The 57671-nt window shown below is 49.0% G+C and carries 51 protein-coding genes, 1 rRNA gene and 1 riboswitch (1 of these 53 running past the window's edge); of the genes, 39 read left to right on the forward strand and 13 right to left on the reverse strand.

Annotated features, from left to right (window positions below; all coding sequences use genetic code 11):
• Window positions 1–103: ribosomal RNA gene (gene rrf, locus AAIH57_RS08805) — 5S ribosomal RNA — on the forward strand; the annotation flags it as partial.
• 121 nt (window positions 104–224) lie between these two features.
• Here rrf and AAIH57_RS08810 read toward each other — a convergent pair.
• A complete protein-coding gene (locus tag AAIH57_RS08810; RefSeq protein WP_430021358.1) occupies window positions 225–779 on the reverse strand; it encodes an NADPH-dependent FMN reductase in 555 nt (184 codons plus the stop codon).
• Window positions 780–1084: 305 nt separating this feature from the next.
• On the opposite strand from AAIH57_RS08810, the gene AAIH57_RS08815 reads away from it, so the two are divergent.
• Window positions 1085–2089 carry a ketoacyl-ACP synthase III gene (locus AAIH57_RS08815; protein WP_430021359.1) on the forward strand — a complete coding sequence of 335 codons (1005 nt, stop codon included), beginning with the start codon at window positions 1085–1087 and terminating at the stop codon, window positions 2087–2089.
• 130 nt (window positions 2090–2219) lie between these two features.
• Here the strand turns inward: AAIH57_RS08815 and AAIH57_RS08820 are convergent, their stop codons facing one another.
• Complete coding sequence (locus tag AAIH57_RS08820; protein ID WP_430021360.1) at window positions 2220–4154, reverse strand: amidase family protein; 1935 nt, start codon at window positions 4152–4154, stop codon at window positions 2220–2222.
• A 352-nt stretch (window positions 4155–4506) separates the two neighbouring features.
• Here AAIH57_RS08820 and AAIH57_RS08825 point away from each other — a divergent pair, with 352 nt between their 5' ends.
• The 25 genes from AAIH57_RS08825 (at window position 4507) to AAIH57_RS08945 (ending at window position 34356) form a co-directional block, all read left to right on the forward strand.
• Complete coding sequence (locus tag AAIH57_RS08825) at window positions 4507–6636, forward strand: DNA topoisomerase III (protein ID WP_430021361.1); 2130 nt, start codon at window positions 4507–4509, stop codon at window positions 6634–6636.
• Between the two features lie 169 nt (window positions 6637–6805).
• A complete protein-coding gene (locus AAIH57_RS08830) occupies window positions 6806–6943 on the forward strand; it encodes a hypothetical protein (protein WP_167301682.1) in 138 nt (45 codons plus the stop codon).
• Between the two features lie 129 nt (window positions 6944–7072).
• A complete protein-coding gene (locus AAIH57_RS08835) occupies window positions 7073–7336 on the forward strand; it encodes a DUF1294 domain-containing protein (protein ID WP_175394036.1) in 264 nt (87 codons plus the stop codon).
• 152 nt (window positions 7337–7488) lie between these two features.
• Window positions 7489–7923 (forward strand): universal stress protein, encoded by a 435-nt coding sequence (locus AAIH57_RS08840; protein ID WP_175394037.1) that lies wholly within the window; start codon window positions 7489–7491, stop codon window positions 7921–7923.
• A 272-nt stretch (window positions 7924–8195) separates the two neighbouring features.
• A riboswitch (purine riboswitch) is annotated at window positions 8196–8297 on the forward strand.
• A 193-nt stretch (window positions 8298–8490) separates the two neighbouring features.
• The gene (gene purE / locus AAIH57_RS08845; protein ID WP_430021362.1) at window positions 8491–8976 is read left to right on the forward strand and encodes a 5-(carboxyamino)imidazole ribonucleotide mutase; all 486 of its coding nucleotides are present in this window, start codon (window positions 8491–8493) and stop codon (window positions 8974–8976) included.
• Window positions 8973–10169: a 5-(carboxyamino)imidazole ribonucleotide synthase gene (gene purK / locus AAIH57_RS08850; RefSeq protein WP_430021363.1), complete on the forward strand. Its 1197-nt coding sequence runs from the start codon at window positions 8973–8975 to the stop codon at window positions 10167–10169. Before purE ends, purK begins: the two co-directional genes overlap by 4 nt.
• Window positions 10166–11464, forward strand: coding sequence for an adenylosuccinate lyase (gene purB / locus AAIH57_RS08855; RefSeq protein ID WP_430021364.1), 1299 nt, complete (start codon window positions 10166–10168; stop codon window positions 11462–11464). The genes purK and purB overlap by 4 nt, the downstream gene beginning before the upstream one ends.
• A 231-nt stretch (window positions 11465–11695) precedes the next feature.
• Window positions 11696–12568, forward strand: a complete 873-nt coding sequence (locus AAIH57_RS08860) for a phosphoribosylaminoimidazolesuccinocarboxamide synthase (protein WP_430021365.1) — start codon at window positions 11696–11698, stop codon at window positions 12566–12568.
• Window positions 12569–13091: 523 nt separating this feature from the next.
• A complete protein-coding gene (gene purS, locus AAIH57_RS08865; protein ID WP_175394040.1) occupies window positions 13092–13337 on the forward strand; it encodes a phosphoribosylformylglycinamidine synthase subunit PurS in 246 nt (81 codons plus the stop codon).
• Between the two features lie 4 nt (window positions 13338–13341).
• Complete coding sequence (purQ, locus tag AAIH57_RS08870) at window positions 13342–14031, forward strand: phosphoribosylformylglycinamidine synthase subunit PurQ (protein ID WP_095288457.1); 690 nt, start codon at window positions 13342–13344, stop codon at window positions 14029–14031.
• Window positions 14009–16252, forward strand: a complete 2244-nt coding sequence (gene purL / locus AAIH57_RS08875; protein ID WP_175394041.1) for a phosphoribosylformylglycinamidine synthase subunit PurL — start codon at window positions 14009–14011, stop codon at window positions 16250–16252. The genes purQ and purL overlap by 23 nt, the downstream gene beginning before the upstream one ends.
• Window positions 16237–17715 carry an amidophosphoribosyltransferase gene (gene purF / locus AAIH57_RS08880; protein ID WP_175394042.1) on the forward strand — a complete coding sequence of 493 codons (1479 nt, stop codon included), beginning with the start codon at window positions 16237–16239 and terminating at the stop codon, window positions 17713–17715. Before purL ends, purF begins: the two co-directional genes overlap by 16 nt.
• 278 nt (window positions 17716–17993) lie before the next feature.
• Complete coding sequence (locus AAIH57_RS08885; protein WP_430021366.1) at window positions 17994–18506, forward strand: hypothetical protein; 513 nt, start codon at window positions 17994–17996, stop codon at window positions 18504–18506.
• A 190-nt stretch (window positions 18507–18696) separates the two neighbouring features.
• Window positions 18697–19737, forward strand: coding sequence for a phosphoribosylformylglycinamidine cyclo-ligase (purM, locus tag AAIH57_RS08890; protein WP_430021367.1), 1041 nt, complete (start codon window positions 18697–18699; stop codon window positions 19735–19737).
• A complete protein-coding gene (gene purN / locus AAIH57_RS08895; RefSeq protein ID WP_430021368.1) occupies window positions 19737–20354 on the forward strand; it encodes a phosphoribosylglycinamide formyltransferase in 618 nt (205 codons plus the stop codon). Before purM ends, purN begins: the two co-directional genes overlap by 1 nt.
• 348 nt (window positions 20355–20702) lie before the next feature.
• Window positions 20703–22250: a bifunctional phosphoribosylaminoimidazolecarboxamide formyltransferase/IMP cyclohydrolase gene (purH, locus tag AAIH57_RS08900; RefSeq protein ID WP_430021369.1), complete on the forward strand. Its 1548-nt coding sequence runs from the start codon at window positions 20703–20705 to the stop codon at window positions 22248–22250.
• 121 nt (window positions 22251–22371) lie between these two features.
• Complete coding sequence (gene purD, locus AAIH57_RS08905; protein ID WP_430021370.1) at window positions 22372–23637, forward strand: phosphoribosylamine--glycine ligase; 1266 nt, start codon at window positions 22372–22374, stop codon at window positions 23635–23637.
• A gap of 702 nt (window positions 23638–24339) precedes the next feature.
• Entirely contained in the window at window positions 24340–25680 is a 1341-nt protein-coding gene (locus AAIH57_RS08910; RefSeq protein ID WP_430021371.1) for a hemolysin family protein, read from the forward strand.
• A 177-nt stretch (window positions 25681–25857) separates the two neighbouring features.
• The gene (locus AAIH57_RS08915; protein WP_175394049.1) at window positions 25858–26940 is read left to right on the forward strand and encodes a hemolysin family protein; all 1083 of its coding nucleotides are present in this window, start codon (window positions 25858–25860) and stop codon (window positions 26938–26940) included.
• Window positions 26941–27196: 256 nt separating this feature from the next.
• Window positions 27197–28147, forward strand: coding sequence for a ring-cleaving dioxygenase (locus AAIH57_RS08920; protein ID WP_430021372.1), 951 nt, complete (start codon window positions 27197–27199; stop codon window positions 28145–28147).
• 14 nt (window positions 28148–28161) lie between these two features.
• A complete protein-coding gene (locus AAIH57_RS08925; protein WP_175394077.1) occupies window positions 28162–28767 on the forward strand; it encodes an alpha/beta hydrolase in 606 nt (201 codons plus the stop codon).
• 234 nt (window positions 28768–29001) lie between these two features.
• Entirely contained in the window at window positions 29002–31293 is a 2292-nt protein-coding gene (locus tag AAIH57_RS08930; RefSeq protein WP_430021373.1) for a beta-glucosidase, read from the forward strand.
• A 215-nt stretch (window positions 31294–31508) separates the two neighbouring features.
• Window positions 31509–32399 (forward strand): alpha/beta fold hydrolase, encoded by an 891-nt coding sequence (locus AAIH57_RS08935; protein ID WP_430021374.1) that lies wholly within the window; start codon window positions 31509–31511, stop codon window positions 32397–32399.
• A 62-nt stretch (window positions 32400–32461) separates the two neighbouring features.
• Window positions 32462–33754, forward strand: coding sequence for a threonine ammonia-lyase IlvA (gene ilvA, locus AAIH57_RS08940; RefSeq protein WP_175394052.1), 1293 nt, complete (start codon window positions 32462–32464; stop codon window positions 33752–33754).
• 11 nt (window positions 33755–33765) lie between these two features.
• Window positions 33766–34356 carry a GNAT family N-acetyltransferase gene (locus tag AAIH57_RS08945; protein WP_430021375.1) on the forward strand — a complete coding sequence of 197 codons (591 nt, stop codon included), beginning with the start codon at window positions 33766–33768 and terminating at the stop codon, window positions 34354–34356.
• A gap of 89 nt (window positions 34357–34445) precedes the next feature.
• On the opposite strand, the gene AAIH57_RS08950 is transcribed toward AAIH57_RS08945, so the two are convergent.
• A complete protein-coding gene (locus AAIH57_RS08950) occupies window positions 34446–35414 on the reverse strand; it encodes a hypothetical protein (RefSeq protein ID WP_430021376.1) in 969 nt (322 codons plus the stop codon).
• A 285-nt stretch (window positions 35415–35699) separates the two neighbouring features.
• On the opposite strand from AAIH57_RS08950, the gene AAIH57_RS08955 reads away from it, so the two are divergent.
• Complete coding sequence (locus tag AAIH57_RS08955; RefSeq protein WP_430021377.1) at window positions 35700–38909, forward strand: stalk domain-containing protein; 3210 nt, start codon at window positions 35700–35702, stop codon at window positions 38907–38909.
• Between the two features lie 154 nt (window positions 38910–39063).
• Entirely contained in the window at window positions 39064–39990 is a 927-nt protein-coding gene (locus tag AAIH57_RS08960) for a helix-turn-helix domain-containing protein (RefSeq protein WP_430021378.1), read from the forward strand.
• Window positions 39991–40134: 144 nt separating this feature from the next.
• Here the strand turns inward: AAIH57_RS08960 and AAIH57_RS08965 are convergent, their stop codons facing one another.
• Complete coding sequence (locus tag AAIH57_RS08965; protein ID WP_430021379.1) at window positions 40135–40941, reverse strand: hypothetical protein; 807 nt, start codon at window positions 40939–40941, stop codon at window positions 40135–40137.
• Window positions 40942–41352: 411 nt separating this feature from the next.
• On the opposite strand from AAIH57_RS08965, the gene AAIH57_RS08970 reads away from it, so the two are divergent.
• Window positions 41353–41601, forward strand: a complete 249-nt coding sequence (locus tag AAIH57_RS08970; RefSeq protein WP_430021380.1) for a hypothetical protein — start codon at window positions 41353–41355, stop codon at window positions 41599–41601.
• Here AAIH57_RS08970 and AAIH57_RS08975 read toward each other — a convergent pair.
• Window positions 41592–43079 carry a HAMP domain-containing sensor histidine kinase gene (locus AAIH57_RS08975; protein WP_430021381.1) on the reverse strand — a complete coding sequence of 496 codons (1488 nt, stop codon included), beginning with the start codon at window positions 43077–43079 and terminating at the stop codon, window positions 41592–41594. The two genes, AAIH57_RS08970 and AAIH57_RS08975, sit on opposite strands and share 10 nt — an antisense overlap.
• Window positions 43076–43774 carry a response regulator transcription factor gene (locus tag AAIH57_RS08980; RefSeq protein ID WP_430021382.1) on the reverse strand — a complete coding sequence of 233 codons (699 nt, stop codon included), beginning with the start codon at window positions 43772–43774 and terminating at the stop codon, window positions 43076–43078. Before AAIH57_RS08980 ends, AAIH57_RS08975 begins: the two co-directional genes overlap by 4 nt.
• Window positions 43775–44159: 385 nt before the next feature.
• Between AAIH57_RS08980 and AAIH57_RS08985 the strand changes: the two genes are divergently transcribed.
• Both AAIH57_RS08985 and AAIH57_RS08990 read left to right on the forward strand, forming a co-directional pair.
• On the forward strand, window positions 44160–44990 hold the full coding sequence (locus AAIH57_RS08985; RefSeq protein ID WP_175394060.1) for an alpha/beta hydrolase: 831 nt from the start codon (window positions 44160–44162) through the stop codon (window positions 44988–44990).
• A gap of 168 nt (window positions 44991–45158) precedes the next feature.
• Complete coding sequence (locus tag AAIH57_RS08990) at window positions 45159–45944, forward strand: DODA-type extradiol aromatic ring-opening family dioxygenase (RefSeq protein ID WP_430021383.1); 786 nt, start codon at window positions 45159–45161, stop codon at window positions 45942–45944.
• A gap of 152 nt (window positions 45945–46096) precedes the next feature.
• On the opposite strand, the gene AAIH57_RS08995 is transcribed toward AAIH57_RS08990, so the two are convergent.
• Together AAIH57_RS08995 and AAIH57_RS09000 are read right to left on the reverse strand one after the other, a co-directional pair.
• Window positions 46097–46309 (reverse strand): hypothetical protein, encoded by a 213-nt coding sequence (locus AAIH57_RS08995; RefSeq protein WP_175394062.1) that lies wholly within the window; start codon window positions 46307–46309, stop codon window positions 46097–46099.
• Between the two features lie 128 nt (window positions 46310–46437).
• Window positions 46438–46977 carry a DoxX family protein gene (locus AAIH57_RS09000; RefSeq protein WP_175394063.1) on the reverse strand — a complete coding sequence of 180 codons (540 nt, stop codon included), beginning with the start codon at window positions 46975–46977 and terminating at the stop codon, window positions 46438–46440.
• A 339-nt stretch (window positions 46978–47316) separates the two neighbouring features.
• Between AAIH57_RS09000 and AAIH57_RS09005 the strand changes: the two genes are divergently transcribed.
• The 4 genes from AAIH57_RS09005 to corA all read left to right on the forward strand — a co-directional run bounded on the left by AAIH57_RS09005 (window position 47317) and on the right by corA (window position 51597).
• The gene (locus AAIH57_RS09005) at window positions 47317–48387 is read left to right on the forward strand and encodes a DUF3048 domain-containing protein (protein WP_430021384.1); all 1071 of its coding nucleotides are present in this window, start codon (window positions 47317–47319) and stop codon (window positions 48385–48387) included.
• Window positions 48388–48658: 271 nt separating this feature from the next.
• On the forward strand, window positions 48659–49273 hold the full coding sequence (locus AAIH57_RS09010) for a DUF47 domain-containing protein (protein WP_095360942.1): 615 nt from the start codon (window positions 48659–48661) through the stop codon (window positions 49271–49273).
• 14 nt (window positions 49274–49287) lie between these two features.
• Window positions 49288–50277: an inorganic phosphate transporter gene (locus tag AAIH57_RS09015; RefSeq protein WP_175394065.1), complete on the forward strand. Its 990-nt coding sequence runs from the start codon at window positions 49288–49290 to the stop codon at window positions 50275–50277.
• A gap of 360 nt (window positions 50278–50637) precedes the next feature.
• Window positions 50638–51597 carry a magnesium/cobalt transporter CorA gene (corA, locus tag AAIH57_RS09020; RefSeq protein ID WP_175394066.1) on the forward strand — a complete coding sequence of 320 codons (960 nt, stop codon included), beginning with the start codon at window positions 50638–50640 and terminating at the stop codon, window positions 51595–51597.
• A gap of 132 nt (window positions 51598–51729) precedes the next feature.
• Here corA and AAIH57_RS09025 read toward each other — a convergent pair whose 3' ends face one another.
• The 4 genes from AAIH57_RS09025 to AAIH57_RS09040 form a co-directional block, all read right to left on the reverse strand.
• Complete coding sequence (locus tag AAIH57_RS09025; protein WP_430021385.1) at window positions 51730–52212, reverse strand: MerR family transcriptional regulator; 483 nt, start codon at window positions 52210–52212, stop codon at window positions 51730–51732.
• On the reverse strand, window positions 52184–52912 hold the full coding sequence (locus tag AAIH57_RS09030; protein WP_175394067.1) for an SDR family oxidoreductase: 729 nt from the start codon (window positions 52910–52912) through the stop codon (window positions 52184–52186). The genes AAIH57_RS09025 and AAIH57_RS09030 overlap by 29 nt, the downstream gene beginning before the upstream one ends.
• Window positions 52913–53163: 251 nt before the next feature.
• Entirely contained in the window at window positions 53164–54252 is a 1089-nt protein-coding gene (locus AAIH57_RS09035) for a DNA alkylation repair protein (protein ID WP_430021386.1), read from the reverse strand.
• 184 nt (window positions 54253–54436) lie between these two features.
• Window positions 54437–55075 (reverse strand): tyrosine protein kinase, encoded by a 639-nt coding sequence (locus tag AAIH57_RS09040; protein ID WP_246310728.1) that lies wholly within the window; start codon window positions 55073–55075, stop codon window positions 54437–54439.
• Between the two features lie 456 nt (window positions 55076–55531).
• Here AAIH57_RS09040 and AAIH57_RS09045 point away from each other — a divergent pair, with 456 nt between their 5' ends.
• Both AAIH57_RS09045 and AAIH57_RS09050 read left to right on the forward strand, forming a co-directional pair.
• Window positions 55532–55822, forward strand: coding sequence for a YerC/YecD family TrpR-related protein (locus AAIH57_RS09045; RefSeq protein ID WP_017690665.1), 291 nt, complete (start codon window positions 55532–55534; stop codon window positions 55820–55822).
• Window position 55823: 1 nt separating this feature from the next.
• Window positions 55824–56609 carry a sirohydrochlorin chelatase gene (locus AAIH57_RS09050; protein ID WP_430021387.1) on the forward strand — a complete coding sequence of 262 codons (786 nt, stop codon included), beginning with the start codon at window positions 55824–55826 and terminating at the stop codon, window positions 56607–56609.
• A 91-nt stretch (window positions 56610–56700) separates the two neighbouring features.
• On the opposite strand, the gene AAIH57_RS09055 is transcribed toward AAIH57_RS09050, so the two are convergent.
• Window positions 56701–57270 carry a TetR/AcrR family transcriptional regulator gene (locus AAIH57_RS09055; protein WP_430021388.1) on the reverse strand — a complete coding sequence of 190 codons (570 nt, stop codon included), beginning with the start codon at window positions 57268–57270 and terminating at the stop codon, window positions 56701–56703.
• Window positions 57271–57489: 219 nt separating this feature from the next.
• On the opposite strand from AAIH57_RS09055, the gene AAIH57_RS09060 reads away from it, so the two are divergent.
• Window positions 57490–57671 carry the beginning of a ketopantoate reductase family protein gene (locus tag AAIH57_RS09060; RefSeq protein WP_430021389.1) on the forward strand. The gene runs 742 nt beyond the window's last position, so 182 of the gene's 924 nt are visible here — the first part of the coding sequence; its start codon is at window positions 57490–57492; its stop codon lies off the right edge, out of view.

Below are 57671 nucleotides of genomic sequence, written 5' to 3' on the forward strand. Positions count from 1 at the left end.
CGGAGGGGTTCCACACGTACCCATCCCGAACACGACCGTTAAGCCCTCTAGCGCCGATGGTACTTGGACCGAAGGGTCCTGGGAGAGTAGGACGTTGCCAAGCAAAGAACCACTGCCGATGATATTCGGTGGTGGTTTTTATTTTACTATGAGTGAGTACTGATTATAATTTTTTAACAGCCCGATAGAACATTTCGGGCTGCTTTTTTAATGAAACATGTATATTACTTCTTCTCGGTAGTAAGCACTTCAGTTAAGCGTAAAAGTGAATTTTGTAATGCCTTTTTGGTATCGGGGTCGATGACTTTACCTTGTTGGTTCATTTTCATTGTAATGTGAGGAATTGTAAATGAGGCGTCATATAGAATATGAGCATTAATCATGTTTAAAGTTAGCAGTATGGAAGCATGGGCTTTATCACCGCCCAATGGGCTGGGAGAAGCTGCAACGACCACTGTAGGTTTATTCATCCATTCTCCGGAAGATACAATCCAGTCTAATGCATTTTTTAAAACGCCCGGGATACCGTTCCCGTACTCGGGTGTACAGACGAGGACACCGTCTGCTTGTTTCAATTGGGATCTTAAATGTTGGACAGCAACTGGACCGTCATCTACATCCAGATCCGGGTTGAAGTGTGCGAGGTCATTCAACTGGTTATATACTTGGAAGTTTAAAACAGAGGGAGCAAGTTCTATCATAGCCTGCATGAGTAGGGTGTTCGTGGATTGTTTTCGCAGGCTTCCGGAAATCGCAAGGATGTTAATGTCTCTTTCCATATGGTTAAATCCTCATCTCTATCTATCAGTAATGTTAAACGATTTGTTTATTGTCCACCTTAACGAATGAAGTGTCTATAGGTCATGGCTTTATTTAAGGCATTCTTCATATTAAACAGAAAAGGGGTTATCCTTCTTCATACGATCTACATGCCAAATGTAAGGTAATGAAGATTAGAAGGGCAGCAATGATTCACATTTATCCACGGAATAATCAACGATAAATCAATTTTCATCAAATTTTAGTACCAAGTACTAATACTTAGTGCTATAATAGTAAAAAAACTAACGAGGTGATCACCGGTATGATTCAATCGAAAGCAACGATTACGGCCATGGGCACTTATGTACCGGATCGTATATTAAGTAATGCTGATTTGGAAAAAATGGTGGATACCAATGATGAATGGATTGTGCAGCGCACTGGAATGAGAGAACGGCGTATTGCAGCTGAGGATCAGTATGTATCCGATCTGGCAGTCAAAGCTGTGGAAGACATGATTCGTCGATACGGTGTTAGCGTTCGTGATGTTGATATGATTCTGGTGGCGACAAGTACACCGGAGTATGCTTTTCCGAGCACGGCATCCAGAGTACAAGCACAACTGAACATTCCTCAGACAGGGGCACTTGATTTGAGCGCAGCCTGCGCAGGATTTGTTTATGGACTGCAGTTGGCCGATAGCATGATTACCAGCGGTATGTATCGCAAAGTGCTGGTGATTGGCGCAGAGACATTATCGAAAATTACTGATTACACCGATCGTACGACATGCATTTTGTTTGGCGATGGAGCAGGGGCGTTTTTGTTGGAGCGAACAGAAGGACAGGGGAATACTCTCGCAGCGGTTTCCGGAACCCAGGGTGAGGGCGGCTTACATGTCTATAGCAGTGGGCTTTCCTCCGAAATGAATGGCGTATCCCTTCAGGGGAACGGACGCCTTGTGCAAAACGGCCGAGAAGTATACAAATGGGCTGTCCGGCTGATTCCCGAGCAGCTGCCAAAACTCATTGCCAAAGCCGGACTGCAGGTTGAGCAGATTGACTGGTTCGTGCCGCATAGCGCCAACATGAGAATGATTGAGGCTGTGTGCGAGCGTGGTCCCGTCCCGCTGGAGCGTACACTGACCAGCATGGAGTATCGCGGTAATACTTCAGCCGCATCCATACCTCTAGCGATTCAGTTGGCCGTGGATGAAGGAAAAGTGAAGCAAGGGCAGCGTCTCGCCTTGTTCGGATTCGGAGGCGGTCTAACCTATGCTGGACTTGTGATGGAATGGAGAGTTCCTGATTCGGATCTAACGAAGTAACATAGATGTCAGAGCAGTGGATTGGAAAACACAGATTGTTTTAACTGGTAATACAAAAAGTACACTCACCTCTCATGTTGAGGTAAGTGTACTTTTTTGTGTATTTATGCATTTTTTTCAACGTGAAGAGTTATGGTGTAAGTTTAGGAGCTTGGCGGTGATGTGTGCCTTGCTCGTAGCTATAGGCCAGTTTGATCAATGTACCTTCATCAAAGGCACGGCCCAGGAATTCGATGCCTACAGGCAAACCGTCTGTAGTAAATCCAGCAGGTACGGTGATCGCCGGGAAACCGGAGAAAGGACTTAACCGGTTATTTCCACCCGAGTTCTGGCCTTCACCGATTACACCAGCAGCCTGTGTGGAAGTAGGATAGACGATGGCATCCAGGTTATTGTCTGCCATCACTTTGAGCAGTGATTCACGCGTAATCTGAGTACGCTTCAATACGATGTCTTTGTACTCGGTTGTCTCCAATGTTTCCCGTGCATCACGAGCCTTCATGGATTGCTCTTGAGTTTTGTCAAACTCTCCTGAAGCGATAATCTCCGACAGGCTGTGATATGGTGCTTCATTACCCAGTGACTCCAGATAGTCGTTGAGTTGGAACTTGAATTCATATCCGCTCAAGCTCGGATACTTATTGATTTCTTCCAGGTTCGGAATGCTGATTGGTACAGCGGTTGCACCGAGGGACTTCAGTTCTTCCACTGCATTGTTAATAACATCAGCAACTGCTTTCTCTTCCGCTTTGGTGCTTGGGATGAGCTCTGCGGCCACACCGATACGTGCACCTTTCAAGCCGTTCACATCCAGGAAATCGGTATAGCTGGACGGGATTTTGCCTACGGCGTAGGCTGTAGCAACATCATCTTTGTCATAACCCGCCGTAGCGTCCAGCATGATTGCTGCGTCACTAACCGTACGAGCCATAGGGCCACCCACATCCTGAGTCAGTGCCAGCGGGATGATCCCTTCACGGCTGGACAACCCGATTGTTGGACGGATACCAACAAGGCTGTTGAAGCTGGATGGAATACGGATCGATCCACCTGTGTCTGTACCCATGCCGGCTGCGGCAAAGTTGGAGGCAATGGCTGCCCCTGTTCCACCGCTGGAGCCACCAGGATAGTGATCCAGTGCGTAAGGGTTCAGAGTTTGTCCACCCAATGAACTGGATGTAGTAATGCCGAACGCAAATTCATGCAGGTTTGTTTTGCCCAGGATGATGGCACCGGCTTCCTTGAGCTTCTTCACCTGTTCCGCATCCTGGGAAGGTACGGAATCTTTCAGACAGATACAACCGGCAGTGGTAGGCATGTCATTTGTATCAAAGTTGTCTTTTACAAGTACCGGAATACCATGCAGAGGACCACGTGATCCTTGGGCTGCACGTTCTTCGTCCAAAGTCTCAGCTATTTGGAGTGCATCCGGATTCAAGGTCAATACTGCATTAATGCTAACACCCTGGTCATCGAATTTTTCAATCCGATCCAAATACATTTGAACCAGTTCCTTGGATGTAAGCTTTCCTTGCGTCATTGCAGCCTGAAGTTCCGTAATGGTCGCTTCCTCCAGAACAATTGGCTTGATGTAGTTATAAATGCGGTCTTTCAATATGGAGACATCATTTTCTGTTAGAACAGCGTTAGGCAGGAAGAGGGAATCCGTATATCCTTTCATTAATCCGGCGGCATTCAAGGCACCGATGGCACCTGCATAACTGGACTGGTCTGGTACATCCTTGAACGACTCTGTGGTGGACTCCAGCTTCAGCCAGGTTTGGAGGGCTAGAGCTGCATCCTTACGCTGTATGGTTTTGCCCGAGAGCTTGTCCATTGAAAAAGGCACACCTGCAAGTGTAGCGGCTTCTTCCATGGCTTCTGTAAACGCGGCGGCAGTGACAGGAGCCTTGCCAGCAGAAACTGCTGCGACCGTGGTTTTACTTGATGGCGCTGCCGTTGCGGCTGAGGCCAATGGTACGGCTCCTCCCCAAGTTGTAACGACGACTGCTCCCGTCAGTAACAGGGCTCCACTTTTTTTCAATACAGATCCATGATAAGTCATGCATCCACGCTCCCTTCTCTGTCTTAAATGATGTGTGTTAGTGAAACTGATCGATATGCTTTTGTCACATTCTAAATATATGTTAGGTATTCTTACAACACTCATATTTATCCAAAAAAACGGATACAAGCTGCATAAATATGGTTGTTTCTTTCAAATACTCTTGATCCCGTGCACAGAAGAAATTTAATCAACTATATTTGTGTCATGTTTTATTACATATAAAAATTTAGGGAAAGGAATCAGATAAATAGTTTATCGTGATCGCGTCAGCAAACGCTTAGTACGAAATGATATAATGAAAGGATAGAACGAGGGTCATAAGGTGTAAGAAGAAAGGAAGAGATGTGAAGTGAAAACATTGGTACTCGCAGAGAAACCGTCTGTGGCACGCGAAATAGCCAGAGTTATGGGCGCGCGTGATAAACATAAAAGTTATTTGGAAGGTCCTAAATATATTGTAACGTGGGCGCTTGGTCATCTGGTGGGACTGGCGGAACCTGAGGATTACGACAAGAAGTATGCCACTTGGAATCTCGAGGATTTGCCGATCCTACCTGAACGGGCGAAACTGAAGGTGTTGAGGGAGACGAATCATCAATATAAGGCCGTGCAGCAGCTCATGAAACGCCAGGATGTTGGTGAACTCGTCATCGCAACCGATGCCGCTCGTGAGGGAGAATTGCTCGCACGGTGGATCATGCAGATGGCCCAGTGGAAGAAGCCTTTCAAACGACTGTGGATTTCTTCCCAGACGGATAAGGCGATCAAGGAAGGATTTGCTTCACTGAAACCGGGGAGCCAGTTTGACCGTCTCTACGAATCGGCACGCTGTCGCGCAGAAGCAGACTGGATGATTGGGCTTAATGTGACGCGGGCGCTGACGGTTCGATTTAATGCACAGTTGTCTGCAGGGCGGGTACAGACTCCCACACTAGGCATGATCATGGACAGGGAAAATGAAATTAATGGATTCCGCTCACAGGAATATGAGACATTCACTGCGGATTTTGGAGAGTTTCAGGCCGTGTGGCGGGCCCCGGGTGGTGATTCTCGCATCTTCGATAGTCAGGATACCCAGGCATTGAAGAACCGGGTGGATGGACGTAAGGGGACCATTGCTCAGGTGAAAAAAAGTGAAAAGGTCGAGCCGCATCCACTGGCCTATGACCTGACGGAGCTGCAGCGTGACGCTAACCGCAAGTATGGCTTCTCTGCCAAGCAGACCTCCAACGTTCTTCAACGTCTCTATGAGCAGCACAAGCTGGTTACTTATCCGCGTACGGACAGCCGCTATCTGACGTCGGACATGACAGGTACGCTGAAAGAAAGACTGGATAGTGTAGCAGTCGGACCCTATGCGTCATTGGCGCGTCCATTGCTGCGGAAAAATCTGAATATCACTAAACGCATCGTTGATGATAGCAAGGTAACGGATCACCACGCCATCATTCCAACGGAACAGATCGTGCTGCTCAACCAGCTGAATCCAGAGGAGCGTAAACTGTATGATCTGATCGTTCGCCGTTTTATCAGTCTGTTCTATCCAGCGGCAAAATACGATTCGGTAGCCATTACCGTTCAGGTTGGCAATGATTCCTTTCATGTCAAAGGAACCACGGTAAAAGACAGCGGCTGGCGCGAAGTATATGGCGGAGACTACAGTGATGACGATGATGAACGCACGGAGGATCAAGCAGACAATGGACGTGCTCTTTTGCCGGATGTGCAGCAAGGTCAGTCGGTTACCGTTCAGCGTTGTCATGTTAAAAGCGGGAGAACGATGCCGCCTAAACGGTACACTGAAGCAGCTCTGCTTGCTCAAATGGAGAAGCATGGACTCGGTACACCAGCTACACGAGCAGATATTATCGAGAAATTGGTCAGCTCAGATACCATTGATCGTCAAGGAAACAGCATGCATCCAACGGGAAAAGGGAAGCAACTGATCGAACTGGCTGCACCGCAGCTTCGCACACCGGAGTTAACAGCCCGCTGGGAGGCTGAACTGGAACGGATTGCCCGAGGACAGGGGAAACCGGGACCTTTTCTGGATGGTATACGTTCGATGGCAAAAGAGCTGGTCTCCACTGTGAAAGGAAGTAAGGCGGAGTATAAACCCCATAACGTGTCCAATAGTCACTGTCCGGATTGTAATGCACGTTTGCTTGAGAAGAAAGGGAAGCGCGGCAAGTTTCTCGTATGTCCCACTGAGGATTGTGGCTATCGCCGCTCGGCAGAGAAACGGTTATCCAACCGTCGTTGTCCGCAGTGTCACAAGAAGATGGAAATGAAGGAAGGAAAAGCGGGCTTGTATGTGCAATGTCTGCCTTGCGGCATCACGGAAGCCTTGGACAAAGACAAGCAGCACGTGAACAAACGCGAACAGCAAAAGCTGGTCAAGCAGTATGCCAAACAGGAATCCATTGGCTCCAATCTCGGTGATCTGTTGAAGGCAGCCATGGAGAAAAAAGGGGAATAATTGCCCTGAGTATGGTCTGTGGGGTACCTGCAGGGAAATCGTTGCCTAAACATCATGTTGGTATAAACAAAAGGTGGATACTGGTGAGGTTTTGTGAATTAAACCGCTTCGCGTGGTGCTGTATAAGATCCCTCCTTTTCAGGCAACGTAAGCCAAGGAGGTGACACAGATGCCGCATAACAAGCCAGAGAAAATTCATAACCAGCAGAACAAGGACAGCATCCGGGAAGAAAGCATCGGAGCACGTCCAACCAAGGCAGGCAAAAGAGTTCCCAGCCTGAACGGTATTCCTAAACAGGAATCCTAGGTTCTTAATGGGACTGATTATGGATTAATCTATTCTAGCGGCTCCCTTCTCGCGTTGATCATGTCCCTGCAGAGGACTATAATGGAGGAACAGGGAGATGTCCCGGGATAGGGGGACCGCTAGAATTATATGCAAACTGGACTCATATTGTGGTTTATATTTATCAACGTGGTAGGTTATCTGGTGATGTCAGATGACAAAAAGCGGGCGCAGCGACGTCGTGACCGTACACCCGAACGGACGTTATTCCTGCTTGCTTTTATTGGAGGTGCACTTGGGGTTTGGATCGCGATGTACCGGAAACGGCACAAAACCAAACATCCGAGCTTCACCATCGGAATTCCACTTCTATTGTTTCTGAATGCCGTCATTTATGGGTATTTTCTGAAATAGAACATAGAGGTGCTGCCTGCTGCAACATGAGGTAATTGGTTCATATCGGCTTGATAACGTTTATAGGGTTACATGGTTCTGTATTTGTTTTTATGTCAGACCGGAGCATTTGGCTTCGGAGTTTCTACATATAAGGAAGGGACGGGATTTACATGTTATTCTCTAAAATATTAGTGGCTTACGACGGATCGAAAGCTTCAAACAAGGCGCTGGATCGTGCGATTGAGCTGGCTAAGGTATCTCCGGATGCTGTCATTGATGTCATTCATGCCTTTGATTTCCCGCGTGTATTCATCGGGGAAGGGCTTGCGCCGCTGCCGCCATCACTCAATAATGATTATTACAACTTGGCTGTGCAGACGACGGATGAAGCCAAAGAACGCGTTAAAGCTGCGGGAGTTACGGCAAACGTGGACCTGATTCAAGGAGCGGCAGCAGAAGTACTGCTTGATTACGCTAAGGAAAATGGATCAGATGTTATTGTAATCGGAAGTCGTGGACTTGGCGGCATTCGTGAATTTGTGTTGGGCAGTGTCAGTCATAACGTAGTGCAGCATGCTCAAGTTCCTGTACTGATCGTGAAATAAGCAATATACATGTATGTATTAAAATAGTAGCGGGAAGCCGGCTGTCTTCGATCAACTGAAGAGAGGCCGGCTTTCTTTTATGGGATGAAATGGATATGCAAACCAAGAAAAGTGCCTCAATCACGAACAATACATTTGTCAATATGTTAAATGTTCGTCTTTAAGTTGACATTAGCTGTAGGGGATTGTTAGAATGTTAGATGTGTCGATCAGGTAAGAATAAGGTCGAGTAGGAACGAAAGCTGTACACGGCTGAACAGAAATGAGTCGTGGGATTGAAATAGATATTTGCTCGTATAACGCCGGGGATAAGGCCCGGAAGTATCTACCCGGAAACCGTAAATTTCCGGACTACGAGGAGATACGGCTGAGAGTCGCATGAATATGGATGCGGACAGCAAGCCCCCTTTTGGCATGCCCAAATGCGGGATACGTATTTCTTGGAGTCCGGTGTCCGGAGAAAATGTGATGTTTTCGCGGGTAGCGGATTTTTTCATTTCACGAGGAAACGCATTTATGCAAGTGATGTTGCTATCAAAAAAGCTCAGACGGGAGTTGGATGTATTCATGTCAGTGCAGGTCGCTGTAATTATGGGCAGCAAGTCGGATTGGGAAACGATGAAGCATGCGTGCGAGGTGCTGGACGAACTGGAGATTGGGTATGAAAAAAAGGTCGTATCCGCGCATCGCACACCAGATCTGATGTTTGAATATGCCGAGCAGGCCACCGAGCGTGGATTCAAGGTTATCATTGCAGGTGCAGGCGGAGCAGCACATCTTCCAGGTATGGTTGCTTCCAAAACGATGCTTCCGGTAATCGGAGTACCTGTGCAGTCCAAGGCATTGAATGGTCTCGATTCCCTGTTATCTATTGTTCAAATGCCTGGTGGAATCCCTGTTGCAACAGTAGCCATCGGGAAGGCAGGAGCAACCAATGCGGGGCTGCTTGCGGCCCAGATGATCGGCGCCTTCGATGAGGATGTCCGGAATCGCTGCGAAGCTCGCAGAGAGCATATCAAACGTGAAGTACTGGAAAGCAGTGATGAGCTATGAGTAAAACGGAATTGAATGCTGCCGGGATGGCTGAACGCGTCCTGCTGCCAGGGAAAACGACCATTGGAATTCTGGGAGGCGGACAGCTTGGACGAATGCTGACGTTAGCCGGGACTGCGATGGGATACCGTTTTGTCACGCTGGATCCGGCGACGGATTCACCTTGTGGACAGGTAGCCCGTCAGATTGAGGCGGCATATGACGATGAAGCTGCAGCACTTGAGCTGGCCCGTCAGTGTGATGTGATTACGTATGAATTTGAAAATGTGGATGCAGGTGTTGCGGGCTTGCTGGAACGTGAATCCTATGTACCGCAAGGAAGTGCGTTATTGTATACCACCCAGCATCGGTTGCGTGAGAAACGGGCCATTGAAGCTGCAGGCGTAAGAGTGGCGCCTTATCGGGAAATTACAAGCAAAGATACCATGCAAGCCGCTGTAAGCGAACTTGGTGTACCTTGTGTACTGAAGACAGTAACCGGAGGGTACGATGGCAAAGGCCAGCGGGTCATCCGGGATGCAAGCCAGGCAGCATCGGCTTATGATGAGCTTGCAGCTACCGGAGCGGAACTGGTGCTGGAGCAATTTATCAAGTTTGAATGCGAAATCTCCGTTGTCGTTGCACGAAGTACTAATGGGGAGATCAAGACATTCCCACCGGCGGAGAACATTCATGTGAATAACATTTTGCATGCATCGATCATTCCGGCAAGAGTGGCTACGAATATACAGATCGAAGCACAGAAGCTCGCAGCGGCTGTGGCCGAATCCTTGCAGGCGGTTGGATTGCTGGCGGTTGAGCTGTTTGTTGCGGCAGATGGAAGACTGTATGTGAACGAGCTGGCTCCAAGGCCGCATAATTCCGGTCATTACACGATGGAAGCCTGTGCGACCTCACAATTCGAGCAGCACATTCGTGCCATCTGCGGATTGCCGCTTGGAGACACTACACTGTTAAGTCCGGTCGTTATGGTCAATGTGCTTGGAGAACATCTGGAAGGAATCATCGCAAGAACGGGTCAACCTGATATCGAAGCGATGGAACTTGGTGTCATTCCCAAGCTTCATATATATGGCAAAGCCGAAGCGAAAACAGGACGGAAAATGGGGCATGTCAATCTGCTCTGTCAGGATGTTGAAGAAGCATTGCAATGGATTGAACAAACTAATATCTGGAGGAATACAAATTCATGATCGAACGTTATAGCAGACCCGAAATGAGAGCCATCTGGACGGAGGAAAATAAATTCAAGTCCTGGTTGGAAGTTGAAATTTGTGCATGTGAAGCATGGGCGGAACTCGGTGTTATCCCTAAGGAAGAAGCAGCATTGCTTCGCCAAAACGCTTCTTTTGATATCGACCGCATCTATGAAATCGAGCAGGAAACACGTCATGATGTTATTGCTTTCACACGTACAGTATCCGAAAGTCTGGGTGCGGAGCGGAAATGGGTGCATTACGGACTGACCTCCACGGATGTCGTAGATACGGCTCTGGGTTATGTATTGCGTCAGGCGAATGAGATTCTGGAACGCGACATCGTGAATTTTATCGAAATCCTGCGTGACAAAGCACTGGCTTACCAGCACACACCGATGATGGGTCGTACACACGGGGTGCATGCCGAGCCAACAACCTTTGGTTTAAAAATGGCTTTGTGGCATGAAGAGATGAAACGGAACCTGGAACGTTTCCGCCATGCGGCAGACAACGTGCAGTACGGTAAAATCTCGGGTGCGGTAGGAACTTATGCGAACATCGATCCGTTTGTAGAAGAATTCGTCTGCGAGAAGCTGGGCACGAAGCCTGCACCGATCTCCACGCAAACCCTGCAGCGTGACCGTCATGCGGAATACATGGCCACACTGGCATTGATTGCAACATCCCTGGACAAGTTCGCTACTGAAGTTCGTGCACTGCAAAAGAGTGAATTCCGTGAAGTGGAAGAGGCATTTGCCAAAGGTCAAAAGGGATCATCCGCGATGCCGCACAAGCGTAACCCAATCGGTAGCGAAAACATCTCCGGTCTGTCCCGCGTCATTCGTGGACATATGGTGTCGGCATACGAAAACGTAACCCTGTGGCATGAACGCGATATCTCGCACTCTTCCGTAGAACGTGTCATCCTCCCGGATGCAACGATGCTGCTGAACTACATGCTGAACCGTTTCGGTAACATTGTGAAAAACCTGACGGTATTCCCTGAGAACATGAAACGCAACATGGAGCGCACATACGGTGTGCCATTCTCGGGCCGTGTGCTGACCAAACTGATCGACAAAGGCTTCAGCCGTGAACAAGCGTATGATACCGTTCAACCACGTGCCATGCAGGCATGGGAAGAACAGCGCCAGTTCAAGGATATCGTGAAAGCTACACCGGAAATCACGGAAGTGCTGAGCGATAAAGAAATCGAAGACGCGTTCAACCCGTCCTGGCACCTGAAGCACGTGGACACGATCTTCAAAAAGCTTGGCTTGACCGACTAATTACCTCCTTAAATATTAGTCTGTTATGTGTTCACGCGGGAACGGAGAAGGCAGAACAAACCTGGAGAAGCGAAGCGGTCGCCTTTATCCCCGGATTTTCACTTTGGAAAAAGTAGAATCAAAAAATCCGGGGGTAACAGCGATCGAAAGGTTGTTCTGAATTCGGAGTGGTTAGCGTGATGAGGGGAATTGAACTTATATTTTATATCTCCTGAAAGAAGGTGAGCCTCCATGGCACTGTCCACAGCGGCAGATCTCGTTAAAGCACCTCTGTTATATAAAGGAAAAGTACGTGAATTGTACGACCTGGGGGAATATTTTCTGATCGTGGTCACGGACCGAATTTCGGCTTTTGACTACGTGCTGGACCCGGCGGTTCCCGAGAAAGGCAATGTGCTGAATAAACTCAGCAGCTTCTGGTTTGAACTGACGAGGGACATGATGGACAACCATGTGGTGCACACGGACGTGAACCGATTGGGTGACCTGATTGTGGACCCGGAACTTCTGAAAGATCGGATTATGGTGACCCGCAAGGCCGAACGCATTGATATCGAATGTGTAGTGCGTGGATACATTACCGGAGGCGGATGGAGACAGTATGAGAAGAGCGGAGAGGTCAACGGCATCCAACTGCCGGAAGGACTTCGCAAAAACGCCAAGCTCGAAAGTCCCATCTTCACCCCGGCAGCCAAAAATGATGTAGGTCATGACGAAGACATCCCGATGGACCGCATGAAAGAACTGGTTGGGGATACGCTGGCAATGGAGCTTCAGGAAAAAAGCCTGCGTCTGTATGAATTCGCTCGGGATTACTGTAACCAGCGTGGGATCATCCTCGCAGACTGCAAATTTGAGTTTGGTATCGTGGATGGCAAGGTTATCCTGATCGACGAAATTTTCACCCCGGATGCTTCGCGCTTCTGGGCCAAAGAAAATTACGCACTCGACATCGAGATCGACAGCATGGACAAAGAACCGGTGCGCACCTATCTGGCAGGATCCGATTGGGACAAGAACAGTAAGCCCGATCCGCTGCCACAAGCGGTGGTGGAGGCAACAACAGCAAGATACGTCGATATTTATAATCGTTTAACGAAATAATAACGTTTGAGATAAGCTACGGGAAAGTTTGGCTTTCGATCGCTGTTGCCCCCAGAATGTTTAGATTGAAATCCTTTTTTTCAAAAGGATACATTCCGGTTGCAAAGGCGACCGCTTCGCTTCTCCAGCTCAAATCTTTCCCTCCGCCAGTGTCAAACTGGGGGATGAGGCAATGTAAACCAAGACTTCTATCGAACAGGAAGTCTAAAAATAGTAAAACAGTATAGTTACTAATGTAGCTTCACGTAGTGGTCAGTCTCGACCATTACACACCGTGCAACGTAAAGGTTTAGGCCTTTAAAAACGTCGCATGGACTAGCGAAGGGGCGGAATTGTTCTTAAAGGAGCGTTAGCGTTCGCCTTTGTCCTCAGGTTTTGACCGCACAGCGGTTCAAAATAATCAGAAAAACCTGGGGACAACAGCGACCGGAAGAACAATCCGCCCCGAAGCAAGCTCCCAAACCACTTTTTTAACAGCATAAAGCATTTATTCCGTTCATTACTGAGGAGGAACATAAGGATCATGATCAAAGCAACCGTCTATGTCACTATTAAGCAAAGCGTACTCGACCCGCAAGGAGTTGCCGTTCAAGGCGCCCTGCACTCGATGGGATTCAATGAAGTGGAAAGTGTACGGATCGGTAAAGTCATGGAACTGACCCTGGATACGACAGATCGTGAAGAAGCGGAAAAACGTTTGACTGTGATGTGCGAGAAGCTGCTGGCCAACACCGTTGTTGAAGATTACCGCTACGAATTGGAGGGTTAATCCCATGAAATTTGCAGTTCTTGTGTTTCCTGGCTCCAACTGCGATATTGACTGTTACAAAGCAGTAGAAGATGCCATTGGGCAAGAGGTTGATTATGTATGGCACACGGCGACGGATCTCTCAGCGTATGATTGTATCCTGGTTCCGGGTGGTTTCTCCTATGGAGACTACTTGCGCTGTGGGGCGATTTCCCGCTTCGCACCAGTAATGAATGAGGTAGCCAAAGCTGCTGAACAAGGCAAATATATTCTCGGTATCTGCAACGGATTCCAGATCCTGACCGAAGCGGGACTGCTTCCGGGGGCATTAATCCGCAATATGTCACTGAAATTCCGTTGTCACGATACGGTATTGAAAGTGACAAATGCAGATACACCATTTACACGTGACTATGCACCAGGGGAAGAAATTATCATCCCGATTGCTCACGGTGAAGGAAACTATTACTGCGACGAGGAGACGCTGGCGAGTTTGCAGGCGAACAACCAGATCGTATTTACGTATGGAAGCAACCCGAACGGTTCCCTGGGGGATATCGCAGGAATCTGTAATGAGGGCGGAAACGTGGTTGGCATGATGCCGCATCCGGAGCGCGCGGTTGACTCACTGCTGGGCTCGGAAGACGGCAAACGTATGTTTACATCTATTTTGAAAGCATGGAGGGATCGGCATGACGCAGCAGCTATCCGCTAAGGAACCGACAGCAGAACAGGTCGCAGAACATAAACTTTACGCACAAATGGGCGTGTCGGACAGCGAGTATGAGCTGATCTGTGAATTCATGGGACGCAAGCCGAATTACACGGAAATCGGTGTATTTAGTGTCATGTGGTCCGAGCACTGTGCGTACAAAAACTCCAAGCCGTTGTTGCGCCGTTTCCCAACCAGTGGACCACGTGTCCTGATGGGACCGGGTGAAGGTGCCGGGATCGTGGATATCGGTGACAACCAGGCGGTTGTATTCAAAATTGAAAGCCATAACCACCCTTCCGCGGTTGAGCCTTACCAAGGTGCGGCAACAGGTGTGGGCGGCATCATTCGTGATATTTTCTCCATGGGTGCCAGACCGGTAGCCCTGCTGAACTCGCTTCGTTTCGGCAAGCTGGAGAGTGACCGCGTGAAATATCTGTTTGAACATGTCGTTTCCGGTATTGCCGGTTATGGTAACTGTATCGGTATTCCAACGGTAGCCGGGGAAGTTATGTTCGACGAAAGTTATGAAGGCAACCCACTTGTAAATGCAATGTGCGTAGGCTTGATCGATCATGACAAAATCCAGCGCGGTGTAGCCAAGGGCGTAGGAAACCCGGTGTACTACGTTGGTCCTCCAACTGGCCGCGACGGAATTCACGGCGCAACGTTTGCATCGGTAGAACTGACGGAAGAATCCGAATCCAAGAAGACAGCGGTTCAAGTCGGTGACCCATTCATGGAAAAACTCGTGATGGAATCCTGTCTGGAACTGATCGACACAGGGATCGTGCTTGGTATTCAGGATATGGGTGCAGCAGGCCTGACGTGCTCCAGTGCAGAGATGGCAAGTAAAGCGGGTAATGGTCTGGAATTGTATCTGGATCAGGTACCACAGCGTGAAGAAGGCATGACGCCTTATGAGATGATGCTGTCCGAGTCCCAGGAACGGATGCTGTTCGTTGTTGAGCCGAAGGATGAGGCGCAGGCCATGGAGATTTTTGAACGTTGGGGCGTCATCTGTGCAAAAGTCGGTAAAGTTACCGATGACGGACGTCTGAAGCTGTATCACCACGGCGAAGTGGTTGGTGACATGCCAGTTACAGCACTGGTGGACGAGTGTCCGGTGTACAACAAGCCATCTTCGGTACCGGCTTACTACGAGCAAAGCGCTTCAATCGACACCCTGCGTTACGATGAAGTGTCGGATCTCGGCGGCGCGCTGAAACAGGTGTTGGCTTCGCCTACGGTAGCAAGCAAAAAGTGGGTTTACGATCAATACGATTATATGGTGCGTACCAGCACTGCAGTTCGTCCAGGCTCGGATGCAGCGGTTATTACCATTCGCGGAACTCGCAAAGGTCTGGCGATGACAACGGACTGTAACGGACGTTATGTCTATCTGGATCCTGAAGTAGGCGGACGGATTGCCGTGAGTGAAGCAGCGCGTAACATTGTATGTTCCGGTGCAGAGCCGCTGGCGATTACGGACAACCTGAACTTTGGTAACCCGGAGAAGCCGGATATCTTCTGGCAGATGGAAAAAGCGGTAGACGGTATGGCAGAAGCTTGCCGCGTGCTGGATACACCGGTTATTGGTGGTAACGTGAGTTTGTATAACGAAAACGCCAAAGGCTCGATCTATCCAACGCCAGTGGTCGGTATGGTAGGTCTCGTTCATGACACGGATCATATCACGACACAAGGATTCAAATCCGAAGGCGATGTCATTATCCTCCTCGGTGAGACCAAAGCTGAGCTGGGCGGCAGCGAGCTGCAATACGCGGTTCATGGCAAAACGGAAGGCCGTCCGCCAGAGCTGAATTTGCAAACCGAAAAAGCGTTGCTCAGCACCGTGCTGGAAGCCATCCAATCCGGACTTGTTCGCTCGGCACATGACTTGTCTGAAGGCGGTCTGGCTGTGGCATTGGCAGAATCCTGCATCAGCGGCAACGTGGGTGCACAGGTCAATGTGGAAACTGCACTGCGTGCAGATCATGCACTCTTTAGTGAGAGCCAGTCCCGTATCCTGCTGTCGGCTTCGCCGGAGCAAGCGGGCCAACTTGAAGCGTTTGTACGTGAGCGCGGGGTACCTGTAGCTGTGATTGGACGTGTAGAAGGAAGTAACTTGACGATTGAATTGAACGGAACATCAGCCGTGAACGAACCTGTAGGAGGTTTGGCTCAGGTCTGGGAGGATGCGATTCCATGTCTCATGAACTGACGACAGGACAGTGGTGGACAGGCGATTATTATAACGAAGGGTCCGGCAAGGAAGGACTCGACAAATTGAAGGAAGAATGCGGAGTGTTCGGGGTGTTCAAACACCCTGACGCTGCATCGCTCTCCTATTATGGTTTGCACGCCCTGCAGCATCGAGGCGAAGAAAGTGCAGGCATGTGTGTAAGTGACGGCAATGAATTCCACTATCATCGCGGTATGGGTCTGGTGAAGGAAGTGTTCACCAAAGATCTGATGCAGACCCTGTCCGGTGATATTTCCATAGGTCACGTTCGGTATTCCACAAGCGGTGACAGTAAACTGACAAACGCTCAGCCTTTGGTTTTCAAATATCGTGACGGAGATCTGGCCGTAGCAACCAACGGGAATATCGTGAATGCACCAACCATCCGTCGTGAACTGGAACAGAGCGGATCGATCTTCCAGACAACAAGTGATACGGAGGTCATCGCGCATTTGATTGCACGTTCATCGAAGGGTTTGGTGGAAGCTGCTAAGGATGCATTCCAGCGTATTGTCGGTGGTTATGCGTTTCTGATCATGACCAATGACAAGCTGCTCGTTGCTTCTGATCCCCATGGTCTGCGTCCGCTGACGATGGGCAAATTGGGGGATGCGTATCTGTTCGCATCCGAGACTTGTGCGCTTGAAACGATCGGCGCGGAATTGATCCGCGATATTGAACCGGGTGAACTGCTGGTATTGGACGCAGATGGTTTGCATGAAGACCGCTTCGATCATCACAAACACCGCAAGGCGCTGTGTGCGATGGAATATATTTATTTTGCCCGTCCGGATAGTGATATGAATGGTGCCAATCAGCATGCTGCTCGTAAGCGGATGGGTGGACGCATGGCGATCGAATCATTTGTGGATGCCGATCTGGTCACAGGTGTACCGGACTCCAGTATTTCCGCGGCAATTGGATATGCTGAGCAAACTGGTATCCCATATGAGATGGGCATGATCAAGAACAAATACACCGGACGTACGTTTATCCAGCCAAGTCAGGAATTGCGTGAGCAGGGCGTGAAGATGAAGCTGAGCGCCGTGCGCCGTGTGGTTGAAGGCAAACGCGTTGTCATGATTGATGATTCCATTGTACGGGGTACGACATCCCGCCGGATCGTGAACATGCTGCGTGATGCCGGAGCAACCGAAGTACACGTACGAATAACGTCGCCGCCGTTCAAAAACCCGTGTTTCTACGGCATCGATACGCCCGACAGCCGCGAACTTATCGCCTCACAGCTGTCGGTGGAAGAGATTTGTCGTGAGATCAACGCGGACTCCCTGGCTTTTCTCAGTCCCGATGGACTGATTGCATCGATTCAGGGAGACAATCAGGATGACTATAAAGGCGGGCTCTGCCTCGCATGTTTCGATAATGATTACCCAACCAACCTCGACTTCGGCGGCGAAGAGAAATTCGGCTGCAGCTGTTAAGAAGCCCAAGCCCATAGCCCCGCCTTGCGGAGCAACAGGGGCCAAGCAGCGGAGCGAATCAGCAGCCGCCGAGCCCCGCCCGAGCCCTTCAGCCCCGCCTTGCGGAGCAACAGGGGCTCAGGCAGCAAGGCGAAGCAGCTGCCCCGGGCATCGCCCGAGCCCTTAAGCCCCGCCTTGCGGAGCAACATGGGCTCAGGCAGCGGTGCAAAGCAGCAGCCACCGGGCATTGCCCGAGCCCTTAAGCCCCGCCTTGCGGAGCAACAGGGGCTCAGGCAGCTGTGCAAAGCAGCTGCCAACGGGCCCTGCCCGAGCCCTTAAGCCCCGCCTTGCGGAGCAACAGGGGCCAGGCAGCGGAGCGAAGCAGCAGCCACCGGGCATTGCCCGAGCCCTTAAGCCCCGCCTTGCGAAGCAACAGGGGCTCAGGCAGCGGTGCAAAGCAGCTGCCACCGGGCCCCGCCCGAGCCCTTAGCCCCGCCTTGCGAAGCAACAGGGGCTCAAGCAGCGGTGCAAAGCAGCAGCCACCGGGCCCCGCCCGAGCCCTTCAGCCCCGCCTTGCGGAGCAACAGGGGCTCAGGCAGCGGTGCAAAGCAGCAGCCACCGGGCCCTGCCCGAGCCCTTCAGCCCCGCCTTGCGGAGCAACAGGGGCACAGGCAGCAAGGCGAAGCAGCAGCCGCCGAGCACCGCCCAAGCCCATAGCCCCGCCTTGCGGAGCAACAGGGGCACAGGCAGCAAGGCGAAGCAGCTGCCCAAGCGGGCTTGCCCCGCAGTGCAGTCAAGCGTGGTTCGCCTAGGCGCGGCTAAAAGCCAGCGGCATGGCGAACAAACACGCGAGCACATGAACGAACCAACCATAGCAAGATCATACCAGCCACCTCAGCACCGCTTGTTTGGCGGGTGTCCAGAGGGCCTGCCAAGGTCCTTTGGGGTCCTCCCGGGTGGGAGGATTTAGGAGGGGCGAAAATCATTGAGGAGTGATTCCACTTGTCAGAAGCATATAAAAAGGCCGGCGTCGATATCGCGGCAGGTAATGAAGCGGTTGAACGGATGAAAAAACACGTGAAGCGTACCTTCCGTCCGGAAGTGATGACAGATCTGGGTGGATTCGGAGCCCTGTTCGGTTTGAACAAAGATAAATATGATGAGCCGGTACTCGTCTCCGGTACTGACGGCGTAGGAACCAAGCTGAAAATCGCGTTTGCCATGGACCGTCACGATACCATTGGAATCGACGCCGTGGCCATGTGTGTGAACGACATTGTGGTGCAGGGCGCTGAGCCGCTCTTTTTCCTCGACTACCTGGCATGTGACAAAGTCATCCCCGAGAAGATCGAAGCTATCGTTGCCGGAATTGCTGAAGGATGTCACCAGTCCGGTTGTGCGCTGATCGGCGGCGAGACGGCTGAGATGCCGGGCATGTACAGCGAAGGGGAATACGATATTGCCGGATTTACGGTGGGGATCGTGGACAAAGCCAAAATCATCAACGGTACGACCATCTCTCCAGGCGACACAGTGATTGGACTGGCTTCCAGCGGTGTTCACAGCAACGGATTCTCGCTGGTACGCAGACTTTTGTTGGAGGAAGCCGGGTTGAACCTGCATGATGAAGTAGCCGAACTGAGCGGCAAGCTGGGTGATGCACTTCTGGAGCCAACAAAGATCTATGTGAAACCACTCCTCTCCTTGCTGGAAAAGGTCAACGTAAAAGGCATGGCACACATCACGGGTGGAGGCTTCATCGAGAACATTCCGCGGATGCTGCCTGGCAGCGTCAATGTAGATATTGATTACGGTTCATGGCCGATCCTGCCGATCTTCAACCTGCTGCAGGAGAAAGGATCGGTCTCGAACCGCGATATGTTCACCACGTTTAACATGGGGATTGGGCTTGTACTGGTCGTGAACGAAGCAGACGCAAGTGAAGCTCTGGCGCAGTTAAAAGCTTCTGGCGAAGAAGCGTACATCATTGGACGTGTGACTGAAGGAGATGCACGAGTAACCTTCACGGGAGCGGATGTTTAATGGCGAACTACCGGATTGCCGTATTTGCCTCTGGTGAAGGGTCAAACTTTCAGGCATTGGTGGATGCAGCACGGAACGGAGGACTGGATGCATCCGTAGATCTGCTGGTATGCGACAAGCCGGCTGCACGCGTTGTGCAGCGGGCCCAGGATGCAGGCGTGGATTGTCATCTGTTCACCCCGAAAAATTATGATTCCCGGGAGGCCTACGAGGCCGAGATCGTAGAAGTGCTTGAATCCAAAAACATTGATCTGGTTGTCCTTGCCGGATACATGAGATTGCTGACTTCTGTCGTAGTGGATCGGTATGCAGGACGGTTGATTAATATTCATCCGTCCTTGCTGCCAGCATTCGCAGGCAAGGATGCGATCGGTCAGGCGTTGGACTATGGCGTTAAAGTTACCGGGGTAACGGTGCACTTTGTGGATGGCGGGATGGACACTGGGCCAATTATTGCTCAGCATCCGGTACCTATTCTGCCTGAGGATACGGCTGAATCGATCAGCCGCTCCATTCATGCTGCAGAACAGCAGTTGTATCCAGAAGTTGTTTCCTGGTTCGCTCAGGGATTGGTCAAGTTGGAAGGCCGTCAGGTTACGGTTCGGAAACCGGATTGATATAAGGTGGACTACGTTTACACATTAACGGAGAGGACAGAAAAAACCTGAAAAAGCGAAGCGTTCGCCTAAAAGCTTTCTGAAAGAAAGCTGCATCGTAAGCATACGCTTTATCACCGGATTTTCCCTTTAAGAAAAGGGAATCAAAAAATCTGAGGATAGCAACGAGAGGATAGCAACGATTGGAAGGTTGTTCTGTCATCGGAGTGTCCCGTGTAAACATCTTGGTTCAACTTATATAACAGAAGTCGAAAATTGGTACGCATTTTGTGATATTTCTCGGGAAATAAATCGGCTGTGTTTCGTCATGAAACGCGGGGCCATGGGACATTAAAGGAGGAGCATATTGTGAGTATCAAAAGAGCGTTGGTCAGCGTATGGGATAAAACAGGCATCGTGGACTTTTGCCGCGAGCTGTCGCAAATGGGAGTGGAGATTATTTCGACAGGAGGTACAAGCAGCCTGCTGTCGAAGGAGGGCGTGCCCGTCATCGGTATTTCGGATGTGACTGGCTTTCCGGAAATTATGGACGGGCGTGTCAAAACCCTGCATCCGGCAGTTCATGGCGGTTTGCTGGCGGTTCGTGACAGTGAAGAGCATAAACGCCAGATGGAAGAGAATGGACTGGGTTATATTGATCTGGTTGTTGTGAACCTGTATCCATTCCAGGATACAATCGCAAAGCCGGACGTAACGTACGAAGATGCGATCGAGAACATCGATATCGGCGGTCCAACTATGCTTCGCTCCGCTGCCAAAAACCATGCCTTTGTTAGTGTCGTTGTAGATACTGCAGATTATGGCAAAGTGTTGGAAGAAATCCGCAGCAGTGGGGATACCACACTGGAAACACGCAAACGGCTTGCGGCAAAAGTTTTCCGTCATACGGCGGCTTACGATGCAGTTATTTCTGATTATCTCTCCAACCTGAACGGCGATCCGCTGCCAGAGCGTCTGACTGTGACTTACGAGAAACTCCAGGATTTGCGCTATGGCGAAAATCCACACCAACAGGCGGCATTTTACCGTAAACCGCTTGCAGCCCAAGATACGTTGACAACAGCCGAGCAGTTGCACGGCAAAGAGTTGTCTTACAATAACATCAACGATGCCAACGCAGCATTGCAGATTGTAAAAGAATTTGAAGAGCCTGCTGTTGTTGCCGTTAAGCACATGAATCCTTGCGGTGTGGGAATTGGCGAAAGCATCTACGAAGCTTACAGCAAAGCGTACGCTGCTGATCCAACGTCCATCTTTGGTGGCATCGTGGCAGCCAACCGCATTATCGACAGCGATACAGCGGCCAAGCTGAGTGAGATCTTCCTGGAAATCGTGCTGGCTCCTGATTTTACACAAGAAGCACTGGATATTCTGACCAAGAAGAAAAACATCCGTTTGCTCAAAACCGGCGAGTTGAGCGCAGCTCGCAATCGGGAGAGCCAATTCGTAGTGACATCTATTGATGGCGGTATGATCGTACAACAGAGCGATGTGCACTCCATTGAAGCGAGTGAACTGAAGGTGGTTACGGACCGTGCGCCTTCCGAAGAAGAATTGAAACAGCTGCTGTTTGGATGGAAAGTCGTTAAACACGTGAAGTCTAATGCGATCGTGCTTGCGGCGAATGACATGACGGTAGGCGTAGGTGCCGGACAAATGAACCGCGTTGGTGCAGCCAAAATTGCCATTGAACAAGCTGGCGAGCAAGCCAAAGGTGCCATTCTGGCATCCGATGCATTCTTCCCGATGGGCGATACGCTGGAACTGGCAGCGAAGGCAGGAATTACAGCTGTTATCCAACCAGGCGGTTCCATTAAGGACGAAGAGTCCATCAAAGTGGCTAACGAGTACGGAATTGCGATGGTCTTCACAGGCGTCCGTCATTTCAAACACTAAGCGTCAAAACAAAAGCATCACACGTCGATGAACAAGCGAATAGGCTTGTTCATCCTCTTTTTCAGCTAATGAACAAGAATGCTGAAATGAATCCTGAAATTCATGAGGGGGAACGGAACGAATGGATATTCTGGTAGTGGGTGGCGGCGGCCGGGAACATGCGATCATCTGGGCGCTGGCGAAAAGTCCGAAAGCAGGCAAGATTCACTGTGCGCCGGGAAATGCAGGCATTGCACAGCTCGCCGAGTGTCACCCGGTTGCAGTGAATGAATTCGATAAATTGAAGGCTCTCGCCGTGGAACTTAAGGTGGATCTCGTGGTGATCGGGCCGGATGATCCGCTGGCGGACGGGATTGTGGATGCGTTTGATTCCACAGGCATCCCCGTCTTCGGACCACGTCGTAATGCAGCAGAGATTGAAGGCAGTAAAACGTTCATGAAGGACCTGCTGCACAAGTACAATATCCCAACTGCAGCCTATGAGAAATTCGACAATTACGAACAGGCACAGGTTTATCTGGATGCTCAGGCGATTCCGGTGGTCATCAAGGCTGACGGTTTGGCAGCTGGCAAGGGCGTAACCGTAGCCTATTCCCGTGAGGAAGCGAATCAGGCGCTGCGCAGTATTATGGTGGAGAAAGTGTTCGGGGAAGCTGGAGCCAAAGTCATCATTGAGGAATTCCTCGCAGGTCAGGAAATGTCCATTTTGGCTTTTGTCGACGGGGAGACGGTACGTCCGATGGCCGCTGCGCAGGATCACAAGCCTGTCTTCGACAATGACCAGGGGCCTAACACGGGTGGCATGGGTACATATTCACCACTGCCGCATATCCCGAATTCGATTATCGAAGAGGCTGTCGAAACAATCATCAAACCAACCGCCAAAGCGATGGTGTCCGAGGGACGGCCATTCCGCGGTGTATTGTTTGCCGGACTCATGATCTCACCGGATGGCAAACCCAAAACGATTGAATTTAACGCGCGTTTTGGTGATCCTGAGACACAGGTTGTCCTCCCTCGTTTGAAAAGTGACCTGCTCGACATCTTCTGGGCCACTGTTCATGGTAAACTGGCAGACATTGAAATTGAGTGGAGCGAAGAGGCCGCTGTATGTGTGGTGCTCGCGTCCGGAGGATATCCAGGACCGTATGCAAAAGGTGTAGCCATTGAAGGGCTGGATCAAGTTGGCGACGCTGTCGTTTTTCATGCAGGAACGGCACGCAGCGAATCCGGAGACTGGGTCACGAATGGTGGACGTATTCTTGGGGTTGTGGGTCTTGGAGCCGACATTGCGGAAGCGAGAAATAAAGCGTATGAACAGGCAGAACGAATCCGCTTTGAAGGTAAACATCAGCGGTCGGATATTGCTGTCAAAGCTTTGGTGTAAGCATAGTTGAAGATAAACTTAGAGTCCGTTGGACGAATGCCTTCAGATCAGAAGCATAGCATTCATTCAACGGGCTTTTTTGGTTTGTTAACCTCATTAAAATAATGTTTCAGCTGGTTAACTCCCCGGGTAGTAGTGTTATAAAATGGGTCTATTCTATACATATAATTGTTAGAGATGTAAGTAACTTCATTCAGCATTCTGCCTGATTCGAAGGCACTTATTGGATTTATGCAAAAATGCTCGTTTACATGAATAAAGCTATTTGTGAACAAAATATTCATTAATATACGTTGAACATAACCAAACCATGACGTGCAACTGGATGGTTTAAGTCAGAACATGTTATACTTTTCTGAAACAGGAATGAGTAAGAGGGGAGGTGGATATCTATTGGGAAGGCGATATTGTAAACTGTCCAAATGGAGAATTAAGGTGGAGTAAATCGGAGAAACAGCCTGACAGCTTGAGGGTTAGCCCCTATTAAAGTGAAGTGGTTTCTTATTGTGATTAACTTCATCCTAAATTCCTGTTTTGCAACTTACAAGGTCTGTATGCAGCATAGACAATCTATATCATGTATTGATTTTCATAGATGCATACGCCCAATTCAACAACAATCAGCCGTGCAGCCGTTAACGTTGTTAACGAGCGACGCTGTAACTATTTCTGGAGGTGAATCCCTGAGAATCGGGGAAATCATTGGACATAATTACCATCTTGAATTTAGCATTACTTGTTCTCTTGATTGTATTGACCGCTTTTTTTGTGGCATCCGAATTTGCGGTAGTTAAGATTCGTACATCAAGAGTGGATCAACTGGTTGCCGAAGGTAATAAAAAGGCTGTACTCGCCAAAAAAGTCGTTTCCGATCTCGATTACTATCTATCTGCGTGTCAGCTCGGTATTACGGTCACGGCTCTTGGACTTGGAGCATTAGGTAAGCCGACCGTCGAGAGGCTGTTATATCCGGTGTTTGATTACCTGAATATTTCGCCGTCGATTTCGTCTGTTGCCTCCTATGCCATCGCCTTTATCCTCGTGACGTTCCTTCACGTGGTTGTCGGTGAAATGGCACCCAAAACCATGGCGATTCAATTTTCGGAAAAATTGACATTGATGCTCTCCCCATCACTTTACTGGTTCGGGAAAGTGATGTATCCCTTCATTTGGGCGCTGAATGGTGCATCCCGTGTCCTTCTGCGGATGTTCGGCGTGAAACCTGCAGGACATGATCAAGCATACTCTGAGGATGAGATCAAAATCATCATGAACCAGAGTTATGAAGGCGACGAGACCAATCAAACCAAGCTGTCTTACTTGGCAAACGTATTTGTGTTTGATGAACGGGTTGCGAAGGATATTATGGTTCCGCGGACGGAGCTTGTGACACTTGATCAGAAGATGACCTACGACGATATCATTCCGTTACTCGATGAGCATAACTATTCCCGTTACCCTGTCATTGAGGAAGGGGATAAGGACCGAATTATCGGTATGGTCAATGTCAAAAAGATACTGCCGGACATGGTTGCCCAGAAGCAATACCAACTCGCCGATTTTGTTCGTGAGATTCCTTTCGTTTCCGAAGTTACACGGATTCAGGAAGCCATGATCAAAATGCAGCAGGAACGTGTGCACATGGCTGTGGTGGTTGACGAATACGGCGGTACCTCGGGTATTCTCACGATGGAGGATATTTTGGAGGAACTTGTCGGTGAAATCCGTGACGAGTTCGATGCGGATGAAGTGGCCGACATCCAGGAGACCGGGGAGAATCAATACCTTATTAACGGCCGTGTACTATTGGATGAAGTGGAACGGCAGTTTGGACTGATTTTTGAAGGTAACGAAGAGATGGATACCGTTGCCGGCTGGATTCAGTTCCAGAAGGGTGTTGGTGTGGAAAATGGTGATACGGTTGTACACGGTGATTATGTCTGGACCGTAGTGGACACCGACAATTATCACATCAAGCAGGTTCTGCTTGAACGAGTGAGTGGAGCCGGGGTTGAAGAAGCAACGAGCGATCTGGCGAACTAAATCGGTTTCTATATATTAGTATGGCTGCGTAGTAGTGTAGGGGACAGAAAAAACCTGGGGATAACAGCGATCGGAAGGCTGTTCTGTCATCAGAGTGGACCCATGTAAGTTCCATCAGAAATTTATAACCATTAAAATGTTCAACTTGGAGGTGAATCCCTCAACCGAGGGAAATCATTGGACGGAATAATAGCATTGAATTTATTTTTAGTAGCCGTATTTATAGGGCTCACAGCCTTCTTCGTCGGCGCTGAATTCGCCATTCTGAAAGTGCGGATGTCACGAATTGATCAGCTGATCTTGGAAGGCAACAAAAAAGCGGTCATGGCGAAGAAAGTAGCGCACAATCTGGACTATTATCTGTCGGCATGTCAACTGGGTATCACCATTACGGCTCTCGTTCTGGGGGCGCTGGGTGAACCTACGGTTGAAAAAATGCTGCATCCGCTGTTTGAGCGTCTTGAAGTGCCAGCAGCAGTGTCCACAGTGCTTTCCTACGGGATTGCCCTGGCGATCATCACATTTCTGCATGTAGTTATTGGTGAGCTCGCACCCAAAACGCTGGCGATTCAATTTGCAGAAAGAATGACACTTATGCTCGCACCGCCGCTGTACTGGTTTGGTAAAATCATGAATCCGTTCATCTATGCACTCAATGGAGCTGCACGGCTGCTGCTCGGTATTTTTGGCATCAAGCCTGCTGGACACGATACCGTTCACTCCGAGGAGGAGCTGAAGCTGATTGTAGCCCAGAGTTATGAGAGCGGGGAGATCAATCAGACCGAGCTGGACTATCTGAAAAACATTTTTGCGTTTGATGAGCGTCTGCTTCAGGAAATCATGATTCGTAAAGAAAAAATAGTTACGCTGAATAAGGAAATGCCGCTTGATCAGGTGATTGAAGTACTGAACCGGCATGAATATACAAGATACCCCGTCATCGCCAATGGGGATGCGACTCACTTTATCGGCTTTATTAATACGAAAGAAATGCTGACCAGCGTTGCTGCAGGAAGAACGTTCAGCATGGATGCCTACATTCATGACATGCCTGCTTTTTCGGAAAAGTCGCCGATTAAAGATGTATTGATCCAAATGCAGCAGAGTCGTGTGCATATGGCGATTGTGAGTAATGAAGAAGGTGCAACCATAGGTCTGGTTACGATGGAGGACATTTTGGAAGAAATCGTAGGGGATATTCGGGACGAATATGACCGCAAGGATCTGGTGAATCCACCTAAGAGATTAAAATTGACTTAAATAGGACTCAAGAGAGCAGGTTTCCGATTCATTCGGGAACCTGTTTTTTCGTTTTCATTTTCTCTTAACCAAGGGTTAACAGCAGCAACAGCCGAACAATCTTAATTTTAAAACAAAAGCTTGCAATTCGATCACCAATGGATTAATATAAATTTAAAGAATCTTAAATTAAAGATAAATAAACAAAACAAACAACAATGAATAACGAACAGCTAAAACCAACCATGATAAAAATAAAACCAAGGGAGTGGAGATTATGTTCAGAACTTCAGGTATCCACCACGTTACGGCTTTTGTAGATGACGCACAGAAAAATGTTGATTTTTACGCAGGGGTATTGGCCCTTAGACTGGTGAAAAAAACAATTAACTTCGATGCACCAGATGTGTATCATCTGTATTACGGAAATGAGGATGGGGCGCCAGGTACGATCATCACCTTCTTCCCGCACCAAAATGCGATGAGAGGTGTCATTGGTTCCGGACAGACCGGAGTAACCGTATATGCGATTCCGGCAGGAAGTCTGCCATTCTGGAAAGAACGTCTCGCTTCCTTCGATATTCCGTTTGAAAATAAAACAAGATTCGGTGAGCAATATATCCGCTTCTTCGACAAAGGCGGCCTGCTGCTTGAACTGGTCGAACGCGAAGAAGGCCAGCCAAGTCAATGGACATTCAACGGTGTGACGCCTGAGCATGCCATCAAAGGTTTTGGCGGCGCAGTATTGTTCAGCCATGTTCCTGAGAAAACCACGGACGTACTGGTTTCAATGCTCGGCCTGGAACAGGTAGGGGAAGAGAATGGATTGATTCGCCTCCGGGCAACTGGTGACATTGGTCAAATCATCGACATTCAATCGACAGGATTCCAGCGGGGCATTGGTGGAGCGGGTACGGTGCACCACATTGCCTGGCGTGCAAAAGACTATACAGAGCATGAACAAATGCAGCGGGATCTGGAGAAAGCAGGCTACCATCCAACCCCTGTAATTGACCGTCAATACTTCAATGCCGTGTATTTCCGGGAACCGGGAGGCATATTGTTCGAACTGGCTACTGATCCTCCGGGATTTGCACGGGATGAACCACAGGAGAGCATGGGTGAGAAACTGATGCTGCCTGATTGGTATGAACCAAAGCGTGAGCAGATTGAACAGCTGCTGCCACCGATCAAAGTACGTGAATGGAAAGGAGAGTCCAAATCATGACCACAACCAATACGATGAAACATATCTATAAAGCAGGTGTACAGCCGGATTCCCCAACGCTGCTGCTGCTTCACGGCACAGGTGGAACAGAGAACGATCTGGTAGGACTCGGCGAGATGATTGCACCAGGAGCAGGTATCTTGGGCGTACGCGGTAACGTGTCGGAGAACGGGATGCCCCGTTTCTTCCGCCGCCTGGCCGAAGGGGTGTTTGACGAAGAAGATCTGATCGCACGGACGGCGGAGCTGGGTGAGTTCGTGGATGCAGCTGCTGCAGAGTATGGATTCGATCGTTCCAATGTCTTTGCACTGGGTTACTCCAACGGTGCTAACATTGCAGCAAGTTTGATGTTCCATCAGGCTGACGTATTCAAAGGAGCTATTCTACATCATCCAATGGTGCCGCTGCGCGGTCTGGAACTGCCTGATCTGAAAGGTCTGCCTGTCTTCATCGGAGCAGGAGAGAATGATCCGATTGTGCCGAGACGGGAAACGGAAGAACTTGCTTCACTCCTCAGTGGTGCAGGTGCAGATGTGCAGACTCACTGGGAGCGTCAGGGCCACCAATTGACCCGTACCGAAGCATTAGCTGCGGCAGCATGGTTTAAATCCCAAGCGTAAAGCGTAAGCTTCATTTGGGATTTGGGCAATGAATCCGGATCCAGGTACATCGGCAAGACGACAGGACAGCTTGATCTGGAAAGGATCAGGCTGTCCTTCTTTGCTTATAAACGAATGAATGGCTGGTGTTATGCAAAAGTTACTAACCGGGTAAACATTTGAATGTGTACTACATAAGCTTGTATGCTTACTTCATATAGTTATATAGCACCATCATGAACTGGAGGGGTTATTATGGAACGAAACATCAGGGAACTGGTACAGCAGATGACACTGGAAGAAAAAGCGGGCATGTGCTCAGGATTGGACTTTTGGCATCTAAAAGGGGTGGAGCGTCTGGGTATCCCATCCATTATGGTGACGGACGGGCCGCATGGTTTGCGGAAACAGGACGGAAGCGCGGATCATTTGGGGTTGACGTCGAGTGTGCCAGCGACCTGCTTCCCATCCGCAGCGGGGTTGGCCAGCTCTTGGGACATTGAACTGGCACGTCAGGTTGGCGTGGCGCTGGGTGAGGAATGTCAGGCCGAAGAAGTGGGTGTATTGCTGGGACCAGGCGTTAATATTAAGCGTTCGCCACTGGGCGGGCGGAATTTTGAATACTTTTCCGAGGATCCGTTCTTGTCTACACGCATGGCTACCGGCCATATCCAAGGTGTACAAAGTCAGGGTGTGGGTACATCACTGAAACACTTTGCGGCAAACAATCAGGAGGAGCGGCGCATGTCGATTGATGCGGTGGTGGATGAGCGTACGCTCCGTGAGATTTATCTTGCCAGCTTCGAAGGTGCGGTGAAAGACGGCCAGCCATGGACGGTCATGTGCTCCTACAATAAGGTGAACGGCACGTATGCGGGAGAAAATGAATGGCTGCTTACCGATATTCTTAAGGATGAGTGGGGACATGAAGGTCTCGTTGTTTCAGACTGGGGTGCTGTGAATGAACGTGCGGATGCGCTTGCCGCAGGACTTGAGCTTGAGATGCCCGCAAGCGGTGGAATCGGAGAGCGGAAGTTGATTGATGCAGTTGAGAGTGGAAAGCTGCCGCTGGACAAGCTGGACCGGGCCGTGGAACGGCTGCTTACACTCATCTTCAAGGCAGTGGATCAGCAGCGGAAGGGGGCGACCTACAACAAGGAGGAGCACCATCAGCTTGCCCGTAAGGTTGCATCGGAGAGTATGGTTTTGCTGAAAAATGAAGATCAGCTGCTTCCGTTGAAACGTGAAGGAAAGCTGGCACTGATTGGGGCCTTTGCCCGCAAACCGCGCTTTCAGGGCGGAGGAAGCTCCCACATCAATCCGACCAAAGTCGATGATATTGTCGAAGAGATGACCCGGATCGCTGGAGAAAAAGCAGACATCTCCTATGCCCCAGGCTACCGCATTGAGGCGGATGATGTGGATGACCAGCTCATGACTGATGCTGTTCAGGCTGCTCAGGCTGCGGATACAGCAGTCGTTTTCGTCGGTTTGCCGGACCGCTATGAATCTGAAGGATATGATCGCTCCCATCTGCGTCTGCCGGATAACCATATCCGTCTGATCGAAGAGGTAGCCAAGGTCCAGCCGCGTATTATTGTGGTGCTCAGCAACGGTTCGCCAGTGGAGATGCCTTGGCTTTCTCAAGTGAAAGCCGTGCTCGAAGCCTATCTGGGCGGGCAGGCTGTTGGAGGAGCGATTGCAGACCTGTTATACGGTGAGGCAAATCCGTCTGGCAAATTGGCCGAGACGTTCCCTGCCCAGCTGAGCCATAATCCATCTTTCCTTAACTTCCCGGGTGAAGGGGACCGGGTGGAATACAAGGAGGGTATTTTTGTAGGCTACCGATACTATGACAAGAAACAGATCGAGCCGCTATTTCCGTTTGGACATGGACTGAGCTATACGACATTCGAATATACCGACCTATCCGTAAACCGGAATGAACTAACGGACCAGGATGAAGTTGAAGTGCGCGTGAACATCACCAATACCGGAGCCAGAGCGGGCAAAGAAATTGTTCAGCTGTATATTCGTGATCTGGAAAGTACAGTGATTCGTCCGGTAAAGGAATTGAAGGCATTTGCCAAAGTGAAACTGGAGCCGGGAGCTTCCGAGGTGGTTCGTTTTACGCTTAACAAACGCTCGTTTGCTTACTACAATGTGGATTTGAAAGACTGGCATGTGGAGACCGGGGAGTTTGATATTCAAGTGGGCAGCTCTTCAAGGGACATTCATCTCCAAACACGTGTGAAAGTGGAGTCCACGGCAACATTTATTCCCACATATACACGGAATAGTACGCTTGGCGATATTCAGCGCGATCCGGTGAACAAGAAGCTATTGGAGCAAGTGATGCAGCAATTCCAGAAAGCCAGTGGCATGGGAGGCGATGACTCGGGTGACCACGCCGACATGATGGCTGCTATGATGAAATATATGCCGCTGCGTGCACTGGTCGCTTTCAGTGGGGGAGCGATGAGCGAAGAAGCGATGAATCAATTGCTGGATCAGTTGAACCATAAAGATCATGGAATCCGAGCCTGATACATGAATGAGATTGCAGTTAATGAAATGCAATACGAAAGGAATATTGAACGTTGATTCGCCAGTCTAATATGGACCCGATCCTTGAACGGATCGGGTTTTTGGTTTGCATTTACAGGAGGGGATATCCTATACTTAAGTAATTGATAATCATTTTCAATTAGGTCGATATTTTATTGAAATGACGATATGCGTAATCAGGGCAGGAGGAGACCATGAACTCTACTCATTCCAACCACTCGTATGGTTCAAGTGCATTTTTTCAGACACGGGATGGCCGCAAACTTCATTATATGTCCAAAGGAACCGGTAAACCGACCATTGTATTTGAGTCAGGGATGGGCTTCTCCAGGTCCACGTGGGGTCTCGTGGCGCCACACGTGGCTGAGCAGACACAGTCTGTCGTTTATGACCGTTCGGGTCTAGGCCGGAGTGAGGCCGACTCGGAACAGCGGAATCTGCGCAGGTTGGCAGAGGATCTGGGAGATCTGTTGACCGCACTCGGACCAGGTCCGTTCATTCTGGTGGGACACAGCTGGGGAGGTCCGATTGTAAGGGCCGCAGCTGCTGCAGATCTTTCGCGTATTCGAGGAATCATTCTGGTGGATCCTTCGGACGAGAACTGTGAGTTGTATTTCTCGGCTTTGGCCAGAGCCAGTTTTGCCATGAACCGTCTTCTTATGCCCTTGATGGCACGTACAGGTATGTATCGGAAGATGGGCAGCAAGCCAGGGTTTGTACAACCAGAGGATGTTGCGCAAGATCACCACAAGGAAGACTTTACGGTGCAGGCCGCACAAACGATGGTCGCAGAGTCGGTGCCGTTTCTGAATGATTTGGCCTTATTACGACATACCCCTCCTGAGCTGGGGGAGCTGGAAGTCAGCATCATCTCCGGTACAAAAGCGGGCAAGGGAGAACAAAAAATAAGACCTGCCGTCGTATTAGCTCACCGTCAGAGTGTTAACGGACTCGCCAATGCCAATTGGATTGAAGCGGATCAATCCGGTCACATGGTCATGTTTAGCGAACCACAGATTATTATTGATGAAATATTGCGAATGGCAAATGACTCACCCCGAGGCGCAAGGGCAGGGCAAAAGTGATACAATAAATAAAAAAGCAATGCTTGCATTGCCAACCAAGATAAGCGGAGTGTGGAGAAGAGATGAAACCAGTGGAACAAGAATCAACGGGAAACAAAAGTTCCGGCCAAGCCGGTGTTGGCATGGAAGATATCGTACGTGCACATCATGTGCTGCGTGAAGTTATTGTAAGAACGCCGCTGCAGCGTGATGCTGTTTTGTCGGCCAAATATAATTGCAATGTGTATCTCAAGCGGGAAGATCTGCAAGTGGTGCGCTCCTTCAAAATCCGTGGTGCCTACAACATGATTCGCAGTTTGACCCCGGATGAGATGGAGAAAGGCATTGTCTGCGCAAGTGCAGGAAACCATGCCCAGGGTGTTGCCTTTTCCTGTAATGCGCTCGGAATTAACGGCAAAATCTTCATGCCGAGCACCACGCCGAATCAGAAGGTGAAACAGGTACGACGCTTCGGCGGCAGCAACGTGGAAGTGGTATTGATCGGAGATACGTATGATGATGCCTATGCAGAAGCAATGCGTGCATGTGACGAACAGGGCATGACATTTATCCATCCGTTTGATCAGCCGAAGATTATTGCAGGCAACGGGACGGTAGCGATGGAGATCATGGAGAGTCTGGATGAGAATGCAGATTATGTATTTGTCACCATTGGTGGCGGTGGGCTCGCTGCTGGGGTCGGAACCTACATGAAGACCGTCAGCCCGGAAACGCGCATGATTGGTGTCGAGCCTCTTGGCGCAGCTTCAATGAGCGAGGCGATGTTCCGCAAACAGGTTGTTACGCTGGATGATATCGATAAATTCGTGGATGGAGCTGCGGTGAAACGGGTAGGCGATCTGACCTACAACATCTGCAGCAGCACGCTGGATGATATTGTGAAAGTGCCTGAAGGCAAAGCCTGCACCACCATTTTGGAGCTGTATAATGAAAATGCAATCGTGGTCGAACCTGCCGGTTCACTGGCTGTTGCCGCACTGGAGCAATACCGTGAGCAAATTGTAGGCAAAACTGTTGTCTGCGTCATTAGCGGCGGGAACAACGATATCGACCGGATGCAGGAGATCAAGGAACGTTCCCTGATTTATGAAGGTTTGAAATATTACTTCATGGTCAATTTCCCGCAGCGCGCAGGCGCTTTGCGTGAATTCCTGGAGGAAGTGCTCGGCCCGAACGATGACATCACCCGTTTTGAGTATACGAAGAAGCACGACAAAGAAAATGGCCCTGCCCTTGTTGGCATTGAGCTGATGTACAAGGAAGATTATCAGCCTCTGATTGAACGCATGAATCGCAAAGGCATTGCCTATACCGAGCTGAACAAAAACCTGAACCTGTTCAACATGTTAATCTGATGAATCATTCCATGATGCACCCAAAAACGAATGAGCCCCAGCTGCAGCTGCGACCAGCTCGAAGAGAGGATGCAGATCAGGTCATCCCGCTGCTCTATCAGGCGATTGGAGACATCGCATATGCTCTGGCAGGTGAGGGTAATCATGAGCAGGCGATGCAGGTTCTGCAGCAGTTTTATGTGCAGGAGGATAACCGGATTAGCTATCGTCATGTAACGGTGATGGTGCAAGGTGAAGAAGTTGCCGGAATTCTCGTAGCCTATGACGGCAGTGAGGCGGACCGTCTGGACCAGCCGATTCTGGATCGGCCAGGACGCAGCCAGGATGAGAAGTATGTATTGGTCAAAGAAACCCGTCCCGGTGAGTATTATTTGGATACTCTTTCGGTAAGTGAAAAGTATCAGGGACAGGGCATCGGGCGAGCCCTAATGGCTGCTTTTGAGCAGCAGGGAAGGGAACTCGGGCACACTCAAGCAGCCCTTATTGTTGAACGAGATAATGGGCGTGCCTTGATGCTGTATGAACGGCAGGGATACACGAAGGACGATGTACTCGTGATTGCAGGACATGAATATAACCATATGGTCAAGCCGCTTCAATAGGTTTGATTGCATTGAAAAACCGCCATAGGAGCTTATCCTGTGGCGGTTTTGTTTTGAATCAGGTACACATCATTCATGGGATTAACGCTTCAGAATCCGGTATAGTCCGTGGTCGGAACTTTCTGATCCAGCCACTCTTCCACAGCGGTCGTCTTTTGGTATTTTGCTTCAGTGACGATATCCATAAAGGCACCTAGTTTAGCCAGGAAGTCACTATCTTCGGATGCGTTTCGTTGTAGAACAGCCTTGTACCCTTTCTGGGCGTTCGCCACCATGGTGTTCGTTTCATAGTCAAACAGCGGAGTATTATTCAGGCCATAAAATGTATACAGCGTGTAATTGTTCAGCAAATTTCGGACTTGTTTGACCCGATTGGACTTCGGATAATCCTGCAGAAACCGTTCCTGATTCAATGCCCGATTCAGAATCTCCTGATAACCAATGATCAGTGCTCCATCCTCTGCAGCCAAATTGCTTGTTTCAACGGCCATGATATTGATGTACTGCTTGATGTCCGGTTTGACATCCGAATTATATTTTTGAAAGGCCATATAATTCATGATCGGATAGAGGGAACCTTCCAACATGACGAGGCGATAGCCGCTGTCCCGGGCTTCTTTTAACAATGAACGGAGTTCAGGGTCTTTGGTACGCTCCATCAGTTGGGTGAAACTGTCGTTCCAATTGTACACTTTGATCATTTTGTCCTGAACATTAGGAACCAACATGCGGTCCGTCATGGTTGTTAAGCCCTTGATGCGGGCATTCTCCAGCTGCAAAACCATCAAGGTAGCGTGATGGGTTGTCACTTTATGAATATTGGATTCCAGATAGGTGTCAGCGCCAGATAAGCCGTTCTTTTTTTTGAGTATGGATTGAAAGGTATTATAAATGACCGTTGAACTGCTGGTGGTTACTTTGGCATCGGAATCAGAGGGGGCTGCTGCAGCCATTCCTGTTAAACCCGTGGCACCGGTGTGCATCAATACAGCAATGGCTGTAACTGTCATGAGCATACGGAGCCCTGTGCGTCTGGCAGATGAGTACAATGATGTCATTGTTGTAAACCTCCCGTAGATTTTGAAAATGACAAACATAATGATTCTTTATACATTAACCCAATTTACGACCGATGTTGTTTCGGAATAATGACAAAATGTTCTGTTATTTTTAACCTTTGGCAGGTAGATGATGGAAGAACTTTTCTGCGAAAATATTTTTGAGCGATTGGAAACTTTTGTTCAAGTCCAGACGTCTTAGATGTGCACAGGAAATTACAGGAATAAATCAAGTGAAAGACGCTCTAAATACATTTAACTAAGAAGAGAATGGGGATATTCAATATGAAAAAAGCTGGAGGACGTCAAGTCAAAAAGGTCATGTCCGCACTGGCCGTATCAGCCATGCTGATGTCTGCCTTGCCAACGTCGGTCATGGACGCGGCAGCGCGAATAAGCATATATATCAATGATGCCGAGTTGTCATCTGCACAGGCACCTGTGATGAAGGCCGGACGTGTATTGGTTCCGCTGCGGTCCATTTTTGAAGGATTGGATGCCAAAGTGGGCTATACCAACAAAACCAAAACCATTACAGCCAGCCGTGGGGATCAGGAAATTTCACTGAAGCTTGGTTCCAGGACAGCCTACATTAATGGGGAAGCGGTTACGTTGGACGTGCCAGCAAGTACCATCAAGGGGAACACGATGGTTCCCATTCGCTTTGTAAGCGAAGCATTTGGAGAAAAGGTATTCTGGAACTCTCGCAATCAGCGGGTGGATATCAAAACAACGTCCACGCCTCCTGTGGATGACACGAAATATGCGGCATGGAACATCTATGGATCGGTTTCGGGAAGTAACGGGGATGGACGGGATCTGACCGTCAGCTTTACACGTCCTACGTCCGAGAAGGCTGTATCCGAGTATCGCATTATGCTGGTAAAAACCCGTGATGTGAACAGCTTCAACGAGTCGGCAGCATCGGTTGTACCATCCGGTAATTATACTTCGGTTTCTCCAAATGGCAGCAACCCAAGGTTGGCGCTGAATGCTCAAACACGTGACATAAACGGAGATTTGCTGAACACGAGTGAAACCTATCGTTTGTACGTCCTGACCATGGGTAACAGCAGCAACAATTACAAAAACGTACTCGCCTGGTCTGCCCAGTCCTTGAAATTAAACAATGTAAAAACAACAGTCCAGCCTGTCACAGGTCTTCGCATTGCCGACATCAGTGACTATGGGGATGGCCGTGACCTGGAGATTAATTTCACCCAGCCAAGCAGCACCTCGAATATTACGTATTATCGTGCGTTTGTCGTCAAAGCGAAGGATGCTTCATCGTTCAATCTGACTGCGGCGAATAAAGTCTCCAGTTCCAACTCAACGATCATATATAAAGGGAACAGCACAGCGGTCAAAAGTCAGCTGACATCTTCCACACGTGATACTTCCGGAGAGTTGATCCGCAGCGGAACATCCTATATCGTCTACATTATGTCGGTCAGCTCCAATGCGGCAACTGCGGACAACAAGCTCTCAGCTGTATCATCATCGTTGACACTGGGTGTAAATACCGCAAAGGCGCCTGTCATCACTCAAGTCCTGGATAACTCGGATTATGGAGATGGGCGTGACATTCGAATAAGCTTCAACCGTTCATCTGATGAATCCAAGGTTGCGAGCTATCGCATTTTCGTTGTGCGCAACTCGGTGGCGAGCAGCTTTAATCTGACGACAGCAAGCAATCTGTCTTCCAGTCTGTACTACAACGTGAACAAAACAGGCAACAACATTACCACCACGTTACCTTCATCGATGAAGGATACAAGCGGGTATAACGTAACAAACCTGCAGGATTATCGGATCTTCGTCATGGCTGTGGGCAACCAGCAAAATAGCTACACGAATGCGCTGTCCTCTTCGTCCACATTGCTGAGACTGACCACGAACAGTAATGCAGGAGCTGTAAATAACCTGGCTGTAACGGATGTAAGCGACTATGGGGATGGGCGTGATCTGCGGGTTTCTTTCAACAGAGCATCGGATGAGTCAAAGGTTTCGGCTTATCGTGTCTATGTAGTTCGGTCCGGTAACGCAGGAAGCTTCACACTGAGCGCAGCTAACGCTTCAAACAACTACTATCAGGTCAACAAAACCGGTGGTAATCTGTCTGTTACTCTGCCAAGCAGCATGGTGGATACGAATGGGTACAGAGTTTCCAATAACGTAACCTATCGTGTATTCGTCCTGTCCGTAAGTACAAGTGGCAACTCCAGCCAGAACGCGTTATCCTCGTACTCGTCACAGATTACGTTGACCCCGAATGCAGCGATAACAGCTCCGAGCAATGTTGCCGCAAGTGATATTGGCGATAACGGGGATGGACGTGATCTGCGTGTAACGTTCACCAAATCGGCGGATGAGACCAATGTGAATCACTATCGGGTGTTTGTGGTGAAATCCACGAATACAAGCTTCAATCTGGCATCAGCGAATGCAGTGAACAGCGCGAATTATACGTATGTCAGCAAGAATGGCAGCAATCAGACGGTGAACTTCACCAGTAATTCGAAAACCGTGGATGGCAGTTCGATTGAGAACGGTGTGGGTTATCGCGTCTATGTCATGGCCGTTAACGGTAATTCTTCTCTTGCGAATGCATTGTCATCAGGCTCAAATGTAATTACACTCGCTTCCAACACGGCTGTTGGGGCAGCGAGCAGCGTGAATGTAACGGTGAAAAATCAAGGGCAAGCAGGAAACGCATCTGATGTGACTGTAAACTTCAATAAACCAAAAACAGATAGCGGCATTGCGAATTATAGAGTGTTAATTGTTCCATCTGGCCAAGTGACTGGATTTGATTTGAATTCTGCTCTAGGTATCAGATCATATGTCCAAATTTCCAAAAATGATGCCGGCAATCCCATTCAATTGAATAACGGCCACGTTGATATTAATGGTAGTACTCTTGTCGCAGGTCAGAAATACAGAGCATTTGTTTTGTCGGTATCCGATACAGGTACACGTGCTTCTAATCTGTCCGGTGCTTCCAACGAATTCAGTATCCTGGCCAAACCGGCAGAGCCTGTTGCTGTTCAGCCAGCAAGCATAACGAAAGTTGAGAATGCCAGCACTGTTACGGATGCAGGTTTGAAGGTAAGCTTCACTAAAGCACCCGACGAAAAAGGGATTGGCCAATATCGTTTATTTGTAGTAAAAGCTCAAGATAGTCTGGATTTGCCCTCTGCAAACTCAAATAATAATTTTAAAGTAGTTTCTCCAGGGGAATTCAACTTATCTAAAGATACGGTGGATTCAAGTGGAAAGGCAATTGAACTCGGAGCTGAGTACAAGGTGTATATCCTTTCTGTAGCAAGTGATCCGTCGTTATACACAAGTGTTCTTTCCGCTCCGTCGGGCGCAGCTAAACTCGATGCTGCGCAAGCTGCTCCTGTGGCACCTGTTACAGATCCGGCAGTTCCACCGACTGACCCGAATGCGGCTGACCCTGCTCAAGGCACGAGTACTTTACCATCAAACTAACCTAGATTATGAACTAAATCTTTATTGTTTTGAGAGCTCCCTTACCGAAATGGTAGGGAGTTTTCTTGTTTTATTCACTCAATTCTTGTCGTCAAAAAGGTTCTCTAGGCCGTTGCTGGTCCGGGCCAGCAGGGGGATAATGGGGAAGTAGAGCATGACCGAAAGGAATGATGGAATGCTTGCATTTCGCTTGACCGGGCTGCCGGATTCCCGGCTGCCACTGTATCTGTATTGTATTGGAACACACGAGCAGAAAGTGCAGCTTAGGCCGGAAGGTTTTCCGGTACACCAGCTTTATTTGTCGCGCAGCGCCGGAGGCGAACTGAAGATTCCCGGTAAGGGATCATGGTCAGTGGGTGCAGGTCAGTTGTGGGTCATGGAACCGGGGATTGCCCATGAATTTTATCCACGTTCCAGAACAGATGGGGAGCTCGGATATATCGGTATTGGAGGCGAATCAGCCGGATCAGTGCTTCAGTCCGCAGGGTTGCTGCATACGGGGCCTAGAGACCTGTCAGACTTCGAACAGTTCTGGTCGCGAACGACAGGTCTCTGGCACGCGCTGGATGATGGAAAGGCTGGTGTATGGAATACCTCCCCAATCGTCTATCAGCTCATTCTGGACATGGCACGATCCGTATCAACTCTGGAAGAGACCGATGTATCCGGAGTGGAGAGTCTATCTTTGACACCTTATTATCGTGAGTCCGATCCAGGTAGTGAGGCCTTTACCCGAGCTCTAGCCTTAATGCATGCCCACTATCAGGATGACTTGCTGCTGAAGCATGTGGCGGAAGCAGTGGGTTATTCCGTTCAGCACCTCAATCGTCTCTTTCATCAGCGCCATGGTGTGACCGGGCACCAATACATGCAGCGATTAAGACTGCAAAAGGCATCCGATTGGCTGGACGAGCATCCACGGGCAAGTGTAAGGGAGGCGGCAGAGACGGTTGGCATGGAGGTCAACTATTTTATCCGCATGTTCAAACGGGAATTCGGAGAGACGCCTGGCAGAGGGATCAAACAGCGCAATCAATTAAAAGGTGAAAGCATCGACACGAGTGCGGCACCAACACTGTAAAAGGTTATTTACGAGAACATACATGTAAGATTCACAGAATATGAAAAAAGGGGCCATTACGGCCCCTTTTTGGATTGCAATATTCAAAAAACAAATTGTTTTCAGAGCATTTCAAGGTGATAATGAATCCTTACCAAGCAGATCTTACTTCTTCTGCCCGAAGAGCGGCCTCAACAGAGCAAGCCCTACAATTCCGATCACAAGACTTACCCACGGGGCCAGTGTAAATACCGGAAGACTGTCTCGCAGTGGATAGCCGACAAACAGAACAAGGACAACGATTACGATATAAATCACAATGCCGCGCAGATTAACCTGTGGTTTGGTCGTCATATCTTTTCCCTGATCATCCGGCCGTTCAGCAAGGCGACGAAGCATTTCGACCAGTGCAATTCCACCAACAGCTGTAATGATGAGCGAAAACAGACTGATATGACTGAATGGTTCCGTATCTCCACCGCTCCAGCCGATAAATAGTCCAGCTCCGCCCTGAATCAGCATGACAAAGGAAATCGCCGCCCAGGCAATCATCACGTACCACTTGGGCGTACGTTTGACTGGACCGGCAGTCTCTCCATTCGCCGTTCCATTGCCCGGAGATGTTGGAGCAGGCATATCCTGTTTATTAGGTTTTGATTTATTAGATTGGCCCTTACCCACAGGTAGCGTTGAAGGACCTGCCGATTCTGTACCTGATTCCAGACGTGAGTTTATGTCCTGCTCCAGATCGGCTCCATACAATTCCCTGGCAGACTTGCCATCCCGCTGTGCTTGTACAATGGCTTTTCCTGCAGACAGAATCCATTCTTCCTGCGTTCTCTCATCTGCGTTGGTTCTGCGGGCAATCCCGCTAATCTGGTCGAACAATTTTACATTTTCAGGCGTCATCCGGCTCATCTCGGTCATTTGCCGGTTTTGTATTTCTTTAAGCTTTTTATAGGAAATCCCCAATGATTGCTCCCCCTGTCTGAACACGTTACAGATCCCCAGTTCCCTGAAGACCCTGACGGTATTTTAGTATACGGGAAGGGCACTTGTTTCGCAAAGTCATTCCTTATAAAAGAGCTGAGTGTGATGTATCCAGAGCCATACGCAGGCCAAAATGACACAAGTGCACAACAATACCAGTTTGCCGTGAGCACGTACCCATTCAAACAGAAGTTCCATGAATCCAATCCCTTTCGCCGGAAGGAGTCCGAGGTCAATTGCATGTACATATTATTGATTAATTTCCCCAATTTCCCTGCGAAATATGCATAAGATCAACCCATATCTAACGATTGTGTGAAGTATGCATAAAGGACAGCCATTTCCATCACAATAGTATTTCAAAACGAAAACCAGTGATGGGAGTGTGCAGACATGAATCAAGCCAACGATAGAAATAATGAATTAACCCGGAAGCTGCTGCTGAACAGCAACTCCCGTGGCGTAAAGGATGAAGTGGTTCCCATGGGACAGGGAGCAGCAGAGGATACCGAATTTGCAGTTGAACTTGGCGAAGGTCCCGATAAGACAGGCAGCTTCTGGGAAAGTTCCGATTTTGCACGTGAGCATCGGTGGGAGGGTCAAGTAGAGACCCATGAGATGTTCCGCCGGAGTTACGAGTAGAAACTTTCGGGCGATGAATGCCCGATATCCAGTGTAAACGTAATACATGCTCCGCCTTTAGGCAGGTTACTGGCGTTTATGGTTCCACCGTGCTTCTCCACGATGCGTTTGGCCGTGAACAGGCCCAGCCCGGTCTGTCCCTGGTGTCCATGATAGAACTGGTCAAACAAATGCGGCAGATCCGCTTCGGTAAAGCCTGGACCTGTATCGCAAACGGTAACCTGCATCACACCAAGATCCTGTATATCCACATCCAGTCTGATTTCCCCTTTCGGGGGTACATATCGCAAACTGTTAGCCACCAGATTATCCAATACCTGACCGACCCTTTGTACATCCAGTAAAAGAGGCGAAGAAGTATGGAGCCGTCGATCCACGAATCTGAATTCGGATTGCACACCTTGGCTGGAACACAAAAAACGCACCTCACGCTGTTTCATCTCCCAGAAGGAAGATGGATCAACCGGTTCCCGGCGAAGTGGAAAGTAATCAAAATCAGTTCCAGCGGCTACCGTCATATCCTGGATCAGGCGATTAATTCGTTTCACATTATGGTCAATGACGTCCAGATGACTGCTGATACTTTCGGCGTTCTGTACCACATGCTTGGGTGAATCCTTGAGAAGTTCCACGTGGCCCTGAATCACTGTCATTGGCGTGCGGAAATCGTGACTGATGGCTCCCATCAGTTCACTCCGTTCCTGCTGAAGTTTCCATTCCCGAGTCAGTGCACTTTTCAGTTCTTTACGCATGTCCTCGAAGGAAGCGGAGAGCAGTCCGAGCTCATTGGGGGCGTGATTATCCAGAGTAAAGTCCAGATCCTGCTCTTTGATGCGTTTGGAAGCCAGAATAAGGTCCTCAATCGGCCGCTTCACGTTGCGACCCACTCTGCCTGCCATAAACCAAGTCGCAGCTGCAATATAAACAAATGGAGAAGCCAGCATGAGCACGAGAAACGTATTCGTCCAAACGGGGGACACGGAGGGAGAGGGACTGGTTTCCAACCTGTACTGGAGCACAAGTGCCCCGGAATAGGTTCCACGCTCTCCGCTCAGAGGGGAAATGAGCGTAACCAGCCCGCCGAATCCGAGTGTACTATCTGTGACCGTTTTGCTATTCAGCCTGCTCAGCAGGTCCGTTTCATTTTCCAAGACCTGTTCCTGAATCGTTCCGTATCTCCTGGTGCCGCGGGTATCCACAACCTGATAGGTGATGCCTTCCGGAGGCAGCAGCTGCTCCAGTTTCGCCTGATTGGCGGTGTCGGTCCACTGGATTTTATGCCTCGCCTGCTCCTGTACCTTCTGCTGAATTTCGGGGATTTGAGACTCATAATAGTTGGCGGGCTGCAGCCACTGGTTGGAAAACAGAAAGGACACGCCTGCAGCCCACGTCAGGAGGGTCAGTAAGATGCTGATCACCATGACGAGGACAAATGCCCAGACTAATTGTTTTTTGATCGGCCAGCGTTCCTTAATCATCGTACTGGCTCCCACTTGTACCCGACACCCCATACCGTTGAGATATACACATGATCCGGGTCAGCTGCTGCCAGCTTGGCCCTTATTTTTTTGACATGTTCCGTGATCGTGGTAGTATCCCCTGTGGCTTCCAGTCCCCAGATGCGGTCATACAGCTGTTCCTTGGAGAAAACCTGTCCAGGATGCGTCGCAAGCAGTTCCACCAGATCGTATTCCTTGAGCGTTAGCGGGATGGCGTGCTGCATAATCATCACACTGCGGCCTTTAAGGTCCATCTGCAGAGACCCGTATCTGTAAAACGCAGGCTCATTCACGCGCGGCTGAACGCCATCGCGACGGGAACGGCGCAAGTGGGCGGCCACTCTTGCCTTTAACTCTCCAAGACTGAACGGCTTCGTCATATAATCATCGCCGCCGATGGATAACCCCTGAATCCGGTCCATTTCGGCCTGCCTCGCACTCAGAAAGAGGATGGGACAGCTGACCTCATCCCGGATCAACCGGCAGAGCTCGAATCCGCTCATGCCGGGCATCATGATATCCAGCAGAATGAGATCCGGTTTACTGCTGAGTAACTGCAATGCCTCGCTGCCACTTGACGCGGTGGACACCTTATACCCTTCCTGTGATAGCGTCTGATGAATCAGCGCCACAATATCCTTTTCGTCGTCTACAATCAAAATATTCTCGTTCATGATGTTTTCCTGGCAGGATCATTTAAGCAAATGTAACCTTAAACTGCCGTCTCCGTTTCCTTTAAAATGTTGAATCTTCATTGTACCTAAAATTTCCATGAGCGTAAAAACAGAATACGTTATATGAATTGAATCTCGAACCTTTTCATTCACTTCAGGCATGATTTTGCCGATACATTGAAGATACAAGCCAATTCTAAAGATTTTATAATGTTCTCTTTTTTGACTGGGGAATAGGCCATCTACAGATGTTTTCGTCACGTTGACTTGAAGTTCCCAGGATGATAATATACTAATAACATCTTAATACACATTAAACTTATCGGATTTATATATAATTAACTAAACGAACAAGCAAAGGCAAGAATGGAAAGGGGAAATCGGCATGGAGCGTCAGATCAGTATCCGTCATGGACAGGAAGAGTTAACCGCCACAATTCATTATCCCGTGGTTGGGGATATCAAGGAGGGCAATCACCAGCAGCGTGTGCCTCTGGCAGTAATTTGCCATGGCTTTGTTGGCAGCCGGATTGGCGTGGATCGCCTGTTCGTGAAGACTGCACGTGAACTGGCTGAGGATGGATACCTGGTGCTTCGCTTCGATTATATCGGCTGCGGCGAGAGCAGCGGCGAGTATGGAGCGGAAGGGCTGGATTCCATGATTGCCCAGACCCGTTCCGTACTGGACTATGCGGTGAACTGCAGTGATGTGGACCCAACCCGTGTGACATTGATCGGTCACAGTCTGGGCGGTGCAGTCGCTCTGCTAACTGCCATTCGTGACAAACGTGTCAAGAATCTGGTGATGTGGTCTGCCGTTGGATATCCGTTCAACGACATCGTGAAGATTACAGGACGTGAAGTGTACGATGCAGGCGTGAAGCAGGGCGCTGCCGATTATCTCGGTTACAAGTTCACGCCGGCTTTCTTCGAGTCTCTGGCCGAGCACCAACCATTCCAGGAAGCCGTCAAGTTTAACGGCGATGTTCTGGTCGTGCATGGTACGTCGGATGATATCATCCCAGTAGACTACGCTTTTCTCTATCAAAAGGTGTTCTGGATGCGTCAGGAAGGACGCTGCGATAAGGAGATTATTTTCCAGGGTGATCATACCTTCTCTTCCGGCAAAGAGCGGGAGCAGCTGATCACGCGTACCCGTGAATGGCTCGGTGAGCGGCAGAAGATCGAGCAGGATTGGCAGCACTGGATGATTTGATGGCTTGTATGAAGGTTTGGAGTAACCAATTGCACAATGAAGTGGAAAACCAGATTGCGTGATAGGGCAGTTTCGGTATGTCAGCTTGGAAAAGCGCCTTCTACGCGGTAGAATAGAGGAGTAGTATAGAAGCGTAACCATTCTATCCGTGTCTGGAGGTTGGCAGCAATGACATTACCCGCATTTTTCATTGCGCATGGTTCTCCCGCTCTGGCGGTGGAGAGCAATGACTACACTCAATTTCTGAACCAGCTTGGAGACAGGCTGCCGGCTCCAAAAGCCATCGTTGTCTTTACGGCGCATTGGGATTGTCCCGAACCGTCCGTGACGATGGATGATTCACATCAGACGCTGCATGATTTCTACGGATTCCCCTCCAATATGTATACAATTGATTATCCGGCACCAGGACACTCAGCGCTCGCAAGTGAGATCTGTGCCCTCTTCACCCGCAGCAATCTGCCGCATCAGCCTATTCGAGGCAGAGGTCTGGATCACGGCGTGTGGGTGCCACTGCTGCATATGTATCCACAGGCCAATATTCCTGTCGTTGTTGTGTCTGTAGATTCGCTGCGTTCACCGCAGGAACAGTATGATATTGGCCGGATGCTTGAACAGCTGCGTCATGACGATGTGCTGATCATAGGCAGTGGTGGTACCGTTCATAATCTGCGCTTGCTCGGAAGCAGTGATGAACCGGAGTGTTGGGCTGTAGAGTTTGACAACTGGATGGGGGAGCGGCTGGAGAAGTGGAACACGAGAGAGCTGTTTCAATATGACAAAAAAGCCCCGAACGCTCGGACTGCCGTTCCTTCGTATGGAACAGAGCATCTGGCTCCACTGTTCTACGCCATGGGCACAGCTGATATGTCTCGAAAGGCGAAGCGTCTGTTCCAGTCGTACCCCTATGGAACACTCAGTTTAAACTGCTGGCAATTCGGTGACGGCGTCTAACTCGGAGCAGACAACAGAGACATCTGTATGGTAGAAATTACTTCTTGTACGAAGAAACACATGAATAACTTACGTATAATACAAAATCAGAAAGGTTCCAGCGGCCAGATACATTGGCAGCGGGAACCTTTTTTTGGTGCATTGCTATATGTCTATTTTCGAATTTCGAAGAACTCGCAATCCATGCGGGAATGATAAGCAAGGTCACTGACACTGGACTGGACAACAATCGTTTTGCTGTCAAAACGAATAATGACACCACCGGAATCAATCTGGTGGTTATCCTGAAACACCCGGACTTTGTACTTCATATCCATGGCTTCCTGGAAATCGGCTTCAGTCTCAAGACGGCGTTGAGTGGGCATGAGAAGTGCTCCTTTGGTCATAATCTATATGATCATCATAATACGTGATTCCGTGCGGGGGCAAGTCAGGCACGAAAAAAGCCCTGTTCCCCGGGGGATGGGGAGCAGAGCCTGATATGTTATTGAAGTTAAGCTGTTTTTTGGGTTGGATTCAAGGTCGGTGTATCTTTGGGATGGTTACCTTTGTTACGGCTGAACAATCCGCGAAGGTAAGGCAGTACCCAACGATCCAGACCAATTTTACCAGCATTGGCACCAGCGACCACAAGGAAGATTTGCATCAGTACCAGTTGTGCATTCGTGCTCACTGTACCCGAGAAGAGGAACGCGAAGTTCATCACGAGTGCCATCAGCGCAGCAAGTGTTGTGAAGCAGCCAAGGATCAGTCCGAGACCTACCAAGAATTCACCGAGAGGGATGAGGAAGTCGAACAATCCGGCATTCGGTACTGCGAATTTTTCAAGGAACGTTCCCCACCATGCTTGAACTGTAGGGCTTTCGCCCGCTGCTTTCTCTACTGCCCCGGCGAGGAAACCGCCAGCCTGGAAGCCGCCTGTCAGTTTGCTCCATCCGTGAGTCATCCAGTCATAACCGATATACACCCGAAGTACTGTCAAAATCCACATTGCCACTTTGTTTTCTCTAAGCCATTGGTTGAAGCTGAACATATAAACCACTCCTTCATGGAATCTAGTGTGTGTTATTTTTTTGTTTTTCTAAGTGATCACCTTTGATGTCTTTATTGTATAGTTCAAAAGTCGTTTTGTTTGTGATAAAAATCACAATCTAGTTCAAATTTTAAGTAAGGTTTAATGAGTTCACATGTTAGACATAAATCGATTCCAATTCATCGTTTCGATTACCTCATTCAGGGGTAGGAAATTGCCTTTATATCGAAGACAAATATTGGTTCGTGTGATTAAATGGAAAGAAAAATGCAAAATGGTTGTCCGCATCCAAGAAATGCCGCACCTTAGACCCAGGCCATTGTACAGGAGGTACAACGATTGAAGTCATTGAAATGGAATAAGGCAGCGTCTGCTGCATCATTGCTGATTCTCGCCGTAAGCCTTGCAGCTTGTCAAAATCAGGAGTCGACACAGATGCCGCCCGAGCCGGAATCTGTTCCTGCGCCTGTACAGGAAGAACAAGAACCGGAAGAACAGGCGGCTCCACTGTACACCGCACCGCTGACTGGACTGCCCGTTGACGAGGCCATTACACAGAGACCGCTCGCGGTCATGATAAACAATGCCCCTGCGGCCCGGCCCCAGTCCGGCCTGAGCTCTGCCGATATCATTATCGAGGTGCTCGCAGAGGGTGGAATTACCCGGTTTATTGCCATTTTCCAAAGTCAGGGCGGTGCAGAGACTGTAGGACCTGTGCGCAGCATTCGTCCGTATCTGATTGAACTGGGCGAGAGCTATGATGGTGTGCTTGTACATGCGGGCGGCAGCCCGGATGCCTACTCCATTTTGCAAAAGCAGCAGAAGCAGCACATGGACGAAATCTCGAATAGTGGCCCGTATTTCTGGCGTTCATCGGATCGCAAGGCACCACATAATCTGTACACTTCGGCGGACAAGCTTAGAGAGGGAGCAGAGATCAAGGGCTACAGCCATGATAGCGAGTCACCCGTCTATAACTATAATGAAGAAGGTTCCACCTCAGCAGGAGAACCCGGAACGCTATTCGACATTCATTATTTATTGGATAGTTACCGGGTGACGTATGATTATGATGAAGTTAGCGGACGATATATGAGACTGGTGAATGGGAAGCCCGACCAGGATCAGGATAATGGGGAACAGATTGGAGCAGCGAACATTATTGTAGCGGGTGCAGATCACAAGGTGCTCGACAATGTTGGCAGACTATCCGTTAATGTAGACCAGGGCGGAGAAGCCCTACTGTTTCAGAAAGGCAAGATGATTCGCGGACAGTGGGTGAAGAAACCGGGCGATATAATTCGTTTTGTGCAAAATGGGACAGAGGCGGCTCTGGTTCCCGGCCAAACCTTTATCAGTATCGTTCCGAATCAACCCGACTTTGCAAGCCATATTGATGTCCAAAATTAAGACGAAAATTCCTTCGCCTTGCTTCATTATTATGCCGAACAAATTGAAAGTCGAATCCTGTCAGTTTATGAATTGTAAACGCAGTGTAAAATCTCAGCATCATTTTTCCATCCATTCCAAATAATTAAGATTCATTTCAGATTAATGTGATAAGAATATAAAAAAGGATCGCACCTTTTGTACAAACCATGAAACAAATATGATAAGATATCAAAGGTTGTCATTTCATGTTTCAAGGTTATCAGCAATTTCTCGTAAAGGGGATAGAACGATGAAGTTTAAGAAGAAGGATATATTTTTCGAAACATTAGAGAATATGGCGGATACTGTCGTACAAGCGGCTGACTATTTCTCAGAGCATGTTTCCAACCTTCAGGATGTAACTCTGTTTACCAATGAAATGAAAAAATACGAGTCCAAGTGTGATGACTATGTGCATACAATCATTATGGAACTCAACAAAACATTCATTACGCCAATTGAGCGTGATGACATCATGGAATTGACAACAACACTTGATGACGTATTGGACGGGCTTGAAGCAACCGCTTCCCGATTCTATATGTACCAACTAACTGATCCGGATGAATTCATCGTGCAGTTCGCTGAGATTTTGCGCCAATCGGCTTACGAAATTCAAAAAGCGATCCATTTGCTGTCCCAGAAAAAATTGCTGGCGATCCGCGAATATACGATCCGTCTGAACGATCTGGAAAACCAGGGCGACGAAGTATTGCGCATGTGCATCAAGCATCTCTTCGCTACCGTGTCTGATCCGATTGAGTTGATCAAGCGCAAGGAAATTTACGAGCGTCTTGAGACAACAACGGATGCTTGTGAAGACGTAGCCAACATGCTGGAATCCATCATTATGCGTAATTCTTAAGGAGCCAGAGAATAATGGAAACAACGATTTGGGTATTAGGTATAGTCGTCTTCCTTGCATTGGCGTTTGACTTCATCAATGGTTTCCATGATACAGCGAATGCCATTGCAACTTCGGTCTCCACACGGGCACTGACCCCAAGACGTGCCATCATTATGGCTGCAGTGATGAACTTTGTCGGTGCGATGATGTTTACGGGAGTGGCGAAGACGATTGGAGGAAGTGTTACTGACCCCACGAAGCTGGATAACGGGATAGAGGTCGTCATAGTGACCTTGATTGCCGCGATTATCTGGAACCTCGTGACCTGGTGGTTTGGTATTCCTTCATCTTCCTCACATGCATTGATCGGAGCACTTGCCGGGGCAGTATTTGTCGGTGCAGGTTCCGATAAAGTCAAATGGGGCGGGTTTATTGAGATCGTCGAGGGGCTCCTGTTATCCCCGCTGATTGCATTTGCCATAGGTTATGTGGTCATGACCATTCTCAAATATATTTTTGCCAAACGCAGTCCGCATACCGTGAACAAAGGTTTCCGTACGGTACAGATTTTCACGGCTGCACTGCAGGCCTTCACACATGGTACCAACGATGCTCAGAAGGCCATGGGTATTATCACTTTTGCTCTCGTAGCAGCAGGAGTACAGGATCATCTTGAAGTTCCGCTGTGGGTTAAAATCTCTGCGGCAACGGCGATGGCACTGGGTACTTCCATCGGTGGTTGGAAAATCATCAAAACGATGGGGACCAAAATTTTCAAAATTGAACCGATTAACGGTTTTGCTGCCGATTTATCCGCGGCTTCCGTTATATTCACGGCAACATTGCTGCATCTTCCAGTGAGTACCACGCACGCGATTACATCTGCCATTCTGGGTGTAGGTTCTGCTAAGCGTTTTTCCGCTGTAAAATGGGGCTTGGCCGGACGGATCATTATTACATGGTTCATTACGATTCCGATTACCGCTGTACTGTCAGGGTTGCTGTACTGGATCATTTTCTAAGAAAAGTTATCCCGAAGGCGAATTCGGGAGCGACATGCACATCTGTTCATAACTGTGTGAATATCGGGATATGTGGACAATTTTACAATCATAAACTAGAGAAGCCTGTGCATGAACGTGTGGACAGGCTGGATATGTGGATAGCCATCCGTGGAATGATAAACCAAAAGTAAGATTATCCTGTGGATACAGGGAACTGTGGATAGGAAATGAGAGAAGCCAACAGGGTTGGCTTTTTTTGTTGTCCCTGTCGCAGGTAACTCTGTGGACAATCAGGCTGTGAGGCGGTTGCAGGAGACGGTTCGAGGATTAAGTTATACAATAGCGTAAAGGATATAAGACAAGGACGTGGTCTAATTTATGATTCGTACACTCGCCATTACACGAGATCATCAAGTCTCCATTAACGTACCCCTGACTCAGCTGGATCTGCAGGATTATGCCTGGGTCTGGGCAGATTTCAACCAGCCTTCGGAGGAAGAAAGCCGTTTGCTGGATACATATTTTCATTTTCACCCCTTGGCGATCGAGGATTGTCTGCATGTGCTGCAGCGCCCGAAGCTGGATTATTACGACAATTTGCAGTTTCTTGTGCTGCATGCGCTGAATCCTACCACACTGGAAGCCGAGGAGGTAGACCTGTTTCTCGGTTCGAACTTCCTTGTTTCCTTTCACCATGGTGTATTGGAAGAGGTGGATGAAGCTTGGGAACGGATTTTGCATCATGCTCACGAACGAACGATCTGGGCACGTGGACCGGTGGCTGCAGCGTATACGGTGATGGACAAGCTGGTTGATCACTATTTCCCGTCGCTGTTTGCGATTGAGGATGAACTGGCTGAACTGGAGAACCGAGGCAGTCAGGAGTCGGTAGAAGACTTGATGAATCAGGTGTTTGACCTGCGCAGCCGGCTGCTGAAGCTTAGACGAACTGTAGTGCCCATGCGTGATTTGCTCTACCGGGTAATCAACTCTCAACATGTGCAGAGAACGGGGGAGCATACCGCGTATTTTACAGATATCTATGATCACCTGCTGAAGCTGACGGATATGATTGAGGCGGATCGGGAGATGACCGCAGACCTGCGGGACAGTTATATTTCTCTGAATTCCAACCGGATGAACGCCATTATGAAGACACTGACTGTTATTACAACGGTGTTTATGCCGCTGACGCTGATTGCCGGAATTTACGGGATGAATTTTGCCTATATGCCGGAGCTTCAGTGGAAGTTTGGATATGGGGCAGTGCTGCTTCTGATGTTTGTGCTTGGCGGAAGCATGGTAGCTTGGTTTGTGAAGCGTGGCTGGTTTAAGTAGAAGATTTACTCGTACAGAAGGTCTAAGGATAAATAGGATGTAACCAAACGATGATCTTTTTTGTCAGCTGCAGCTGCGCAAAAAAAGATCATCATTTGGTGTCTGCAAAATTGGATGACGCTCTTGAGAGAGTTATGGTTTGGTATCGCAGTGCGTATCTTCAAGATCGGGATGTTCCGAAAGCTCCCGGTAATGCTGGAGTTTATAGGCTATAATCTTTGAAGTCTCATTCAAGTTAGCTATATCTTGCTGTATCTTACGCTGATGTTCCTCCAGAATGGCGTATCTGGCTTCAAGGGTATCGGCACCATGCTCAGACAGCTCGCGGAAATGTTTCATCTGTTCAATTGTCATCCCGGTGGCTTTTAATCTTGTCAAAAAAATAATGCCGAGAATCTGATCTTTACGATATTGCCGATGGCCGTTTGTTTTTCGTTCTGCAAATGGGAGCAGACCTACTTTTTCATAATAGCGGATCGTATCTTCGGTCAGGCCTGTAAGTATAGCAGCTTCCCGAATGGATGTAACGATGTCCGGTATGTCATACGATTTGTCATACAATTGATCCAACTCCTCAGTAATGAATTTACCAAGGTATTTCTCCATCTTTTCCATAGAATCCTCCTGTCGGGCCATCGTCCCCGAGAACAGCCAGCTCCAGAACCGTAGCCGCTGCTTGCTGCACGGTATTGATTCCTGTAAAACCGTTCAGATCGGTTGCAGTAAAGCCAGGATCGACAGCGTTTATTTTGAGCGGCGTATCTCTGAATTCCTTGGCAAGAGTAACAGTAAACATGTTAACGGCTGCTTTGCTGCTGTTGTAGGCAAGCAGATTGAACTGGGCATGTTCATGCCCGGGATCACTATTATAGGCGAGTGAGCCCAGCCCGCTTGACAGGTTAACGATTCGTCCTGCCGGGGATTGCTGTAGTAATGGTAACATGGCCTGGGTTACGGAAATCATGCCGAAGAAGTTTGTATTATAGGTTTTTCGTATATCATTCAAAGCGATTAGGCTTGGGGGAGCAGCTCCACCAACAGAGATTCCTGCGTTGTTGACCAGAATGTCGAGCGAGCCGAACCTTTGTTCAATGTAACTGACGGCTGTCTCAATCGTATTGGAGCTGGTAACATCAAGCTCGATTCCATAGGCCTCGATTCCCTCGTTCAATAGTCGTTGTGCGGCTTCCTCGCCTTTACGCAAGTCTCTTGCTCCGAGGAGAACAACATAACCCATATTTCCCAACTGCCGAGCCGTTTCGAAGCCGATTCCTTTGTTTGCTCCCGTGATGAGGGCGGTTTTTTTGGTTTTCATCGGTCATTCCTCTTTTCACTAGTAATTGTTAAGCATGTGGATGATGATCTCCGAATGGTACAACTTGGAGTGTGCTTCAAGTCAACAGGGAATTTTGGAGGGTATGAAGACAGGGAGGATGAGAGGGAAAATAAATAACCGAAGCGCGTCTGTAACAGACATGTGCATTCGGTTAGAGGGGAATATTATTATTCATCCACATGTGAATATCTTTTTTATCTGCGGACTGTTAATAACTTTATAATCTTGTACTACGTTTGTTCAAGAACGAAAGTTGCCGAGGCGGTGGGTTGTCCATTGACCACAATCGTTATCGTGTGCAGCCCGGCATAATAACGTCTTGTTGTAATTACCTTGAACGATTGCTTCGTAGCTACCTTGCTGCTCCCGGCGGGATACATTTTATCCGAGCATTTGAAGCGTTTCGGTGCCTGCTTGCCATTTGCCTTCATATATCCGATCTCATACTCGATCCGCAGCATCTGAGGCTGACCGCTCTCATTAACCACATCGAACGTGAATTCCAGCTCTTCACCGATCGCAATCGTATCCCGTGCAAGCTCAAGATGCCCAATATGTACGGCGTCCTGTTGGGTATATCCGAAGAGAGAGAGTGCTTTGGGATGTCCTTTTTTCAACAGGGAACGGCTGGCATGACGTACAATCCAGTCGGTATGCGGATGCTGACCATGCCATGTAGAGGCTAGATCCAGAACCAGATCAGGATGGTCTTTCGAGATATCGTTCAGATGGTTCGCTACACTTTTCCGTACATAGAGGGACTCGTCCTGCTTCAACGCATGGAGAATGGGAAGTGCAGGTGTTGGGTCGGCAATCAAACTTCGCAGCTTGGAACCCCATGGCAAACGAGGGCGACTGCCTTCGCTGGCAAGCCTGCGAATATGCTCGTTCTCACTGTTTGTCCATTCCATCATCTGTTTCATCGTTTCGATGGGATAACGTTCAATAAACGGGCGTACCGCAAACTCCGAGCTGGAATAAGGTGTGAAGACCGTCAGGTACTTCATGGATAATTCATAGTGCTCAGGCGCTAGACCATTCACTTCAATAAAATCAGGTACAAACAAATACTCAACCCCGCGCAGCTGCGGCGCCGCCTGTTCAAGCACATGCAAGGCTTCTTCATACGAATCAGGCAGTACTTCCGTCAGGGCAAGTGTAATTCGGCGAATACGTGCCTTGAATTCCGCTTGCTCCCAGCCTTCGGCAAACACGAGGTCGCGAAAGTGCGCCTTGTCCAGAGCGGGGTAGAATTGGTGCAATAGTTCTCCGGTTCGATCGATCAATGCGGGCGTATATTTGTCCTTAAACAGTTCCATAATCCGCCTCCTTTATCTACTACCCAGTATACCTCAATTTGCAGGAATAAGAACGTAAGTTCCTGAAAAAAGATCTGGATTCTAGTGAGGAGGCAGAAATGATGAAAGGCTTAGGGCGGATTGCAGCATAACATAACAAGGTTAAGGCACCTTCCTTCTATAAGGGAGGTGCCTGGTGAAGTGTTTAACGTTTACTGCTTTTGGGACGGCGCTTGGTGGAACTGGTTTTGCGCCGAGTCGTGTTACTGCTGCGGCGGCGTGGGGTTGCTGTTGCCTTCTTGCGGCGCTTCCGCGAGCGGCGAGGTGGTGTATATTCCTCATAGTCGGTCTCTGCAGGACTGCTGCTCTTGCCTTTTCCTTTACCAAAAGGCAGGATGCCCATAACAAGCTTCATCATAGGGGCCATTTGTTGAATGCCGCCAACGACCTTTTGCATTTTTCCAATGCCATTCATGATGCCGTCGATCCCGCCGAAGCGGTCGATCATTCCTTTCAGTTCACCGAGATTGGCCAGCGAGAACCCGGAACTTCCTGAAGCAGCAGGAGCCTCAACCGGAACTGGAGAAACAACAGGGGCACTGCCACCCAAATAGTTTCCGCCGGGTGCGCCTTGCCCATAAGGTACAAGTGCAGAGGCTTCCACTTCACCATAGCCCGGATAATAGGGTTCTACGCCTGGATACATCGGCTGAACCTGGGTTTCATTCAATGAACGCTGTACTGCACCGGGCGGCATATAGGCAGAAGTCTGCGCCTGTCTGTGCGAATAGGAAGACGGACGCTGCCGTGGTGCAGGCTGGCGATGATAATAATGCTGTGGCATGAACGATCACGTTCCTTCTATGTTGGATTTCGGAATTGCGTTCCTTCAGCTGTAATGATCATGGGCATAACAGACCGAGTTGGAACTCCCTTTTGCTATACTGTATGTCATTCGCGGAGAGACGGCGTAGGCGGGTGTCATGGAAAACGTGATATTTGCGGATTTGGGCGCAGGGGACAAGTGAGGTTTTTATTCATAGAAAAGAGAAGCTTGTACACAAAATTGTAACAATTAGGAGGGCTAAATCCCTACGTAAGCAATCGGGAATATACAGGTGAAAAATGGGAAAAACCGCAGTAATATCGGATAGTGTCCACGTGTGGAGGACAATAGTACCTAATGGAAGCGGTAACATGTATTTTTATTCTGTAGTGCGTGAAATCGTTAACGCTTGAAATACCAACTCAGGGTGAGTACAATGAAGGTACACAGTAACCGCTAGGGGATGATGATGAAATGCAGCTGAAAAAGCTAAATGATAAAAGTATTGAACAACTATTCGAGGCCATTCTCACTCTGAAAGATATTGAGGAGTGCTACGTCTTTTTTGATGACCTCTGCACGGTAAACGAGATCCAATCCATGTCCCAGCGGCTGGAAGTAGCACGCATGCTTGGCAAAGGCAATACGTATAACCAGATCGAAGCGGAGACAGGGGCAAGTACGGCCACGATCTCTCGTGTGAAGCGCTGCCTGAATTACGGCAATGATGGATATAAAATGACATTGGAACGTCTGGGTCGCTAAGATGAAGAAACCGGGTGTGCTCATCATTAGTCACGGTTCTCAGGAGCAGACCTGGGTAGAATCCGTCGATGACGCGGTCTCCCGGCTCACTCTTCCTGACCCATTGCCTGTTGAGGCTTCATTTCTTGAACTTGTGGAAGGACGCCTGATCCAGGACGGTATCGACCGACTGGAGGCACAGGGTGTAACTGATATTCTGGTCGTACCCCTTTTCGTTTCGTCCGGCAGTACACATGTGGATGAAATCGAGTATGCGATCGGTGCGAAGCAAGCACCGGAACGGGAAACAGATCTGGAACCCTTCCGGGTAAACGCAAAAGTACACTTCGGTTATCCTGTGGATAACGATCCGGATATTGCCGTTATGGTATGGGATAAAGTCAAATCGCTCTCTCAAGATCCGGAGCAGGAGACGATTCTGCTTGTAGGGCATGGGAGCATCCACGATGGATTCCGTCAGCGCTGGGAAAAAGGCATTTCTTCGCTCGCACAGCGAGTGCAGGAGGTTAGTGGCGTAGCCCATACGGATTATGCACTTCTCAATCCGGAGAGTGTGTATGACAAGGCGAAGTACTGGAGCCAGGAGCAGGGAAGCCGCGTTATTGTGGCGCCACTGTTTTTGAGTGCAGGTTATTTTACGATGAACGTCATTCCGGGCAGGCTGAAGGAACTGGATTACGCGTACAGTGGTGAAACGCTGCTGCCGCATCCATTGCTTGGGCACTGGCTGGAACGACAAATTCAATTTTTGTTGGCAAAATGTAATGAGGGTAAGGCCTCTTCTTGAGAAGAGGCTTAGCACTATAAATGTATAGACAATGAAACCACGTCCTTGGACGTGGTTTTTCTGTTTGTTAGGAATCATTTTATGGAGGTACTTAACCTTTTGCCACCAACGAAGGCAGGCTCAAATGGAGCTCCAGCAGCGCGATCAACTGATCAACCATATCCTCTGCAGAATAAGGCATGGCATTCATAATCCACCATTCCAGGAGACCCACGGCAGCAGAAGCAAGAAACTGTACAGTGACTTCTTTTCTCATGCTTCCCTGAACGCCGCACGCATTCATTTGTTCCTCGACGCCTTGAATCATAAGTGTCATCAGCTTGCTTCGAAATGCGGGAATCCCTTTTTTCGTTAGAAGCGTGGTATAAATGGCCGCATGCTCTTCGAGATACCGGAAGGTCCGCAGCAGGGCGTCCTTCGCCGTCAGTGGCGTTGGAAAATGATCGCTCATGCAGGTGTCCTCCAATTGCTGCAAATACGTCTCGATACAGCGGTCCAGTAGATCAAACTTGTCTGTATAATGCAAATAGATCGTTCCCCGGTTAACATTGGCCCGATCGGCGATGTCATTAATGGTCATTTGCTCGAAATCCCGCTCTTCCAGCAATCCCACAAAAGCCTCCATGATGGCCTTTCTGGTTTTAAGCACGCGTCTATCCATGGCTCCTCCTCTACATGTCCCTAATGTCCCTGCCTAGTCTATACATTTCTCTATAAATTCCTTGCGCTTTTCAACAATAATGAGCATTTCGTTGATTATTCAACGAAAATGGATATTTTAGCGATTGAAGCACCGTGGCTGCTTTGATACTCTTATTTTATCAACAAATGTTGATAAAGCAACGTTTATTCATAAAAATACAAAGTTGAGGGAAAACAAATGAAAATATTGGTCTTTGGTGCAGGTGTGTTGGGCAGTCAATTGGCCCAGGTTCTGGTACGTGGAGGAAATGACGTTACGATTCTGGCTAGAGGGAAACGGGCTGAAGAGTTGGAGAGGGATGGCGTTGTCATTCGGCATGTGTTTCAATTTAAAACAACGGTCGATCCAGTTCGTATAAC

The organism is Paenibacillus sp. MABNR03 (assembly GCF_050455445.1).
GTDB lineage: Bacteria > Bacillota > Bacilli > Paenibacillales > Paenibacillaceae > Paenibacillus > Paenibacillus xylanilyticus.

What these genes read in the sequence shown, in the direction of transcription:
- AAIH57_RS09010 (WP_095360942.1), top strand. Translation starts at nt 48,659, where the DNA reads ATGAAGTTTAAGAAGAAGGATATATTTTTCGAAACATTAGAGAATATG.
- AAIH57_RS08840 (WP_175394037.1), top strand. Translation starts at nt 7,489, where the DNA reads ATGTTATTCTCTAAAATATTAGTGGCTTACGACGGATCGAAAGCTTCA.
- AAIH57_RS08815 (WP_430021359.1), top strand. Translation starts at nt 1,085, where the DNA reads ATGATTCAATCGAAAGCAACGATTACGGCCATGGGCACTTATGTACCG.
- purB (WP_430021364.1), top strand. Translation starts at nt 10,166, where the DNA reads ATGATCGAACGTTATAGCAGACCCGAAATGAGAGCCATCTGGACGGAG.
- AAIH57_RS08930 (WP_430021373.1), top strand. Translation starts at nt 29,002, where the DNA reads ATGGAACGAAACATCAGGGAACTGGTACAGCAGATGACACTGGAAGAA.
- AAIH57_RS08820 (WP_430021360.1), bottom strand. Translation starts at nt 4,154, where the DNA reads ATGACTTATCATGGATCTGTATTGAAAAAAAGTGGAGCCCTGTTACTG.
- AAIH57_RS08945 (WP_430021375.1), top strand. Translation starts at nt 33,766, where the DNA reads ATGATGCACCCAAAAACGAATGAGCCCCAGCTGCAGCTGCGACCAGCT.
- purQ (WP_095288457.1), top strand. Translation starts at nt 13,342, where the DNA reads ATGAAATTTGCAGTTCTTGTGTTTCCTGGCTCCAACTGCGATATTGAC.
- AAIH57_RS09030 (WP_175394067.1), bottom strand. Translation starts at nt 52,912, where the DNA reads ATGAAAACCAAAAAAACCGCCCTCATCACGGGAGCAAACAAAGGAATC.
- AAIH57_RS09000 (WP_175394063.1), bottom strand. Translation starts at nt 46,977, where the DNA reads ATGTTCAGCTTCAACCAATGGCTTAGAGAAAACAAAGTGGCAATGTGG.
- ilvA (WP_175394052.1), top strand. Translation starts at nt 32,462, where the DNA reads ATGAAACCAGTGGAACAAGAATCAACGGGAAACAAAAGTTCCGGCCAA.
- AAIH57_RS09040 (WP_246310728.1), bottom strand. Translation starts at nt 55,075, where the DNA reads ATGCCACAGCATTATTATCATCGCCAGCCTGCACCACGGCAGCGTCCG.
- AAIH57_RS08810 (WP_430021358.1), bottom strand. Translation starts at nt 779, where the DNA reads ATGGAAAGAGACATTAACATCCTTGCGATTTCCGGAAGCCTGCGAAAA.
- corA (WP_175394066.1), top strand. Translation starts at nt 50,638, where the DNA reads ATGATTCGTACACTCGCCATTACACGAGATCATCAAGTCTCCATTAAC.
- purK (WP_430021363.1), top strand. Translation starts at nt 8,973, where the DNA reads ATGAGTAAAACGGAATTGAATGCTGCCGGGATGGCTGAACGCGTCCTG.
- AAIH57_RS09025 (WP_430021385.1), bottom strand. Translation starts at nt 52,212, where the DNA reads ATGGAAAAGATGGAGAAATACCTTGGTAAATTCATTACTGAGGAGTTG.
- purS (WP_175394040.1), top strand. Translation starts at nt 13,092, where the DNA reads ATGATCAAAGCAACCGTCTATGTCACTATTAAGCAAAGCGTACTCGAC.
- purE (WP_430021362.1), top strand. Translation starts at nt 8,491, where the DNA reads ATGTCAGTGCAGGTCGCTGTAATTATGGGCAGCAAGTCGGATTGGGAA.
- AAIH57_RS08955 (WP_430021377.1), top strand. Translation starts at nt 35,700, where the DNA reads ATGAAAAAAGCTGGAGGACGTCAAGTCAAAAAGGTCATGTCCGCACTG.
- AAIH57_RS08950 (WP_430021376.1), bottom strand. Translation starts at nt 35,414, where the DNA reads ATGACATCATTGTACTCATCTGCCAGACGCACAGGGCTCCGTATGCTC.
- AAIH57_RS08995 (WP_175394062.1), bottom strand. Translation starts at nt 46,309, where the DNA reads ATGCCCACTCAACGCCGTCTTGAGACTGAAGCCGATTTCCAGGAAGCC.
- AAIH57_RS08985 (WP_175394060.1), top strand. Translation starts at nt 44,160, where the DNA reads ATGGAGCGTCAGATCAGTATCCGTCATGGACAGGAAGAGTTAACCGCC.
- purD (WP_430021370.1), top strand. Translation starts at nt 22,372, where the DNA reads ATGGATATTCTGGTAGTGGGTGGCGGCGGCCGGGAACATGCGATCATC.
- AAIH57_RS09035 (WP_430021386.1), bottom strand. Translation starts at nt 54,252, where the DNA reads ATGGAACTGTTTAAGGACAAATATACGCCCGCATTGATCGATCGAACC.
- AAIH57_RS08960 (WP_430021378.1), top strand. Translation starts at nt 39,064, where the DNA reads ATGACCGAAAGGAATGATGGAATGCTTGCATTTCGCTTGACCGGGCTG.
- AAIH57_RS09045 (WP_017690665.1), top strand. Translation starts at nt 55,532, where the DNA reads ATGCAGCTGAAAAAGCTAAATGATAAAAGTATTGAACAACTATTCGAG.
- AAIH57_RS08860 (WP_430021365.1), top strand. Translation starts at nt 11,696, where the DNA reads ATGGCACTGTCCACAGCGGCAGATCTCGTTAAAGCACCTCTGTTATAT.
- purN (WP_430021368.1), top strand. Translation starts at nt 19,737, where the DNA reads ATGGCGAACTACCGGATTGCCGTATTTGCCTCTGGTGAAGGGTCAAAC.
- AAIH57_RS08920 (WP_430021372.1), top strand. Translation starts at nt 27,197, where the DNA reads ATGTTCAGAACTTCAGGTATCCACCACGTTACGGCTTTTGTAGATGAC.
- AAIH57_RS08835 (WP_175394036.1), top strand. Translation starts at nt 7,073, where the DNA reads ATGCAAACTGGACTCATATTGTGGTTTATATTTATCAACGTGGTAGGT.
- AAIH57_RS08830 (WP_167301682.1), top strand. Translation starts at nt 6,806, where the DNA reads ATGCCGCATAACAAGCCAGAGAAAATTCATAACCAGCAGAACAAGGAC.
- AAIH57_RS08925 (WP_175394077.1), top strand. Translation starts at nt 28,162, where the DNA reads ATGAAACATATCTATAAAGCAGGTGTACAGCCGGATTCCCCAACGCTG.
- AAIH57_RS08935 (WP_430021374.1), top strand. Translation starts at nt 31,509, where the DNA reads ATGAACTCTACTCATTCCAACCACTCGTATGGTTCAAGTGCATTTTTT.
- AAIH57_RS09055 (WP_430021388.1), bottom strand. Translation starts at nt 57,270, where the DNA reads ATGGATAGACGCGTGCTTAAAACCAGAAAGGCCATCATGGAGGCTTTT.
- AAIH57_RS08980 (WP_430021382.1), bottom strand. Translation starts at nt 43,774, where the DNA reads ATGAACGAGAATATTTTGATTGTAGACGACGAAAAGGATATTGTGGCG.
- AAIH57_RS09050 (WP_430021387.1), top strand. Translation starts at nt 55,824, where the DNA reads ATGAAGAAACCGGGTGTGCTCATCATTAGTCACGGTTCTCAGGAGCAG.
- AAIH57_RS08975 (WP_430021381.1), bottom strand. Translation starts at nt 43,079, where the DNA reads ATGATTAAGGAACGCTGGCCGATCAAAAAACAATTAGTCTGGGCATTT.
- purF (WP_175394042.1), top strand. Translation starts at nt 16,237, where the DNA reads ATGTCTCATGAACTGACGACAGGACAGTGGTGGACAGGCGATTATTAT.
- AAIH57_RS08990 (WP_430021383.1), top strand. Translation starts at nt 45,159, where the DNA reads ATGACATTACCCGCATTTTTCATTGCGCATGGTTCTCCCGCTCTGGCG.
- purL (WP_175394041.1), top strand. Translation starts at nt 14,009, where the DNA reads ATGACGCAGCAGCTATCCGCTAAGGAACCGACAGCAGAACAGGTCGCA.
- AAIH57_RS09015 (WP_175394065.1), top strand. Translation starts at nt 49,288, where the DNA reads ATGGAAACAACGATTTGGGTATTAGGTATAGTCGTCTTCCTTGCATTG.
- AAIH57_RS08970 (WP_430021380.1), top strand. Translation starts at nt 41,353, where the DNA reads ATGAATCAAGCCAACGATAGAAATAATGAATTAACCCGGAAGCTGCTG.